At 71.5% G+C, this 53,598-nt stretch carries 51 protein-coding genes and 1 riboswitch (1 of these 52 running past the window's edge); of the genes, 23 read left to right on the plus strand and 28 right to left on the minus strand.

Annotation, left to right across the window (positions count from 1 at the left end):
* The 8 genes from ABEA34_RS23840 to ABEA34_RS23875 form a co-directional block, all read left to right on the plus strand.
* A protein-coding gene (locus tag ABEA34_RS23840; RefSeq protein ID WP_345524263.1) for an AMP-dependent synthetase/ligase crosses the window boundary here: on the plus strand, positions 1-1,121 show its 3' portion. It extends 679 nt beyond the left edge of the window; the window shows 1,121 of its 1,800 coding nt (coding positions 680-1,800); its start codon lies off the left edge, out of view; it ends in the stop codon at positions 1,119-1,121.
* A gap of 229 nt (positions 1,122-1,350) precedes the next feature.
* A complete protein-coding gene (gene cpaB, locus ABEA34_RS23845) occupies positions 1,351-2,079 on the plus strand; it encodes a Flp pilus assembly protein CpaB (protein WP_345524264.1) in 729 nt (242 codons plus the stop codon).
* Positions 2,080-2,147: 68 nt separating this feature from the next.
* Positions 2,148-3,338, plus strand: coding sequence for a CpaE/TadZ family protein (locus tag ABEA34_RS23850; protein ID WP_345524265.1), 1,191 nt, complete (start codon positions 2,148-2,150; stop codon positions 3,336-3,338).
* A 4-nt stretch (positions 3,339-3,342) separates the two neighbouring features.
* A complete protein-coding gene (locus ABEA34_RS23855) occupies positions 3,343-4,803 on the plus strand; it encodes a TadA family conjugal transfer-associated ATPase (RefSeq protein ID WP_345524266.1) in 1,461 nt (486 codons plus the stop codon).
* A 5-nt stretch (positions 4,804-4,808) separates the two neighbouring features.
* Entirely contained in the window at positions 4,809-6,743 is a 1,935-nt protein-coding gene (locus tag ABEA34_RS23860; RefSeq protein WP_345524267.1) for a type II secretion system F family protein, read from the plus strand.
* 1 nt (position 6,744) lies between these two features.
* On the plus strand, positions 6,745-7,668 hold the full coding sequence (locus ABEA34_RS23865) for a type II secretion system F family protein (protein ID WP_345524268.1): 924 nt from the start codon (positions 6,745-6,747) through the stop codon (positions 7,666-7,668).
* Positions 7,668-9,287, plus strand: coding sequence for a sensor histidine kinase (locus ABEA34_RS23870; protein ID WP_345524269.1), 1,620 nt, complete (start codon positions 7,668-7,670; stop codon positions 9,285-9,287). The genes ABEA34_RS23865 and ABEA34_RS23870 overlap by 1 nt, the downstream gene beginning before the upstream one ends.
* The gene (locus ABEA34_RS23875) at positions 9,284-9,949 is read left to right on the plus strand and encodes a response regulator transcription factor (RefSeq protein ID WP_345524270.1); all 666 of its coding nucleotides are present in this window, start codon (positions 9,284-9,286) and stop codon (positions 9,947-9,949) included. Before ABEA34_RS23870 ends, ABEA34_RS23875 begins: the two co-directional genes overlap by 4 nt.
* Here the strand turns inward: ABEA34_RS23875 and ABEA34_RS23880 are convergent, their stop codons facing one another.
* From ABEA34_RS23880 to ABEA34_RS23915, 8 genes are all read right to left on the minus strand, one after another.
* Entirely contained in the window at positions 9,950-10,144 is a 195-nt protein-coding gene (locus ABEA34_RS23880) for a Flp family type IVb pilin (protein ID WP_345524271.1), read from the minus strand.
* 92 nt (positions 10,145-10,236) lie between these two features.
* On the minus strand, positions 10,237-10,464 hold the full coding sequence (locus tag ABEA34_RS23885; protein WP_345524272.1) for a Flp family type IVb pilin: 228 nt from the start codon (positions 10,462-10,464) through the stop codon (positions 10,237-10,239).
* Between the two features lie 184 nt (positions 10,465-10,648).
* The gene (locus ABEA34_RS23890) at positions 10,649-11,890 is read right to left on the minus strand and encodes a M48 family metallopeptidase (protein ID WP_345524273.1); all 1,242 of its coding nucleotides are present in this window, start codon (positions 11,888-11,890) and stop codon (positions 10,649-10,651) included.
* 7 nt (positions 11,891-11,897) lie between these two features.
* Positions 11,898-13,154, minus strand: a complete 1,257-nt coding sequence (locus tag ABEA34_RS23895) for a hypothetical protein (protein WP_345524274.1) — start codon at positions 13,152-13,154, stop codon at positions 11,898-11,900.
* A gap of 23 nt (positions 13,155-13,177) precedes the next feature.
* Complete coding sequence (locus ABEA34_RS23900) at positions 13,178-14,113, minus strand: C40 family peptidase (protein ID WP_345524275.1); 936 nt, start codon at positions 14,111-14,113, stop codon at positions 13,178-13,180.
* A gap of 61 nt (positions 14,114-14,174) precedes the next feature.
* A riboswitch (cyclic di-AMP (ydaO/yuaA leader) is annotated at positions 14,175-14,356 on the minus strand.
* Between the two features lie 199 nt (positions 14,357-14,555).
* Positions 14,556-14,762, minus strand: a complete 207-nt coding sequence (locus ABEA34_RS23905) for a hypothetical protein (RefSeq protein ID WP_345524276.1) — start codon at positions 14,760-14,762, stop codon at positions 14,556-14,558.
* Between the two features lie 52 nt (positions 14,763-14,814).
* On the minus strand, positions 14,815-16,113 hold the full coding sequence (locus tag ABEA34_RS23910; RefSeq protein ID WP_345524277.1) for an NYN domain-containing protein: 1,299 nt from the start codon (positions 16,111-16,113) through the stop codon (positions 14,815-14,817).
* A gap of 11 nt (positions 16,114-16,124) precedes the next feature.
* A complete protein-coding gene (locus ABEA34_RS23915) occupies positions 16,125-16,382 on the minus strand; it encodes a hypothetical protein (RefSeq protein WP_345524278.1) in 258 nt (85 codons plus the stop codon).
* Between the two features lie 96 nt (positions 16,383-16,478).
* Between ABEA34_RS23915 and ABEA34_RS23920 the strand changes: the two genes are divergently transcribed.
* The 4 genes from ABEA34_RS23920 to ABEA34_RS23935 all read left to right on the plus strand — a co-directional run bounded on the left by ABEA34_RS23920 (position 16,479) and on the right by ABEA34_RS23935 (position 23,235).
* Positions 16,479-18,257 (plus strand): DEDD exonuclease domain-containing protein, encoded by a 1,779-nt coding sequence (locus ABEA34_RS23920; protein WP_345524279.1) that lies wholly within the window; start codon positions 16,479-16,481, stop codon positions 18,255-18,257.
* A gap of 9 nt (positions 18,258-18,266) precedes the next feature.
* Positions 18,267-18,545, plus strand: a complete 279-nt coding sequence (locus ABEA34_RS23925) for an Lrp/AsnC family transcriptional regulator (RefSeq protein WP_056148919.1) — start codon at positions 18,267-18,269, stop codon at positions 18,543-18,545.
* Positions 18,546-18,548: 3 nt separating this feature from the next.
* A complete protein-coding gene (locus ABEA34_RS23930) occupies positions 18,549-19,163 on the plus strand; it encodes a hypothetical protein (RefSeq protein ID WP_345524281.1) in 615 nt (204 codons plus the stop codon).
* Between the two features lie 136 nt (positions 19,164-19,299).
* Positions 19,300-23,235: a phage tail protein gene (locus ABEA34_RS23935; protein WP_345524282.1), complete on the plus strand. Its 3,936-nt coding sequence runs from the start codon at positions 19,300-19,302 to the stop codon at positions 23,233-23,235.
* A 6-nt stretch (positions 23,236-23,241) separates the two neighbouring features.
* Here the strand turns inward: ABEA34_RS23935 and trpD are convergent, their stop codons facing one another.
* From trpD to ABEA34_RS23950, 3 genes are read right to left on the minus strand one after another with little or no spacing between them, the layout of a single operon-like run.
* Positions 23,242-24,279, minus strand: a complete 1,038-nt coding sequence (trpD, locus tag ABEA34_RS23940) for an anthranilate phosphoribosyltransferase (protein ID WP_345524283.1) — start codon at positions 24,277-24,279, stop codon at positions 23,242-23,244.
* A gap of 7 nt (positions 24,280-24,286) precedes the next feature.
* Positions 24,287-24,706: an Rv3143 family two-component system response regulator gene (locus ABEA34_RS23945; protein WP_345524284.1), complete on the minus strand. Its 420-nt coding sequence runs from the start codon at positions 24,704-24,706 to the stop codon at positions 24,287-24,289.
* A gap of 10 nt (positions 24,707-24,716) precedes the next feature.
* Positions 24,717-25,682 (minus strand): cytochrome c oxidase assembly protein, encoded by a 966-nt coding sequence (locus tag ABEA34_RS23950; protein WP_345524285.1) that lies wholly within the window; start codon positions 25,680-25,682, stop codon positions 24,717-24,719.
* A gap of 73 nt (positions 25,683-25,755) precedes the next feature.
* Between ABEA34_RS23950 and ctaE the strand changes: the two genes are divergently transcribed.
* Genes ctaE through qcrB form a run of 4 tightly spaced genes read left to right on the plus strand, consistent with a single transcriptional unit; the run spans position 25,756 to position 30,145 of the window.
* Positions 25,756-26,394 carry an aa3-type cytochrome oxidase subunit III gene (gene ctaE, locus ABEA34_RS23955; protein ID WP_486348349.1) on the plus strand — a complete coding sequence of 213 codons (639 nt, stop codon included), beginning with the start codon at positions 25,756-25,758 and terminating at the stop codon, positions 26,392-26,394.
* A 45-nt stretch (positions 26,395-26,439) separates the two neighbouring features.
* Positions 26,440-27,315: a cytochrome bc1 complex diheme cytochrome c subunit gene (qcrC, locus tag ABEA34_RS23960; protein WP_486348350.1), complete on the plus strand. Its 876-nt coding sequence runs from the start codon at positions 26,440-26,442 to the stop codon at positions 27,313-27,315.
* On the plus strand, positions 27,312-28,394 hold the full coding sequence (qcrA, locus tag ABEA34_RS23965) for a cytochrome bc1 complex Rieske iron-sulfur subunit (protein WP_345524286.1): 1,083 nt from the start codon (positions 27,312-27,314) through the stop codon (positions 28,392-28,394). The genes qcrC and qcrA overlap by 4 nt, the downstream gene beginning before the upstream one ends.
* Before the next feature lie 2 nt (positions 28,395-28,396).
* On the plus strand, positions 28,397-30,145 hold the full coding sequence (gene qcrB, locus ABEA34_RS23970) for a cytochrome bc1 complex cytochrome b subunit (RefSeq protein WP_345524287.1): 1,749 nt from the start codon (positions 28,397-28,399) through the stop codon (positions 30,143-30,145).
* 388 nt (positions 30,146-30,533) lie between these two features.
* Here the strand turns inward: qcrB and ABEA34_RS23975 are convergent, their stop codons facing one another.
* From ABEA34_RS23975 to ctaC, 4 genes are all read right to left on the minus strand, one after another.
* Positions 30,534-31,742 (minus strand): L,D-transpeptidase, encoded by a 1,209-nt coding sequence (locus ABEA34_RS23975; RefSeq protein WP_345524288.1) that lies wholly within the window; start codon positions 31,740-31,742, stop codon positions 30,534-30,536.
* Between the two features lie 87 nt (positions 31,743-31,829).
* Positions 31,830-32,228 (minus strand): cytochrome c oxidase subunit 4, encoded by a 399-nt coding sequence (locus ABEA34_RS23980; protein WP_345524289.1) that lies wholly within the window; start codon positions 32,226-32,228, stop codon positions 31,830-31,832.
* Positions 32,228-33,832 carry a cytochrome c oxidase subunit I gene (locus ABEA34_RS23985; protein ID WP_345524291.1) on the minus strand — a complete coding sequence of 535 codons (1,605 nt, stop codon included), beginning with the start codon at positions 33,830-33,832 and terminating at the stop codon, positions 32,228-32,230. Before ABEA34_RS23985 ends, ABEA34_RS23980 begins: the two co-directional genes overlap by 1 nt.
* Complete coding sequence (gene ctaC / locus ABEA34_RS23990) at positions 33,829-34,755, minus strand: aa3-type cytochrome oxidase subunit II (RefSeq protein WP_486348351.1); 927 nt, start codon at positions 34,753-34,755, stop codon at positions 33,829-33,831. The genes ABEA34_RS23985 and ctaC overlap by 4 nt, the downstream gene beginning before the upstream one ends.
* Before the next feature lie 92 nt (positions 34,756-34,847).
* Here ctaC and ABEA34_RS23995 point away from each other — a divergent pair, with 92 nt between their 5' ends.
* Positions 34,848-35,945, plus strand: a complete 1,098-nt coding sequence (locus ABEA34_RS23995; RefSeq protein ID WP_345524293.1) for a cysteine desulfurase family protein — start codon at positions 34,848-34,850, stop codon at positions 35,943-35,945.
* A complete protein-coding gene (locus ABEA34_RS24000; protein WP_345524294.1) occupies positions 35,942-36,175 on the plus strand; it encodes a sulfurtransferase TusA family protein in 234 nt (77 codons plus the stop codon). Before ABEA34_RS23995 ends, ABEA34_RS24000 begins: the two co-directional genes overlap by 4 nt.
* Before the next feature lie 3 nt (positions 36,176-36,178).
* On the opposite strand, the gene ABEA34_RS24005 is transcribed toward ABEA34_RS24000, so the two are convergent.
* Entirely contained in the window at positions 36,179-37,162 is a 984-nt protein-coding gene (locus ABEA34_RS24005) for a carbohydrate kinase family protein (RefSeq protein ID WP_345524295.1), read from the minus strand.
* 63 nt (positions 37,163-37,225) lie between these two features.
* On the opposite strand from ABEA34_RS24005, the gene ABEA34_RS24010 reads away from it, so the two are divergent.
* Positions 37,226-37,420 carry a hypothetical protein gene (locus ABEA34_RS24010; RefSeq protein ID WP_345524296.1) on the plus strand — a complete coding sequence of 65 codons (195 nt, stop codon included), beginning with the start codon at positions 37,226-37,228 and terminating at the stop codon, positions 37,418-37,420.
* A 58-nt stretch (positions 37,421-37,478) separates the two neighbouring features.
* Here the strand turns inward: ABEA34_RS24010 and erpA are convergent, their stop codons facing one another.
* Entirely contained in the window at positions 37,479-37,841 is a 363-nt protein-coding gene (gene erpA / locus ABEA34_RS24015; protein ID WP_345524297.1) for an iron-sulfur cluster insertion protein ErpA, read from the minus strand.
* 88 nt (positions 37,842-37,929) lie between these two features.
* On the opposite strand from erpA, the gene ABEA34_RS24020 reads away from it, so the two are divergent.
* Positions 37,930-38,874, plus strand: a complete 945-nt coding sequence (locus ABEA34_RS24020; RefSeq protein ID WP_345524298.1) for a methyltransferase domain-containing protein — start codon at positions 37,930-37,932, stop codon at positions 38,872-38,874.
* 7 nt (positions 38,875-38,881) lie between these two features.
* Here ABEA34_RS24020 and ABEA34_RS24025 read toward each other — a convergent pair whose 3' ends face one another.
* A complete protein-coding gene (locus ABEA34_RS24025; RefSeq protein ID WP_345524299.1) occupies positions 38,882-39,952 on the minus strand; it encodes a glycerate kinase family protein in 1,071 nt (356 codons plus the stop codon).
* 35 nt (positions 39,953-39,987) lie between these two features.
* Between ABEA34_RS24025 and ABEA34_RS24030 the strand changes: the two genes are divergently transcribed.
* Entirely contained in the window at positions 39,988-40,869 is an 882-nt protein-coding gene (locus ABEA34_RS24030; RefSeq protein ID WP_345524301.1) for a GNAT family N-acetyltransferase, read from the plus strand.
* Positions 40,870-40,898: 29 nt separating this feature from the next.
* Positions 40,899-42,083 carry a quinolinate synthase NadA gene (gene nadA, locus ABEA34_RS24035; protein ID WP_345524302.1) on the plus strand — a complete coding sequence of 395 codons (1,185 nt, stop codon included), beginning with the start codon at positions 40,899-40,901 and terminating at the stop codon, positions 42,081-42,083.
* Between the two features lie 142 nt (positions 42,084-42,225).
* Here nadA and ABEA34_RS24040 read toward each other — a convergent pair whose 3' ends face one another.
* The 9 genes from ABEA34_RS24040 to ABEA34_RS24080 all read right to left on the minus strand — a co-directional run bounded on the left by ABEA34_RS24040 (position 42,226) and on the right by ABEA34_RS24080 (position 51,590).
* Positions 42,226-43,392 (minus strand): sensor histidine kinase, encoded by a 1,167-nt coding sequence (locus ABEA34_RS24040; protein WP_345524303.1) that lies wholly within the window; start codon positions 43,390-43,392, stop codon positions 42,226-42,228.
* 46 nt (positions 43,393-43,438) lie between these two features.
* Positions 43,439-45,196 (minus strand): HlyD family efflux transporter periplasmic adaptor subunit, encoded by a 1,758-nt coding sequence (locus ABEA34_RS24045; protein WP_345524304.1) that lies wholly within the window; start codon positions 45,194-45,196, stop codon positions 43,439-43,441.
* A complete protein-coding gene (locus ABEA34_RS24050) occupies positions 45,193-46,053 on the minus strand; it encodes a hypothetical protein (RefSeq protein WP_345524305.1) in 861 nt (286 codons plus the stop codon). Before ABEA34_RS24050 ends, ABEA34_RS24045 begins: the two co-directional genes overlap by 4 nt.
* Before the next feature lie 19 nt (positions 46,054-46,072).
* Positions 46,073-47,299 (minus strand): ABC transporter permease, encoded by a 1,227-nt coding sequence (locus ABEA34_RS24055; protein WP_345524306.1) that lies wholly within the window; start codon positions 47,297-47,299, stop codon positions 46,073-46,075.
* Positions 47,296-48,000, minus strand: a complete 705-nt coding sequence (locus tag ABEA34_RS24060; protein ID WP_345524307.1) for an ABC transporter ATP-binding protein — start codon at positions 47,998-48,000, stop codon at positions 47,296-47,298. The genes ABEA34_RS24055 and ABEA34_RS24060 overlap by 4 nt, the downstream gene beginning before the upstream one ends.
* Positions 47,997-49,181 (minus strand): efflux RND transporter periplasmic adaptor subunit, encoded by a 1,185-nt coding sequence (locus ABEA34_RS24065; protein ID WP_345524308.1) that lies wholly within the window; start codon positions 49,179-49,181, stop codon positions 47,997-47,999. The genes ABEA34_RS24060 and ABEA34_RS24065 overlap by 4 nt, the downstream gene beginning before the upstream one ends.
* Positions 49,182-49,284: 103 nt before the next feature.
* Positions 49,285-49,860, minus strand: a complete 576-nt coding sequence (pspAB, locus tag ABEA34_RS24070; RefSeq protein ID WP_345524309.1) for a PspA-associated protein PspAB — start codon at positions 49,858-49,860, stop codon at positions 49,285-49,287.
* The gene (gene htpX / locus ABEA34_RS24075; RefSeq protein WP_345524311.1) at positions 49,860-50,774 is read right to left on the minus strand and encodes a zinc metalloprotease HtpX; all 915 of its coding nucleotides are present in this window, start codon (positions 50,772-50,774) and stop codon (positions 49,860-49,862) included. The genes pspAB and htpX overlap by 1 nt, the downstream gene beginning before the upstream one ends.
* Before the next feature lie 48 nt (positions 50,775-50,822).
* Entirely contained in the window at positions 50,823-51,590 is a 768-nt protein-coding gene (locus ABEA34_RS24080) for a PspA/IM30 family protein (protein ID WP_345524312.1), read from the minus strand.
* Positions 51,591-51,716: 126 nt separating this feature from the next.
* Here ABEA34_RS24080 and ABEA34_RS24085 point away from each other — a divergent pair, with 126 nt between their 5' ends.
* The gene (locus tag ABEA34_RS24085; RefSeq protein WP_345524314.1) at positions 51,717-52,262 is read left to right on the plus strand and encodes a DUF3043 domain-containing protein; all 546 of its coding nucleotides are present in this window, start codon (positions 51,717-51,719) and stop codon (positions 52,260-52,262) included.
* 9 nt (positions 52,263-52,271) lie between these two features.
* Here the strand turns inward: ABEA34_RS24085 and ABEA34_RS24090 are convergent, their stop codons facing one another.
* Positions 52,272-53,276 (minus strand): aldo/keto reductase family protein, encoded by a 1,005-nt coding sequence (locus ABEA34_RS24090; protein ID WP_345524316.1) that lies wholly within the window; start codon positions 53,274-53,276, stop codon positions 52,272-52,274.
* Between the last annotated feature and the right edge of the window lie 322 nt (positions 53,277-53,598).

Raw genomic sequence — 53,598 nt, forward strand, 5'->3', positions numbered from 1 at the left:
CGACCCTGCTCTTCCTGCCGCTCGCCCACGTGTTCGCGCGGATCATCCAGGTCGGCTGCATCAAGTCCCGCACGCGCCTCGGCCACTCGGCCGACATCAAGCAGCTGCTGCCCGACCTCGCCGAGTTCAAGCCGACCTTCATCCTCGCGGTCCCCCGCGTCTTCGAGAAGGTCTTCAACACCGCCTCGCAGCGCGCGACGGCCGACGGCCGCGGCAAGATCTTCGACGCCGCAGCCGAGACGGCGATCGCCTACTCCCGCGGCATCGAGCGCGGCAAGATCCCGGTGCGGGTCCGGGCCAAGCACGCCGTCTTCGACAAGCTCGTCTACGGCAAGCTCCGCACCGCGCTCGGCGGCGAGTGCGAGTACGCCGTCTCCGGTGGCGCGCCGCTCGGCGAGCGACTGGGCCACTTCTACCGCGGCATCGGCCTGGTCGTCCTCGAGGGCTACGGCCTCACCGAGACGACCGCGGCGCTCAGCGCCAACCTCCCGGACGCGACCAAGATCGGCACCGTCGGGCGACCGCTGCCCGGCACCGCCGTACGCGTCGCCGACGACGGCGAGCTGCTCTTCCGCGGCGGTCAGGTGATGGCCGGCTACTGGCACAACGACGAGTCGACCGCCGAGGTCCTGGAGAGCGACGGCTGGTTCCACACCGGCGACCTCGGCGAGGTCGACGACGAGGGCTTCGTCCGGATCACCGGGCGCAAGAAGGAGATCCTGGTGACCGCCGGCGGCAAGAACGTCGCCCCCGCGGTCCTCGAGGACCGCCTCCGCGGCCACCTGCTGGTGGACCAGTGCATCGTCGTCGGCGACGGCCAGCCCTTCATCGCGGCGCTCATCACGCTCGACCGCGACTCGGTCCCGTTGTGGGCCGAGCAGCACGGCAAGGGCACCGACATCGCCGCCCTGGTCGACGACCCGGACCTGCGTGCCGAGATCGAGACCGCGGTCGAGGAGGCCAACAAGGCCGTCTCCAAGGCCGAGTCGATCCGCAAGTTCACGATCCTCCCGGACGAGTGGACCGAGGAGGGCGGCCAGCTCACCCCGAGCCTCAAGCTCAAGCGCAACGTCGTGATGCGCGAGCTCAAGGACGAGGTCGCGGCCCTCTACGTCGGCTGACGCGCCTCATCCTTATCGCACAGGCTGCATCGATATCGGCTGAACGGCCCGTCGACGAGACCGGTCCAGACCACTAGAACCCGTTTCGGACAGATCGGGTCGCCCCGTCCTAATCTGCTCCTGCTTCAACCCCGGCGGGGGCGGGGGTTGACGGCTTCGGCCGTCGCCCATTGTTCTTCGACCGCGCCCGGGTTCCGAGCACGGTCACTCTCGGGAAGGTTTGGCGACCGTGGTCCATCGGAAGTTTCTGCTCGTCGGAGCGGTCCTCGCCGCCGTGGCCGGCGCGGCACTCGTGTTCCTGTACGTCCGCAGCGCGGACGCACGGGCGGAGAGCCGCTTCGACCCCGTCCAGGTGCTGCGGGCGACCGTCGCGATCGAGCCCGGTGAGAGCATCACCGCCGCGTCGCAGAGCGGCAAGCTCACGCTCGAGGAGGTCCCCCGCGACCAGGTGCTCCCCGACGCGCTGACGAGCATCGACGCGCTCGGCAAGCAGGTCGCGCTGACGCGGATCTACCCCGGCGAGCAGATCGTCGCCGCGAAGTTCGGCAGCGACGCGGCACCGCCGAGCGCGCTGCAGATCCCCAAGGGCCAGATGGCGATCTCGGTGAACCTCACCGACCCGGCGCGCGTCGCCGGCTTCGTCAACCCCGGGTCCGAGGTGGCGATCTTCGTCAACGGCACGGAGGAGGACGGCAAGGCCTACACCCGACTGCTCCTCGACCGGGTGACCGTGATCGGCGTCGGGTCGACCACCCCCGTCGCCACGACGACGACCGACGACGCCGGCCAGGCGACGACCGAGGCGCTCCCCCGCACCCTGCTGACGGTCGCCGTCGACCAGGCCGACGCGCAGCGGGTGCTCTTCGCCGTCACCAACGGTGAGCTGGCGTTCGCGCTGCTCACCGAGGGCAGCGCCGTGGCGCCCGCCCCGCCGGTCACCGCCGACTCCCTGTTCTGACAGGGGTCACCCAGCACCACCGCGATGCACCAGCAGTTCCAGAGCACCAACTCGGAGGGAAGCTCGAAATGCCGATCGTCGTCGACCCGGACAGCAGCGCAGTGGCTGCGCTCCTGGCCGCCTTGCCCAGCAGCGCCCAGCCGTCCTCGCACGGCGTACCGTCCGGAGACCGCCTGCTCAGGTGGCTCGACGAGCACCCGACGGAGTACGTCGTGGTGATCGGCCCCACCATGCCGTTGGAGGAGGCGCTGCTGCTCTGCGAGGGGCTGCGGGTCGCGCGGCCCACGCTGAGCCTCGTGCTGGTCCGGGCACAGCTGGAGTCCGCGATGCTCACCCGCGCGATGTCGTCCGGCGTCCGCGAGGTCGTCGCGCTCGGCGACACCGCCGGCCTGCTCGGCTCCGTGGGTCGTGCCGAGGAGCTGCACCTCGCGCTGCGGGGTCCCGGGAGCGCCGGACCGGCGGGCCGGATCGTCACCGTCTTCTCGCCCAAGGGCGGGGTCGGCAAGACCACGCTGGCGGTCAACCTCGCGGTCGCGCTCAGCAAGGGCGGCGTCAAGCGGGTCTGCCTGGTCGACCTCGACCTCGCCTTCGGCGACGTGGCGATCACCCTGCAGCTGCTCCCGACCCACTCGATCGAGCACGCGATCGGCTCGGAGGCCGCGGTCGACCTGCCCCTGGTCGAAGGCCTGCTGACCCGGCACGAGGCGTCGATCATGGTGCTCGCGCCGCCGAGCCACCCGGACGTCCGGGAGCGCATCACCGCGCTGCTCGTCTCGCGCATCCTGGCCGCGCTGCGCACCGGCTTCGACTACATCGTCGTCGACACCGCGCCCGACTTCGACGAGCACACCCTCACCGCGCTCGACGAGAGCGACGAGTGCGTCATGGTCGCCACGCTCGACCTGCCGACCCTCAAGAACGTCAAGATCGGCCTGGCCACCCTCGACTCGCTCGCGATCGCGTCCGGCCACCACCACGTGGTGCTCAACCACGCCGACGAGGACACCGGGCTGACGATCCAGCAGGCCGAGGAGATCCTCGCCCGCCGGATCCAGGTCCGGATGCAGACCTCGATCGACGTCGCCCGGTCGACCAACCAGGGCGTCCCGATCATGTCCAGCCAGCCCGAGCACGCGGTCAGCAACGCGATCCGCGGCCTGGCCGCCCAGCTCGCCGGTGGGGCCGCGGACCCGTTCGCGGTCGCCGAGGAAGATCCGCGGCGCCGACGGTCCGGCCGCCGCATGAAGCTGCGGAGGTGACCAGATGACCACACTGTCCGAGCGGCTCGCCGCCCTGCGTCAGGCCCAGCAGGCCGGCGCCGTCGTACCCACGCCCCGACACGACGTGGTCGAGGTCCCGACCGACTCCCCCGTCGCGGGCAAGCGCCGGGCGACCCCGGCGCCCACCGAGGTCGACCTCCGTCCGCGCGGCGTCCGGACGTCGTCCGCCGACGAGGACCGGCTCGACGAGGTCCGCTCGATCGTGCACGGCGAGCTCCTCAAGACCCTCGGCCCGCAGCTCTACGAGGCCGAGATGGACCAGGAGGAGCTCGACCAGGAGCTGCGCACGATCCTGGCGGACGTGCTCGGCGCCCAGGAGCGGCCGCTGAGCGCGAGCGACCGGCTCCGGGTGACCCAGGAGATCCGCGACGACATCATCGGCTACGGCCCGATCGAGCCCTTCCTGCACGACGCGGAGGTCTCCGAGGTCATGGTCAACGGGCCGGACAGCATCTTCGTCGAGCGCAACGGCCGCCTGACCGCGGTGCCGGCGCGCTTCGCCGACGAGGACCACCTGCGCCGCACCATCGACAAGATCGTGTCGCGCGTCGGCCGGCGCGTCGACGAGTCGAGCCCGATGGTCGACGCGCGGCTGCCCGACGGTTCGCGGGTCAACGCCGTCGTGCCGCCGCTGGCGGTGGACGGCTCGATCCTGACCATCCGGAAGTTCGCCGCCGACCCCTTCACCGCGGAGGACCTGGTCCGGTTCGGCACCCTCACCCGGACCGCCCGGGACTTCCTCGACGCCTGCGTGCGCGGCCGGCTCAACGTCGTGGTCTCCGGGAGCACCGGCGCCGGCAAGACCACCACGCTCAACGTGCTGTCGTCGTTCATCCCGACCGACGAGCGGATCGTCACGATCGAGGACGCCGCCGAGCTGCAGCTGCACCAGGACCACGTCGTACGCCTCGAGTCACGGCCGTCCAACATCGAGGGCCGGGGCGCCGTCACCATCCGCGACCTGGTCAAGAACAGCCTGCGCATGCGGCCCGACCGCATCATCGTCGGCGAGGTCCGCGACGCCTCCGCCCTCGACATGCTCCAGGCGATGAACACCGGTCACGACGGCTCCATCTGCACGGTCCACTCCAACGGTCCGCGGGACACGCTCTCCCGCGTCGAGACGATGGTGCTGATGGCGGGCATGGACCTGCCGATCCGCGCCATCCGCGAGCAGGTGGCGTCGGCGGTCGACCTCATCGTGCACCAGTCGCGCTTCCGCGACGGCAGCCGCCGAATCACCCACATCACCGAGGTGGAGCGGATGGAGGGCGAGGTCATCACCCTCCAGGACATCTTCGTGTTCGACCACTCGCAGGGCTACGACACCGACGGCCGGGTGCTCGGCCGGCTGGTCTCGACGGGCCTGCGGCCCAAGCTGCTGGACAAGCTGCGCGAGTCCAACGTGACCGTCGACCCGATCATCTTCGCGACGGCCGGGTGACGTCGATGACCCAGACCCCCCGGCTCCGGAGGACGCTGCGCACGGCGCGCGCCACGCTGGTGTGCGCCCTCGCTGGTGTGTTCGTCGCAGGGCCGCTCGTTGCGGGGCCGGCGGCAGCAGCAGCCGACGACTCCGGGGCCGGGGTCACCCACGTCGAGATGGCCGGCGGCCGGCTGCGCGTGCTGGTCTCGGTGCCGCCGGGCACCGACGTCGACCTCGACGGCGTGACCGTGACCGTGGACGACCAGAAGGCCTCTGCACGGGCCGAGTCGGCCGGTGCCGCGGGTCGGGTGCGCCGTACCGTGGTGCTCGCCATCGACACCAGCGACTCGATGCGCGGCGAGCGCGCCGACGCGGCCCACGCGGCGGCCCTGGGCTTCCTCGACACGGTGCCGCCGGACGTCTACGTCGGCATCGTCACGTTCGACGGCGAGGTGGCCACCCCGCTGCCCCCGAGCCTGGACCGGGACGCCGCCCGCGCGGTGGTCGACGGGCTCGGCTTCGGCCACGGGACCCGGCTCTTCGACGGCGTGAAGGCCGCGATCACGCTCGCCGGCGACCAGGGCCAGCGCTCGCTGCTCGTCCTGTCCGACGGCGCCGACACGACCACGACGCCGCTGGCCGACGTCACCCGCCGGCTCGAGGACGGCGAGGTGCTGCTCGACGCGGTGTCCCTGCGGGCGAAGGACACGTCCCTCGCCGCGCTCGCCGCCGCCGGCAACGGACAGGTCATCAGCGCCGAGCCCGACGCGCTCGCCGCCGCCTTCGCCGAGGAGGCCGACGCCCTCGGGCGTCAGGTCCTCGTCACGGTGACCGTGCCCGACGAGGTGACCGCCACCGAGGCCAACGTCTCCGTGCGACTCCCCACCGACCACGCGACGCTCAGCGCCACGGCGTACACCACCGTGCGCCGGCACGCGGCCACCCCTCCGGCTTCGGCGCCGGTCGCCGCAGCCGTCGACGACCCGCTCGAGCTGCCGGACTGGGCGGTGTACGCCGGGATCGCGGCCATCGGCGTCGCGCTCCTCCTGGTGCTCCTCGTGCTCGTACCCGCCAAGCCCAAGCCGATGGGCGCCGCCGCCCGCGTCGACGCCTACCTCGGCGGCCAGCACGCCGCCGAGCAGACCCGGCAGGCCGAGACCCTGGCGCCCGTGCGCGAGGCCGCCGACCGGATGCTGTCGCGCAACCGCGGCCTCGAGGAGCGGATCGGCCTGCGGCTCGAAGGTGCCGGCAGCGAGCTGCGGCCCGCCGAGTGGCTGCTGGTGCACGCCGGCATCGCGGTCGGTACGACGGTCCTGTGCCTGCTCCTCAGCGGCGGCGGCGTGCTCCTCGGCCTGATCGGCCTCGCCCTCGGCGGGTTCGGCCCCTGGATCTACCTCGGCTTCAAGCGATCGCGGCGGCGCAAGGCCTTCAACGCGGCCCTGCCCGACGCGCTGCAGCTGATGGCGGGCGCCCTCGAGGCCGGTCTGTCGCTGTCGCAGTCGGCGGACACGATCGTCAAGGAGGGCATCGAGCCGATCGCCTCGGAGTTCCGCCGTGCGCTGGTCGAGACCCGCCTCGGCGTCAACCTCGAGGACGCGCTCGACGGGGTCGCCGAGCGGCTGCAGAGCGAGGACCTCGGGTGGGTGGTGATGGCGATCCGGATCCAGCGCCCGATCGGCGGCAACCTGGCCGAGCTCCTGGGCACCGTGGCCGCCACGATGCGCGAGCGGGAGTACATGCGTCGGCAGGTGGCCGCGCTGGCCGCGGAGGGCAAGCTCTCGGCGTACGTCCTGGGCGGCCTGCCCCCGGCGTTCCTGCTCTACCTCCTCGTGTCCAACCGCGACTACGTGATGCCGCTCTTCACGACCCCGATGGGTCTGACGATGCTGGTCGGCGCCGGGTTCCTGCTCGCCGTCGGGGTCTTCTGGATGAGCAAGATGGTGAAGGTGGAGGTCTGACATGGTCCTGCTCTTCGTCCTCGGCTGCGGCCTCGTCGCCGTCGCCCTGGCCCTCACGGCGGCCGCCCTGCGGCCTCGCGTGCAGACCGGAGGTGTCGCCCGGTCCATCGCCGTCCTCGAGTCGATCACGTCGCCGGCGCCGGTCGCGCTGACCCGCGAGATCGACCCGCCGTTCGGCGAGCGGATCCTCGAGCCCCTGCGCCGCCGCGCCCTGCGCATCGGGCGCCGCCTCACGGGTGCCGACTCCTCCGAGCGGATCCGCCACAAGCTCGACCTCGCCGGCAACCCGGCCGGCTGGACGGTCGACCGGGTGGTGTCGGCCAAGGTGCTGTGCACGTTCGTCGGCTTCGCCGTCGCGCTGGCGGTCTCCCTCGTGCTCGGGGTCTCGCCGACCATGCGGATCGCGCTGCTCGCGATCGGCGCCGGGATCGGCTGGTTCGGCCCCAACCTCTACCTCTACCAGCGCACCTACGAGCGCACCGAGCTGATGCAGCGCGAGCTGCCCGACTCCATCGACCTGCTGACGATCTGCGTGGAGTCCGGGCTCGGGTTCGACGCGGCGATCCAGCAGGTCGCCCGGAGCACCGACGGTCCCCTGGCCGACGAGCTCAACCGGATGCTCCACGAGATGCAGATCGGGATGGGCCGCGGCGACGCGCTCCGGGCACTCAGCGAGCGCAGCAACGTCGCCGACGTCCGCTCGTTCGTCGGCGCGATGGCCCAGGCCGACGCCTTCGGCATCCCCGTGGCCCAGGTGCTGCGCACCCAGTCGCACGAGATGCGCGTACGCCGCCGGCAGCGGGCCGAGCAGCGGGCCCAGCAGGTGCCGGTGAAGATCACCGTGCCGCTGATCTTCTGCATCCTGCCCTGCCTCTTCATCGCGGTGATGGGTCCGGCCGCGATCTCGATCATGGACTCCTTCTGATGGCCACCCTGGGCGGCTCGGCGATCACGGCGTCGCAGCGCCGGAGGCGGGGCATGGCCGGCATCGCCCGCGTCTTCGGCCTGGTGGCCGTGCTGGCGCCGGCCCTGTCCTCGCAGGACGGCATGGTGCTCCTCGGCGTGGCCACCGTCGGGATGGTCTGGGCCACCACCCAGGTCGCCGAGCACCGCCTGGTGCGCGGGGTCTTCACGGTCGAGCTGGCCAGCGCGGCGCTCGTCGGGCTCGTCTGCGCAGTGACCTGCACCCTCGCCACCGAGTCGGGTCCCGGCATCCTCGGGGTCCTCGCGATCCCGCCGGTCACCGCCGCCATCCTGCGCGGTGCCCAGGCCGGCATGTTCGCGCTGGCCGCGGGCATCGGGGTCTTCGTGACCGGGACGTGCCTGGCCGACGCGATGACGCTGACGCTGGCGAGCACCACCTTCACCTGGCTGCTGACCGGCCTGGGCTTCGGGCTCATCGGCGCCGCGCTGCACAGCACGCTGCTCGGCTCCGACCAGCTCGCCGCCCACCGCAGCGCCCAGTCGCTCATCCACCAGCTGGCGTCGGTCTCGGACCGCCTCGGCTCACCGCTGGAGCCCGAGGTGCTCGGCACCGACCTGCTCAACCGGCTCAGCGCGTCGCTCGGCGCCGCGGACCTGCCGGCCCGGGGCCTGATGCTCCAGGCCCCGACCGACGGCACCCTGGTCTGGGTCGCCGGCGCCTCGGCCGGGACCGGGTCGCACCTGGCCGCGGAGGCCGTCGTCAGCGGCCGGCCGGCCATCGGCGGCCACACCTTCGCGCTCCCCCTCACCAGCGACGGCCGGGTGGTCGCGGTCGTCTCCGGGCACCTGTCCCCCACCGTCGACCGGATCGCGCTGGGCGAACGCCTCCAGCGGCTCGGCTCCGGCCTGGAGGACCAGTCGGTCGTGCTCGAGACCGCGCTGCTCTTCACCCGCTTCCGCAACACCGCGACCGTCGCCGAGCGGCGCCGGCTCGCCCGCGAGATCCACGACGGGGTCGCCCAGGACCTCGCGTCGGTCGGCTACCTGCTCGACGCCATCAACGGGCACCCCGACCCGCTGGAGCAGGCCCAGCTCCTCGAGCAGCTCCGCGGCTTCCTCGGCGAGGTGCTCGCCGACCTCCGCCGCGCCCTCGTGGAGCTGCGCACCGACACCGGCCCGGGCCAGAGCGTCGGTGCCGCGCTGGAGGACCTCGCCCGCAACGTGGAGAAGCTGACCGGCATCACGTTCCACGTGCGCCTCCACGAGGAGGGCACCCGGCTGCGCCCCGAGGTCGAGGCCGAGCTGCTGCGCATCGGCCAGGAGGCGATCACCAACGCCGTGCGCCACTCCGAGGCCAGCACCATCTGGATCACCTGCCGGGTCGCGGCGCCGTACGCCGAGGTCACCGTCAGCGACAACGGCCGGGGGCTCGGCGAAGCCCGGGCCGACTCCCACGGCCTGCAGATCATGCGCGAGCGCGCCCGCCTCATCGGTGCCGAGCTCGCGCTCACCGCCCGCCCCGGTGGCGGCGTGGTGCTGAAGGCACGGGTGCCCGCGGCACTCGTCACCAACGATCTCGACCCGGACCTCGGGTCGCAGTCCGGAAAGGTCCCCGCATGAGCGACACGGCCCCCCACTCCCCGACCACCGTCCTGCTCGTCGACGACCACGACCTGGTCCGGGCCGGGCTGCGCGGGGTCTTCGACCGCGAGCCCGACCTGACGGTCGTCGGGGTGGCCGGCACCGTCGCCGAGGCGATGGCGGCGTACGCCGAGCTGCGCCCCGACGTCGTCGTGACCGACCTCCAGCTCCCCGACGGCACCGGCATCGACATCGTGCGCGCGATCCGTCGCGGCAACGACCGCACCGGGCTGGTGATGCTGACCATGCACACCGGTGACCGGCCGCTGCTGGCCGCGATGGACGCCGGCGCGTCGGCCCTCGTCGGCAAGGACGCCCCCTCCTCCGACGTGGTCAACGCGGCACGGCGTTCCGTGGTGTCACCGCGGTCGTTCGCAGCGGCCGGCCTGCTCCAGGCCCTCGGCCGTCGCGCGGCCCGCGAGTCGGGCCGCCTGTCCGACCGCGAGACCGAGATCCTGCGGCTGCTCGCCGACGGCCTGGGCATCGGCGAGATCGCAGCAGAGCTGTACATCAGCCGGTCGACGGCCAAGACGCACGTCGCCCGGATCTACCAGAAGCTCGGAGCCGCCAACCGGGCCCAGGCCATCGTGATCGCAATGCGGACCGGGCTGCTCTCCAGCGTGGACTCGATCGGGGTCTAGCTACTCCTGGCAGCTGCTGGGACCGCCGCCCGAGGTCGCCATGTGCCCGGCCAGGTCGTCGCAGCCCGGGTCGAAGAGGGTGTCGCGCACGGTGCTGCCGAGCAGGAAGACGACCGTCGCGATGACGGCCGCGATGCCGGCGATCAGGAGGCCGTACTCGACGGCCGAGGAACCGTGCTCGTCTCGAGATCGCATCGGCCACTCTCCTGTAGATGGTGCAGAAATGTGTTTCGGCCGTGGTCCGCGTTGCGGGGGTCGCGGACCACGGCCGAAGACAGGGGGTTACGTCACTTGCTGCCGTTGTCCGCGCAGTCCGCGGTGCTGGTGGTGCCCTTGCCCTGGATCGTGGCGCAGGTGTCGTCGAAGGTCTTGCTGATCATGCCGCCGAAGAGGAAGACGACGGCCACGATGAGGGCCGCGATGCCGGCCACCAGCAGGCCGTACTCGACGGCGGAAGCGCCGGCCTCGTCACGGTCGACGCGGCGGGCCTGGAGGAGGTTGCGCAGGTGCTCCATGGTGTTTCCCTTCAAGTTCGCACCGGGCCGGTGGGGGTACCGGTTCTGCCGGTCCGGGGCTCGCCCCGATGAAGGGAATGCTCGTCCTCCCAGAGGTCGTGCGGGATCGGGTGATGGTCTCGACCGGAGTAGCCCGTTCGGGCCATGCGGCCCCGCCGAAGGTCCAACCGCTGGGCAGCCGCGCTCAGTAGTCCCGTTGGGCGAGCTGCCGGGCGATGGCGATCCGGGTCAGGTTGGTCGGGTGGGACCCGAACCACAGCTGCGAGAGCCACGGCGGCGTCGGGTCGCCGAGCGACCGGAGGGCGAGCTGCCGCTGCACGGCCTCGAAGGCGTCGGCGTCCCGGGTCGTCTCGAGCGCGTCGACGTCGGCCCGGGTCTCGATCTGGCGGCTGATCGCGTTCTGGATCGGCGAGGAGAGCAGGGAGCCGACCGCGAACAGCGCGAGCACGAGCGGCACGACGGCCGGCTCCCGCATCCGCGGTCGGCCGCCACCGGCGAGCGCGCCGACGACCAACGCCAGCAGGCCGACCCCGAAGACCGCACCGGCGGCGCCGATCAGCGAGCCGGTGAGCACGTCGTCGTGCTTGGCGTGCCCCAGCTCGTGGGCCACCACCGACAGCGCCTGGTCCTGGGGCACGTCGTTGACCAGGTTGTCGTAGAGCACGACCCGGCGGGTGCCGCCGAAGCCCGACACGTAGGCGTTGAGGGTCGTCGTACGCCGTGATGCGTCCGCGACCAGCACGTCGTCGACCGGGACGCCCTCGCGGTCGGCGAGGGCGAGGACCTGCGTGCGCAGGGGGCCGTCCGGCAGCGAGGTGAAGTTGTTGAAGATCGGCTCTACCAGCAGCGGGTAGACGAACGACCCGAGCAGCACCAGTGCGCCCATCAGCGCCGCCGCGACCGCGGGCCACGACCGCTCCCACCGCCGGGCACAGCCGATCAGCACGATCAGCAGGACCGACATCGCGACGATCTGCACCACCTCGGTGCGGACCAGGTCGGCCGCGAAGCCGCCCCAGCCCTGGTTGCTGAGCCCGTTGGCGAGCACGTGGCGTCGCATCAGCACGGCGAACGGCAGCGTGATGACGCGCCCGACGACCACGACCGCGGCGACCGCCAGCACGACGCGGACCCACCACCAGCCCGGCAGCCGGCCGACCAGCCGCCGGCCCCACCGGCTGAAGCCGAGGACGCAGGACACGACGAGCGAGACCGCCAGCGAGCTCCAGCTCCACACCCGCGCCCAGCGCGAGTAGTCCTCGGCGCGCGCGATCTGCTCGGCACTGAAGACCGACGACGCCGCCACCGGGTCGGGCGTCCCGCCGGGGACCGGGTGCCACGGCACCAGGAGGACGGCGAGGAGGACGAAGCAGAGGCCCCCGACGGCGGTGACGACCAGGGCGACGCGGCGGTCCGGGCTGCTCACTGCGTCATCACCGGGCCAAGCCTGCCAGGAGGGTCCGCCACTGCGCGGTCAGCTGCGCCACGGACACGCCCGCCTCGGCCTGCAGGGCGGCGCCGACGGGCTGGCCGCCGTCGACAGCCCGGTAGAACGCGACCAGCGCCGGCTCGCCGTACCGCTGGGCGATCAGCCGGCACGCGAGCCAGGCGCTCTCGTACGTCGCGCCCAGCTTCGGCGTTCGCGTCCCGAAGGCCGCGGCGTCCGGCAGGGTGCGGGGCGGACCGCTCTTGCGGACGGCGGCGATGATCTGGGCGGCCGAGCGGTCGACCGGCAGGTCGACGTCGCGCAGCGCGACGTAGTCGGCGAATCCCTCCAGCAGCCACAGCGGGGTGCGGCTGTCCCAGGCCCCGGCGGCCACGTGGGTGGCCTCGTGGCTCATCACCACCTGGGCACCGGTGTGTCGCAGGCTGCCGAAGACCTCGGGGTTGGCGAAGACGTGGACGGGTGCGTCCGGCGCCGTCGAGCCGTCCGCGGACGTCGTCACCGCGGCGATCTGGTCGTAGTCGCCCGGGTCCGCTCCCAGGGCCTGCTCGAGCGCCCTGGCCGAGGCCGGCACCTCGACGACCAGGCCGCGACGCCAGCCGGGCAGCACCTTGCGGACGACCGGCACGGCGGCCCGCGCCCGGGCGGCGTAGCGGTCGGCGTCCGCCGCGCTGCCCGCGACGAGCACCAGCGTGGACGACGTACGGCGGACCTCGACCGGGCCGGACAGCCAGACCGGCGACACCCGGTCGTCGCCGCCGAAGCCGGTCAGCGCGACCCGGTCGCCGTCGTCGACCAGCTGCGCCGAGATCTCGGCACGGGCCGAGACGGTGTCGAACCCGCGGAACCGCCAGGTCGCGTCGACCGCCGCGCTCCACGCGCCGTCCGAGGACGGGGCGCCGTCGTCGTCGACGTAGCGCAGCGAGAAGTCGACGACGTGGAGCGCCTGCGCGTTGGCCACCAGGGCGGCGAGCCGGTCGCCCGCGTCCGCGTCGTCGCCGGGCGCGAGCTCGCGGGCCGCGTCCCGGTCACCGTCGCGGACGGCGGTCTCGAGCTCGGCCAGGGTGGTGACGGCGAGCGTCGGCTCGACGCTCGCCCGCGCGGCGTGCGGCGCCGGCGCGACGTAGGTGTCGTCCCGGGTCAGCGACCAGGCCAGCAGGCCCGACGCGACCAGCAGGCACAGCGAAAGGCCGGCCACCCACCATCGGGGGCGACCGGCCTTCGCGCGCTGGTCGAGGCTGCTCACCTCGGCATTCTGACGGGTGACTCCTAGCCGGGTCGCACGGCGCCGACGTACGGCATCGCGTGCAGGCTGGTGACCTTGACGCCGGCGCTCGGGTTCTCGGCGTTCACGATCATGCCGTTGCCGATGTACATCCCGACGTGGCTGATCGGGCTGTAGTAGAAGACCAGGTCGCCCGGCTGCAGGTCGGCCTCGGCGATGTGCGGGCCGGTGCCGTACTGGGCGCTCGACGAGTGCGGGAGGCCGACGCCGGCCTGGGCCCACGCCATCATGGTCAGGCCCGAGCAGTCGAAGGCGTTGGGGCCGGCGGCGCCGTAGACGTAGGCCTTGCCGACCTGGGCCATCGCGTACTGGACGGCGGCGGCGGCGCGACCGGACGCGGGGACGTCGGACGGGACCCGGACGACGCCGCGCGAGAGCATCTCCTCGCGCTCCTTGTCCTTCAGGTCGCCGAGGACGGCCTTGGCCTCCGCCAGCTTCTTGTCGACGATCGCCTTCTCGTCGGCGAGCTTCTTCTCGGTCGCGGCGACCTCGGCGGCACGCTTCTGCGTGGCCGTCTGCCGGATCCCGAGCTCGTCGGCGGCGGTGGCGTACTTGTCGAACAGCTGCGACTGGAGGTCGTTGAAGGCCGACATCGTCGAGAGCTGTGCGAGGAAGGACTGCGGGTCGTCGGAGACGACGACCTGGCCGACGGTCGAGAGGGCCTCGCCCTCGTACTGGCGGATGATCGAGTCCTGGACCTGGCCGCGGACCTCGTCGAACGCGGCGTCCTGCCGGTCCTGGTCGGCCTGCAGCGAGTCCAGGTCGCCCTGGAGCTGACGCAGCTCGAGCTTGGCGTCGTTGTAGCGCTCCTGCGCCTGCTCGGCCTGGTGGTAGAGGTGGTCGACCCGCTTCTGGACGGTGTCGATGTCCGGGTCGGCCTGAGCGGGGCTGGACGGCATGAAGCCGACAGCGGCGATCATGGCGCAACCCGAGAGCATGGTGATGAGGCGCTTCCGGCTCTTCTGCACGAGCAGGAGTTCTCCCTTGTACGTCGTACGCCTACCGGGTGAGCTGACGGATTCGGGCACGACATTTGCCCTACCCCGCTCGGGTGCCGGCACGTGTGCCGCCGCCTTCGCGGGGATTCACCCCTGGCAGCGGGCTGGCCCGCCACCGATGGTTCCCCGGCTCCAGGCTCCCCGACAGGTCGGCGAGCCCGAACTCAGCGCGGTGGCCGCGCCGATCCGTGTGATCAGCGTCGTCGGCCACCTGAAGGGCCGAGGCTAGTCGGAGTCGGTCGAACCGACCAAACTTTCAACAGCCGGCGCGCCGTCTTTTTACGGTGAGTTTGTGCACGCCCCGTCCGAATCCAGACGCGCGACGTCACACACGTCACACCCGTCACAGCAGCACCAGAACCGGTCAGGCCGACTCCATGTGCGGCGGGTCGACCGAGCGGACCAGCCGCAGGGGCGGCACCAGGCCGCTCTCGGCCAGGACGTCGAGCGCGCGCTGCTCGTCGTCGTCGAAGGTGAGCTCGGGCGGTGGGCCGAGCAGCACGGTGACCACACAGTCGTGGCAGTGCAGCCCGCGCACCTCGCAGGTGTCGCAGTCGATTCTCGTGGTCATGCCTGGAACGGTGACAGGGACCACCGACAACGGCTCCGGCCGCGTGTCGCGCTCAGCGGGAGAGCAGGGCGAGGAGGGCGTCGGGGTCGACGACCCGGGCGCCGTCGCGGGCCACGTCGTCGGCGACCGCCCGGTCGGCGGTGACGACGAGGACGACCCGGCCGGTGGGTTCCACGGCGACCAGGTCGCGGATCACGTCGTCGGCGATCACGCCGCGCGGGCTGTAGAGCACGCGGACACCTCGCGGTGCCACCACCGGCGGCCGGTGGTCGGTCTCGGCGGCGTCGAAGACGACCGTCGTCTCCGCGCCGGTCCGGGCGACCAGCGCGGCCAGCCCGGCCGCGAGCCGGTTGCGCTGGGCCTCCAGCGACGAGCTCGGCCAGGCACGCTTGCTGACGTTGTAGCCGTCGACGACCAGGCGGGCGCGAGGCATCGCAAGGTACTGCTCCAGCAGCGCCGTGCTCGCGCCGCCCAGGGCACCGGCCGAGCTCGGGGTCCGCATGCCCGCCTCCGCGACGTCCGCCGCGACCCGGTCGGCGGGCACGCCGTCGACGGTCGGCAGCGCCAGCTCGCGGCGCAGACCGGTGGCCGCGTCGATCACGGTCTCGAGGAGCAGGCGGGCGCGCACCGACGCCTCGTCACGCTCCGTCCGCGCGTCGCGACGGGCCTGGACGCCGACGGCGTCGTACTCCTCCACCCGGCCGCGCAGCTGCCGGTTCTCCTTCTCGAGAGCGGCGACCCGGGTCTCGGCGTCGGCCCTCGCCTGGGCGAGCTCCGCCTCGACCCGCTCGGCGAGCGCCCGCGCCTCCCGCTCGGCGGACCGGGCTTCGCCCAGGCGGCGCCGCAGGCCCGCGTGCTCGGCCTGGTGCTCGGTGCGGAGCGTCTCCTCCCGGGTCTGCTGGGCCGCGCGCAGCTCGCGCACCGTCTGCTCGGCGTCGGAGAGGCGCTTGCGCAGCCGCTCCAGCTCACGGTCCCGCCCGTCGCCGGCTGCGGCCGCCTCCTCGATCCGGGCGAGCCGCGCGGCGACGACCTCCGTCCACCCCTCGGGCCGGGTCAGCCACAGGCGCGCGGTCACCGCGACGTCGTCGGCGTCGTCGGGCTCGGCGCGGCCCGCGACCTGGACGGCGATCCGCTCCCGCACCTCGTCGTCGGCCAGCGCCTCGGTGATGGCGCTCGCGCCGAGGCGCGCCCGGCGGGCGGGGGCGAACGACGCCACCCGGCGTACGGCGGGAGGCAGCGTGGGCACGTCGGGCAGCACGTCGGAGACCTGGGCGACGATGCGGGTGCGGACCGGCTCGGGGAGCCCTGCCAGGGACAGGGGGCCAAGCACGGGAGGCTCGGGGGCGGACATGGCGTGCTCCGTCAGCTCGCCTCGGGGTCGACGCCCGCGGGCTCGTACCGGGCCACGAGCTCGATCGCGTCCGAGCGGCCGCACCAGCGGCAGGTCACCTGCTCGACCGACTCGGCGCGCAGCTCGGTCTCCTCCACACGGTGCTCGCCGGCGAGGTCGAAGTGCCAGAACTCGGTCGTACGCCGGCTGCGGGTGACGTCGAAGCGGGTGAGGTTGCCGCAGCCGGCGCAACGCCAGCGCTGCCCGTCGTCGGGGATGGTCGTCGCCATCGCTCCTCCTCGACCCGTCGTTCGTCGGCCCCACCCTACGGCTGGGGTCCGCGCGGCGCCGCCGGATTGTCGGTGGCCGCCTCTAGCGTCGACGACATGAGTGGTGGGGAGGTCCGGGGCTGGGAGGCACAGCGCAGCTTCGACGAGCTCGGGCGCCCGCTGCGCGACATCACCTTCTGCGTCGTCGACCTCGAGACCACCGGCGGCTCGGCCGAGGGCGGGTCGATGATCACCGAGATCGGCGCGGTCAAGGTGCGCGGCGGAGAGGTGCTCGGCGAGTTCCAGACCCTGGTCAACCCGCGCACGGACATCCCGGCGTTCATCGCCGTGCTCACCGGCATCACCAACGGCATGGTCGCCGACGCGCCGCCCATCGAGTCGGCGCTGCCCGCGTTCCTCGAGTTCGCCACCGGCTGCGTGCTGGTCGCGCACAACGCGCCGTTCGACATCGGTTTCCTGCGCCACTTCACCGAGCTCCAGGGCCGACCCTGGCCGACCTTCGAGGTGCTCGACACCGCCAAGCTGGCGCGGCGCGTGATCACCCGCGACGACGCGCCCAACTGCAAGCTCTCGTCGCTCGCCAAGGCGTTCAACTCGCCGACGACGCCCAACCACCGGGCGCTCGACGACGCCCGGGCCACCGTGCACGTGCTCCACGGCCTGATGGAGCGGCTCGGCGGCGTCGGGGTGCACACCCTGGAGGAGCTGCAGACGTTCTCGTCGCGGGTCACCAGCGCCCAGCGGCGCAAGCGGCACCTCGCCGAGGGGCTCCCCCACGCCCCCGGCGTCTACCTCTTCCGCGACGAGAAGGCCCGGGTCCTCTACATCGGGACGTCGCGCGACCTGCGCAGCCGGGTCCGCTCCTACTTCACCTCGTCCGAGACCCGCTCCCGGATGGGCGAGATGGTCGGCATCGCCAGCGTCGTCGACGGCATCGAGTGCGCGACCGCGCTCGAGGCCGAGGTCCGCGAGCTCCGCCTGATCGCCGAGCACAAGCCGCGCTACAACCGGCGGTCCCGGTTCCCGGAGCGGGTGCACTTCATCAAGCTGACCCGCGAGGCGTGGCCGCGCCTGTCGCTGGTGCGCAAGGTGCTCGACGACGACGCCGACTACCTGGGCCCGTTCTCGTCCAAGAAGGTCGCGGAGAAGTGCCTGGCCGCCCTGCACGACACGTTCCCGATCCGCCAGTGCTCCGACCGGATCGCACGCGATCCGGGCACCGGCCACTCGGCCTGCGTGCTGGCCGAGATGGGCCGGTGCCTGTCGCCCTGCGACGGCAGCGTCGACGCGACGACGTACGCCGCCGTGGTCGGCCAGCTCCGCGACACGCTGCTGCGCCGACCCGACGAGGTGGTCGACGCGATCAACGCCCGGATGGCCACGCTCGCCGACGACGAGCGCTTCGAGGAGGCGGGCCACCACCGCGACCGGCTGTCCGCGTTCGTGCGCGCCGCGGCGCGGACCCAGCGGCTCTCCGCGCTGACCCGGTGTCCCGAGGTGATCGCCACCCACCGCAACGACGCGGGACGGTGGGAGGTCCACGTCGTGCGCCACGGCCGGCTCGCGGCCGCCGGGGTGATCCCGTCCGGGGCCGACGCCGTCGCCTACGTCGCCACCCTGCGTGCGTCGGCCGAGACGGTCCGCTCCGGCCCCGGACCGGTGCCCGCCGCGACCGCTGAGGAGACCGAGAAGATCCTGCGCTGGCTCGAGTCACCGGGCATCCGGCTGGTCGACGTCGACGGCGAGTGGACCTGTCCGGTCGCCGGGGCGACCCGGCACCTGGCCGTGCACGACGCGGTCAACCAGTCCCGGCTGTCGCTGGTCCCCTTCAACGACCGTCGCGGCCTCACGACCGTGCACCAGCCCGCGCGATAGGTTCGGGTCATGATCACCGCCATCGTCTTCGTCAAGGCCGACGTCGCCCGCATCCCGGAGGTCGCCGAGGCGATCGCGGCGCTCGACGGGATCAGCGAGGTCTACTCGGTGACCGGGCAGATCGACCTGATCGCCCTGGTCCGCGTCCGCGACCACGACGACGTCGCGTCGGTGGTGGCCGACAAGCTCAACAAGGTGCCCGGCGTTCAGGCGACCGAGACGCACATCGCGTTCCGGGCCTACTCCAAGCACGACCTCGAGTCGGCGTTCTCGCTCGGCCTGGACTAGCCGGTGCCCTGGCTCGAGGCCATCGGCTGGGCCGGCAGCGCGCTGCTGGTCTTCTCGCTGCTGCAGGCGCGGGTCCTGCGGTTCCGGACCCTGAACACCGTCGGGTGCGCGGTGCTGATCTTCTTCAACGCGATGCTCGGCGTCTGGCCCATGGTCGCGATGAACATCGTGCTCGCGGCGATCAACGTCGTGTTCATCGTGCGGTTGCTGCGCGATCGCCACGACGAGGCCGCCTTCGAGGTGCTCCAGGTCGGCGTCGACGACGACTACCTGCAGCACGTGCTGCGGGTCCACGCCGACGACATCGCGCGCTTCCAGCCCGACTTCACCTGGACCGATGCCACCCCCGGGCGCGACCTGGCCTTCATCGTCGTCAGGGGCGACGAGACCGTGGGGGTGGTGGCAGTACGGCGTGACGGCGACATCGCCCGGGTCCGCCTCGACTACGTCACCCCGCGCTACCGCGACTTCACGCCCGGGGAGTTCGTGTGGCGGCGCAGCGGCCTGCTCAACGGCCTCGGCTTCCGCCACGTGATGACGCCTTCGGGCATGGTCGGCGCCTACTACGACCGGGTGGGCTTCACCCGCAACGGCCGCGAGTTCGTGCTCGACCTCTGACCTCGCCTCTTCCGGGTCGGCCAAACGGCCAGATCCCGTGGTCGGCGCGGGTCATCTTCGGCCTCCGACGGGCTCCGTCGGCCGCCGCGCTTCTACGCTCGGTCGACCTTCGACCGGTGGAAGCTGGAGGAACGTCGTGCTCGCTCGAGGAGTGCACGCCCGGGTCGCGCCCGTCATGGCCGGCCTGCTGGTCCTGGCCGCCCTGACCGTGGCGGGCCCTCCTGCGGCGGCCGCGCCCGCGGCACCCAGCGGGCTGACGCCGAGCGACACCACCGTCAGCGGAGTGCCGGTGCTGACCTGGGACCGGACGCCGGGCGCCACGTCGTACGACGTGCAGGTCGCGGGCTCGTCGTCCTTCTCGACCCTGCTCTGGTCGCAGTCGGGCACGGCCAACCACCAGGCCGTGCCCACGACCCAGCTGCCGGCGGGCGAGCTCTGGTGGCGGGTCAGGTCCCGCGACTCCACCGGTGCCGGTGACTGGTCCGGCGCCGCCTTCACCCGCAGCGGCGTCGCCGCGCCTGCCGTGACCGGCCCGGCCGACGGGGTCGAGCTCGCACAGCCCACCCAGCCGCCGGTGCTCTCGTGGGCGCCGGTCGCTGGGGTCGGCAGCTACACCGTCGAGATCAGTCCCGACGACGGCTTCATCGACCCGACCCGCATCATCACCTCGACGACCAAGGGCACCTCGCTCGTCCTGACCCAGCTGCAGATCCCCGGGACGTACTACTGGCGGGTGCGCGGCCAGCTCGCGGCCGGCTTCGCCACGGAGTGGTCCGACCCGCGGTCCTACCGGGTCTTGGGCCTCGACAAGCCTGGTCTGGTGGCGCCGGTCGACGACGTCGAGCAGAACATCGAAGAGGTGGTGCTCGACTGGACCCCCGTCGCGGGTGCCCGGTCGTACGACGTACAGGTCAGCACCGACGTCAACTTCCAGAGCATCACCACCGTCAAGGTCGGGGTGCTCGGCACGCGCTGGTCACCGCCGATCACGCTCAACAACGACCAGTACTACTGGCGGGTGCGCCCCGTGGACGCAGCCGGCAACAAGCTCGACTGGTCCGCGGTGTCGGTCTGGAAGTTCCGGCGCGCCTGGCCGGACCAGCCGGCGCTGGAGTATCCCGCAGACGGTGACACCGTCGGCGACCCGTTCTACTACCAGTGGACCCCGATCGCGCTCGCCAGCGAGTACGAGGTCCAGGTCAGCGAGAGCCCGACGTTCCCCGATGGCGAGACGTCGAGCTGCTCGACGATCCACACCACTCTCGCGCCCGCCGGGAGCGCCTGCATGCCGGGGGCCATCGGCACCTACTACTGGCGGGTGAAGGCGATCGACGCGCCGGCGATGGTCGTGACCGACACGATCCTGTCCGACACGCAGGTGTTCACGTATCTCCCCGGCATGCCGGTCCTGACCGGACCTGCTCCCGACGCGACAGTGCAGATCCCGACCCTGACCTGGGACCCGGTCGCGCTCGCGTCGACCTACAAGGTCACGGTCACCAACGTCGCGACGGGGTCGGCCGTTGTCACGGACACGACCTCCGCCACCTCCTACACCCCGAGGCAGGTGCTGACGCCTGCGACGTACCGGTGGCAGGTGCAGGCAGTCAGCGGCGACGGTCGGCCCGGCACCTCCGTCCTGCCCAACAGCCAGCGCCGCTTTGTCGTCGAGGCAGCTCCGAGCGCACGTGCCCCCACTCCAGAGCCCTTGGACAGCGGCGGGACCTTCGACCGGTTCCCCACCCTGCGCTGGACACCGGTCGCGGGTGCCGACTCCTACGTCGTCCGCATCAGGCGGGCGGACGGAGTGGCCTGGGCAAGGATCGCCGACACGTTCCACTACTCCGAGGGCGACGACCGGGGAACGACCTTCCTGACACCCGGCTCCTACACGTGGTACGTGGAGGCCGCGAACGGCTCGGCGCCGGTGTCGGAGAGCGTCGGCCGCGGGACGTTCACCATCCGTCAACTGCCGGCCACCATCCGCTATCGCGCGGCGATCACCGGCAACGCGATCACCGGTGCCGGCGGCTCCGCGCTCGACTCGTGCGATGCGACTCTCCCGGCCGAGTGCCAGAACCTGCGCCAGACGCCGACGCTTTCCTGGGCACCCGACGTGCGGGTCGGCGCCTACCGGCTCTACATCTCACGAGACAGCGAGATGACCAACCTGGTGCCCGGGTACAACGGCATCCCGGTCTACGACACGATGTGGACGAGCCCCAAGGCGCTCCCCGACAGCCAGGCCGGGTCGGCATACTTCTGGGAGGTCGTGCCGTGCGTCACCGCCAACTTCTGCGGGTCGCTGAGCCATGCGGACCATGCGTTCAACAAGATGAGCAACCAGGTCGAGCCGCTCTCACCCGCACCAACCGCCCTCGTCACGGACGACGTGACCCTCACCTGGCGGGACTTTCTCTCGACCGAGCAGAGCGCGTCGGCCAGTGACACGTCGCTCACCACCCGAGCCCGCACGGAGGCGCGGACGTACGTCGTCCAGGTCGCGACCGACGCCAACTTCCAGGCGCTGGTCGACACAGCGGAGGTCGACCAGACGACCTACACCTCCGCCGCGACGACCTACCCCGAGGGTCCGCTGTACTGGCGGGTGCAGGCCATGGACGGCTCGAGAACCGCGCTCCCGTGGAGCCAGGCGAGATCGTTCACCAAGCTGTCCCCCACGCCGACGCCCATCGCTCCTGCCGACGGCGCATCGGTGCCAGGTGACACTCCGTTGAGCTGGCACCCGCTGGACTTCGCGGCGTCGTACGACGTCGAGGTCTACAAGGGCGACGATCGCATCGGCAACGCGGGCAACCGGGTCCTCACGGCCAGCTCGCAGCAGGTCGTCTATGCACCGACGACTCCGCTCGCGGCCACGGCGACGCCGTACACCTGGCGCGTACGACGCGTGGACGCATCCGGTCGCAAGGGCGGCTGGAGCGCGCTGCGGCCGTTCGTGGTGACCGGCCCGGCGCCGACGCTCACCAGTCCCTCGGCCGACGCCGACGTGCCGCCCTCCGACGCGCTCTTCACCTGGGACGCCGAGGCGGCCGCGACGACGTACCGCTTCGAGCGCCGCCGACCGGCGACGTCCGACGTCGCCGAGACGGTGACCACCGCGGCCACCGCCTGGGCGCCGACCAAGGCACTGCCGAGCGGCTCCTGGGAGTGGCGGATCACCTCCCTGGACGTCAACGGCGCGGCGCTGGGGTGGTCGGCCTGGCGCCCGTTCGCGGTGCACGACACCCCGCTCGCGACCACCCCGGTCGGGGTCCAGGGATCCGGCGGCGTGGGCACCGCGATGACGGTCGTCCCGCCCGTCTGGGACATGCCCGGCGTCGTGACCACCTACCAGTGGCTGCGCGACGGCAGCGCGATCGCGGGCGCCACCGGTGCCGTCTACGAGCTCACGACCGCCGACTACGCGCGCAAGGTCAGCGTGCGCGCGGCCGGCGTACGACCCGGCTACCTGACCGGTACGTCGACCAGCGTCCCGGTCGTCGTCACTCCCGGGGTCCCCCTGGTGGCGACGGCACCGCCGGTGATCTCGGGGACCGTCAAGGTCGGGCAGTCGCTGCAGACCACCACCGGGACCTGGCCGGGGACGCCTCGGCTCTCCTACGCATGGCTGCGTGACGGCCAGGCGGTCGCCGGCGCCACCGGCCCGACCTACCGGGTGGCCCCCACCGACGCCGGCCACCGCCTCGCGGTGCGGGTCACGGCAACGAGCGCCGGGTACGCGCCCGGGTCCGAGTCGAGCGGCGCCCGCGCCGTACCCAGGCTGACCTCGAAGGTGATCGCCACGACCGCACCCCGGGTGGGCGCCCGTCAACGGGCGACGGTGGCCGTCACGATCACGGTCCCGCTCACGACCGCGGTCGGGAGGGTCAGCGTCCTCGAGGGGCGGCGGACGTTGGTGACCAGGACGGTCGGCGCCACGGCGCACGGCCAACTCACGGTCCGGCTGCCCCGGCTGAGCAAGGGCCGGCACGTGCTGACGGTCCGCTACCTCGGCACCCCCGAGATCGCCCCGTCGGCGCCGCGCACGGTGCGGTTGCGGGTCGGCTGAGCCCGGTCAGGCCGCGGAGGCGGCGACCCAGCGCTCGAGCGTCGCCCTCGCCGCACCGGAGTCGATGGCGTCGGTCGCCTTGGCGAGTCCGGTGGTCAGCGCCTCCATCGGCTCACCGGCCGGGTCGTCGTGCACGGCGAGCGCCGCGGCGGCGTTGAGGAGCACGGCGTCGCGCACGGCGCCGGTCTCGCCGTCGAGGAGCCGTCGTACGACGTCAGCGTTGAAGGCGGCGTCGCCACCGCGCAGAGCCTCGGTGGTGCCGGGCGCCAGGCCCAGGGCGATGGGGTCGACCGTGGACTCGGTGACCTCGCCCCCGTGCACGCGCCAGACCCGCGAGGTGGTGGTCGTGGTCAGCTCGTCCAGCCCGTCGTCGCCGCGGAAGACCCAGGCGTCGACGCCGCGGCCGGCGAACACGCCGGCCATCACCGGCGCCTGCCGCGCGTCGGCGCAGCCGATCGCCTGGGCGCCCGCGCGGGCCGGGTTGGTGAGCGGGCCGAGCAGGTTGAAGGTGGTGCCGATGCCAAGCTCGCGCCGGGCGACCGCCGCGTGCCGCATCGCCGGGTGGAAGGTGGCCGCGAAGCAGAACGTGATGCCGGCCTCCTCGGCCACCGCCGCGACCCGGTCGGGCGCCAGGTCGAGCCGGATGCCGAGCTGCTCGAGCACGTCGGCCGAGCCGGACTTCGACGAGGCGGAGCGGTTGCCGTGCTTGACGACCCGCGCGCCCGCGCCGGCCGCCACGATCGCGGCCATCGTCGAGATGTTGACCGACATCGAGCGGTCGCCACCGGTGCCCACCACATCGAGCAGACGCCCCGGGATCGAGAGCGGCGTCGCGACGGCGTACATCGCCTCGACCAGGCCGAGGACCTCGTCGATGGTCTCGCCCTTGGCCCGCAGGGCCACGGCGAAGCCGGCGATCTGTGCGGGCGAGGCCTCGCCGGAGAGCAGCTCACCCATGGCCCAGGCGGTCTGCGGCGCGTCGAGGTCGGTGCCGGCGACCAGGGCGCCGAGGACCTCGGGCCAGCTCGACCCCTGTCCGCTCACGTCCCGCTCACGTGGCGGCGGGCACGCGCGAGCGCAGCAGCGAGACGACCGTCTCCGCCAGCTGGATCGGGTCCAGCGGGTGGGGTACGGCGGCCTCGGCCCGCGACCAGGTCGCCAGCCACGCGTCCTGCGGCCGGCCGGTCAGCACGACCACCGGCGGGCACTGGTAGATCTCGTCCTTGAGCTGCTTGGCGATGCCCATGCCACCCGCCGGGACGGCCTCGCCGTCGAGGATCGCGAGGTCGATCGTGCCGGCGTCCATGTTCTGGATGACGACGGGCTCGGTCGCGACCTCGACGTACTCGAGCTCGGGCAGGTCCGGGTGCGGCCGGCGGCCGAGCGCCAGGATCACCTGCTGGCGGGTGTTCACGTCGTCGCTGTAGACGAGCACCTTCAGCGGTGCCGTCGGGGAGGTCGAGTCGCTCACGTGGGCGAGCCTACCGGTCACCGTCGGCGGCGCGGGCGGTTGCCGCCCGTTCCTCGGCACGTTCTCGCGCCTCGATCAGGTCCAGGCGCCGGTCCTCCCGCTTGGCCTCCTGCAACGACTGCCGCACCCACTGCACGAAGAGCACCCCGAAGAGCACGAGCGCGACCAGGTCGCCGGAGCCCCAGAGGATGCCGCCGGCGAGGTGCTGGTCGTCGATCGGCGCCGGCAGCCAGCTGCCCATCGGACCGTTGTGCAGGTCCTGGTAGTGGTCGCCGCCGATGATGTCCTCCTCGGCCATGATCGTGACGCCCAGGAAGGCGTGGAACGGCAGCGTGAGGACGACCAGCAGCATCCGGAACGGGTAGCCCACCTTGCCCGGGATCGGGTCGACGCCGACGATCGGCCAGAAGAAGAGGGAGCCCACCAGCACCAGGTGGATGTGCATCATCTCGTGGAGGTACGTCGAGTCCAGCGTGGCCGGGTACCAGCCGGAGAAGTAGAGGGCCCACGGGGAGATGACGTAGAGCAGGAACGTCAGCGGCGGGAAGGTCAGCACCTTCGCCACCCGGGAGTGCAGGACCGCCAGCAGCCAGCGTCGGGGCCCGGCCGGCAGCGTGCGCAGCGCGAGCGTCACCGGGGCTCCCAGCGCGAGCGCCATCGGGACCAGCATCGCCAGGATCATGTGCTGCACCATGTGCACGCTGATCAGCGTGTCGTCGTACGTGCCGAGGCCGGAGGCGGTCGCGAAGTAGAACAGGCCCATGCCGACGGGCACGAAGGCGATCGTGCGGCCGACCGGCCACCGGTCGCCGCGGCGGTGCAGCAGCACGACGCCCCAGAGGTAGAGACCGACGACCCAGACGGTCAGCACGAACGCCACGGGCTGGAGCGACCACCCCGTCAGGACCGTCCCGAGAGTGAATCGGGGGAGGTCGGCATCGGCCTCGAAGGCCGTCACGACCGCTGGAATGAGCACGATGTGAACTTTATGACGACGAAACGCAGGGGGTCGGGGTGCCCTCCCCCTCAGGTCACGACATAATGACCACGTGGCGACAGCAACAACGATCCCGGCCTCCCGTCTGCACGGGCATCACGACCGTCCGAGCATGGTCTCGGTCGGGACGATCATCTGGCTCTCCAGTGAGCTGATGTTCTTCGCCGCGCTCTTCGCGTCGTACTTCACGATCCGAGCGGTGAGCCCCGAGCTGTGGGCCGACAACACGGCGATCCTGAACGTGCCGTTCGCCGCGGTGAACACCACGATCCTGGTGCTGTCGTCGCTGACCTGCCAGCTCGGCGTCTTCGCCGCCGAGCGGGGCCAGGTCGGCCGCGCCGGCTCGGTCTTTAAGGTGAAGGGCTGGGGCCTGCGCGAGTGGTTCGTCCTCACCTACGTGATGGGCGCGATCTTCATCGCCGGCCAGGCGACGGAGTACGCCTCGCTCGTCAAGGAGGGCGTGACGATCCAGGACTCGGCCTACGGCACGATGTTCTACCTGACCACCGGCTTCCACGGTCTCCACGTGACCGGCGGCCTGATCGCGTTCCTCTTCGTGCTCGGCCGCACCCTCGTCGCCCGCAAGTTCACCCACGAGCAGGCCGTGAGCGCCATCGTCGTGTCGTACTACTGGCACTTCGTCGACGTCGTGTGGATCGGGCTCTTCGCCACCATCTATCTCGTCCAGTAGCTCGCGCAGACCGGCCCCGCCCTCCACAAAACGCAAGGACTCAAAGTGCGTCTCCTGAATCGATCCGCAGGTCGACTCTCGCGGCACCGCCGTGGCCCGCTGGCGGGTGTGCTCGTCATCATCGCGGGGCTGTTGCTGACCGGTGGTCTGTTCACCGCGATCGTCAACACCACGGCCCAGGCCGACGAGACGGCGTCGAGCGCCGACCAGGTGGCCCAGGGACGCGACCTGTTCCTGGTCAGCTGCTCGTTCTGCCACGGCCAGAACGGCGAGGGCGTCCGCTCCGAGGACGGCAACCAGATCGGCCCGTCGCTGGTCGGCGTGGGAGCGGCGGCCGTCGACTTCCAGGTCGGCACCGGCCGGATGCCGATGGTGCAGCCCGGCGCCCAGGTGCCGTCCAAGCCCGAGACGTTCGACGACGAGGAGACCGCCGCGCTGGCGGCGTACGTCGCCTCGCTGGGCCCCGGCCCGGCGATCCCGGACGAGAGCGACTACAGCATCGAGGGTCTCTCCGACGACGAGCGTGAGGCCGCGATCGTGCGCGGTGGCCAGATCTTCCTGACCAACTGCACGGCCTGCCACAACTTCGAGGGCTCCGGCGGCGCGATGCCGCACGGTGGCTACGCACCGAGCCTCCACGAGACCAGCGCCCGCCACATCTACGAGGCGATGCTGACCGGTCCGCAGAACATGCCGAACTTCGCGAACGGCAACCTCTCCCCCGACGAGAAGCGCGACGTGATCGCGTACCTCTACTCCCTGCGTGACATGCCCAGCTACGGCGGCTTCGGCCTCGGCGGGCTCGGCCCCGTCACCGAGGGCCTCGCGGCCTGGCTGCTGGGCATCGGCGGCCTGGTCGGCGCCGCGGTCTGGATCGCAGCCCACACGACCCGGACGACTCGGAAGAAGGACGCGGCATGAGCACCCCGCCAATCCTCGACAGCCACGACGAGCCGGTGGACGAGAACCTGCCGGCGCGTGACGACCTGTACGCGAACCCGGGGATCCCCGAGCACCACTGGCGGCCGACCGACGTCGACCCGAAGGCCGAGAAGCGCGCCGAGCGCCAGGTCGCGGCGCTCTTCACGCTCTCCGCGATCTGCACGGTGCTGCTGATCGTCTCGTACTTCACCATCGACTCCGACGACACCGTCGGCAACCTCGGCGCCCAGAACCTGGCCTTCGGCCTGTGCCTCGCGGGTGCCCTGCTCTTCATCGGCATCGGCATCATCCAGTGGGCCCGCAAGCTGATGGCGGACGTCGAGATCATGGAGTACCGCCACCCCGCGGCGTCCTCCGAGGAGGACCGGGCGGCGACCATCCAGGCGCTCAGCGACGGCCTCGAGGAGTCCGGCATCGGCCGGCGCCCCCTCGTGCGCAACTCGCTGCTGGGCGCGGTGAGCCTGCTCGGCCTGCCCGCGGTCGTCTTCCTGCGCGACCTCGGCCCGACCAACGCCCAGGTGGTGGCCAACCCGCCGTTCATCGGCTCCGGCCTCGAGCACACCGTCTGGAAGTCCGGCATGCGCGTCGTCCGCGACGTCGTCGGCAGCCCGATCCGCCCCTCCGACCTCGAGATCGGTGACCTGGTCAACGCCGAGCCGGAGGCGCTGTTCAACGGCGGCGAGGACGGCGAGCCCCTGGAGGGCGTCGCCCTCCAGGTCGCCAAGTCCAAGGGCGCGGTCGTCGTCGTCCGCGTCGAGCCCGACGAGATCACCCCCGGCAAGGGCCGGGAGAACTGGTCGGTCGACGGCATCCTCTGCTACTCCAAGATCTGCACCCACGTGGGCTGCCCGATCTCGCTCTACGAGCGCACCACCCATCACCTGCTCTGCCCCTGCCACCAGTCGACGTTCGACCTGGCGGACTCCGCCCGCGTGGTCTTCGGCCCCGCGGCGCGGCCGCTGCCGCAGCTCGCGCTGATGGTCGACGAGGACGGGTACCTCGTGGCGCAGGACGACTTCGACGAACCTGTCGGACCTAGCTACTGGGAGCGTGGCTGATCATGGACACCAGCAAGGTAGCCACCAGCAACGCGACGACCGCGGCGACGGCGAAGAAGCCGAGTCGGGCCGCTGCCGCCGCCACCTGGGCCGATGAGCGCCTGGGCCTCGCCACGATGGCGAAGAAGAACCTCCGCAAGGTCTTCCCGGACCACTGGTCCTTCATGCTCGGCGAGATCGCGCTGTGGAGCTTCGTCGTGCTCCTCCTCACCGGCGTCTTCCTGACGCTGTGGTTCACGCCGAGCATGGGCGAGGTGCAGTACAACGGCACCTACGAGCAGCTGCGCGGCGTCCACATGTCCGAGGCCTTCGCCTCGACGCTGCGGATCTCGTTCGACGTACGCGGCGGCCTGCTGATGCGCCAGATGCACCACTGGGCGGCCATGCTCTTCGTCGCCTCGATGATGGTGCACCTGCTCCGCGTCTTCTTCACGGGCGCCTACCGCAAGCCGCGTGAGCTCAACTGGGTCATCGGCTCGCTGCTGCTGCTCCTCGGCACCCTCGAGGGCTTCACGGGCTACTCGCTGCCCGACGACCTCCTCTCCGGCACCGGCATCCGGGCCGCGGACGGCTTCATCAAGGCCAGCCCGGTCGTCGGCTCGTACATGTCGTTCTTCCTCTTCGGAGGCGAGTTCCCGGGTGAGTCGATCATCCCGCGGCTCTACACGATCCACGTGCTGCTGATCCCGGGCCTGCTGCTCGCGCTGATCGCCGCCCACATGCTGCTGCTCGTCTACCACAAGCACACGCAGTGGCCCGGCCCCGGCCGCACCGAGAAGAACGTCGTGGGCTTCCCGATGCTCCCGGTGTACGCCGCCAAGGCCGGTGGCTTCTTCTTCATCGTGTTCGGCGTGACCGCCCTGCTGGGCGGCCTGCTGTCGATCAACCCGGTGTGGAAGTACGGCCCCTACGACCCGTCCAAGGTGACCGCGGGCTCCCAGCCCGACTGGTACATGGGCTGGCCCGACGGCGCGCTGCGGATCATGCCCGGCCTCGAGACGCACCTGTGGGGCTACACGATCAGCTGGAACGTCATGCTGCCGATCCTGGTCCTGCCGATCGTCGCGTTCGCGTTCGTGATGATGCTGCCGTTCATCGATGCCTGGGTCACCGGCGACAAGCGCGAGCACCACCTGCTGGAGCGCCCGCGCAACGCGCCGACCCGGACGGCCCTGATGGTCGCCCTGATGACGATGTACGGCCTCTTCTGGATCGCCGGCGGCAACGACATCATCGCCATCAAGCTGCACTCGTCGATCAACCAGATCACGTACTTCCTGCGGATGGCCGTGTTCGTCGGACCGGTGCTCGCGTTCATCATCACGCGGCGCTGGTGCATCTCGCTGCAGCGCAAGGACAACGAGACGCTGCTGCACGGCTACGAGACGGGCATCATCATGCGGTCCGCCGAGGGTGGCTACACCGAGCGGCACCTGCCCCTCCCGGACTCGCGGGCCTACACGCTCACCGCACGCGAGCGCGACCCGAGCGTCAACGGTGGTCCCGAGGGCACCGATGCCAACGGCATCCCCGCCCCCGGCAAGGGCCGCCTGGCCGGCTTCCAGCACCGGGTCCGCACCCTCTGGTACACCGACAACCTGCAGAAGCCCACGCCGGCGGAGCTCGAGGAGGGCCACCACCACGCGGAGCACGAGCACGAGCTGCAGGAGTCGACCGAGGGCCACGCGGCCGACGGCCACCAGTTCGACGGCCACCACCTGGTCGAGGACGAGTCGCTCGACCGGCACTGATCAAGGACGCGCCAGCGGACTTGATGATGGTGGTCGAGCAAGCGACGCGAGTGAGCCTGCGAACTCGCGAGGAGCGTGTCGAGACCCAGTAAGCCAAGAATCAGCCTGAAGGCCGCCCACTCCCCCGGGAGTCGGGCGGCCTTCGTGTTCGGGGACGCGCCAGCGGACCTGAACGTCGGTGGTCGAGCAGCGATCGGGGACGCGCCAGCGGACCCGACGGAGCGTGTCGAGACCCAGCAAGACGAGAAGCAGCGTTGACCCTGTCGTGTTGTCCGTGGTCAGGGCTGGTTCGTCGCCCACCGGGTCTCGACACGCGCCTTCTGACTTCGCGGGCTCAGTCAGAGCGCTTGCTCGACCACCATCATCGAGTCCGCTGACGCGTCCTCGATCAGGAGAGCGCGGAGCCCTGCTGGAACTTCGCGAACGACTCGTTCCAGTCGCCGTAGCCGTTGTCGAAGGTCATCGGGCGGTCGGTGCCGGTGTACTCGACCACGTCGCCGCGACGGCTCATGTCGTAGAGCCACTGGGCGTTGGCGTCGCTCATGCCGGTGCAGCCGTGGGAGACGTTGGCGTAGCCCTGGGAGCCGACCGACCACGGTGCGCCGTGGATGAACTCGCCGGAGTAGGTGAGCCGCATCGCCCACTTCACGTCGTCGATGTCGTAGGCGTCGGCGGAGCCGGCCGGGATGCCGACGGTCTCGGAGTTCATCCGCTTGGTCGCGAACTTCTCGATGATCACCTTGATGCCGGAGCGGGTCGTGAAGCCGGGCTTGCCGGTGGTGATCGGGATGGTCCGGATCAGCTTGCCGTTGCTGAAGACCTTCATCTGGTGGGTCTGGGCGCTGACCTTGTAGACGTGCGCGTCGCCGACGTGGAAGTCGAGCTTGCGGCTCTCCTGCCCGTAGACGCCGCCACCCGCGGGGACACTGTCGACGTCGACGTCGACGTGGACGTCGGTGCCGGCCTTCCAGTAGGTCTTCGGCCGCCAGTGCGCCTCGGTGCTGCTGAGCCAGTGCCAGGCACCTGCCTGGGCCGGCTTCGACGTGACCGTCATGTGCTTCTCGAACGCCGCCCGGTCGGTGACCGGCAGGTCGAAGGTGACGATCACCGGCATGCCCACGCCGACGGTCTCGTCGGCCAGGGGCGCGACGGAGGGGTAGGTCTGCTGGTCGAGCGTGAGGTCCTGGGTCGCGAACCGCAGGTTGCGGGTCACCTCGCTGCCGTCCTCGCGCTTCGCCGTCGTCCTGACGACGTACGACGTGCCCGGCTCGAGGCGGCCGGTGGCCTGCCACCCGGCGCCGTCGGCCGTGATGTCGCCCGGGACCGAGCCCTGCGACGAGGAGACCCGGACGGCGCTGATGGTGCCGCCGTCGGCGGTGATCGCCAGCGTGGTGTCCACCGGGACGCCGGTGGCGCCCCGCTTGACGTTGGCGGAGACGTGCAGCGGAGCGGCCGGCGTCGCGCTCGGGGACTCGGAGGAGTCACCCGCCAGGGCGGAGGCGCCCGGCACATCCTTGCTGTCGCACGCGGTCAGTGCGAGCCCGGCGAGGATCAGGGCCGCGGTCGCCGCCAGTGGGCGGAGGCCTCGGTCGGACATGCTGCAACTCCCCATGAAGACGTGCGTGCGGTCTGGTCCAGCGTAACCGCCGACCCCAGGCCCGCCGCATTCCCCCGCGGCGGAGCGTCAGTGAGCGTGCACACCCCGGTAGTACTCGAAGACCCAGCCGCACAGCGCGATCGCACCGAGCAGCACGCCGATGATGAAGAGCCACCAGGCGCCGGCGGCGATGCCGAAGACGCACACCGCCAGGGTGAGCGAGCACCACAGCGGCCACCAGGAGTACGGCGGGAAGAAGCCCAGCTCACCCGCGCCGTCGGCGATCTCGCCGTCCTTACGGTCCTCGGGACGAGGGTCCATGTTCTTGGCGTGGAACCCGAGGTAGATCGTCACCATCAGGGTCAGCAGCGTCGTCATCGTGAGCGCCGACGTGCCGGTCCAGTCGCTGGTGATGAACCAGTACGCCGGGCTGACCAGCACGAGGAAGATCGTGCAGATCCCGAAGACCCATGCCTCGGACTTCATCAGGCGTTGCCTTCCGGGTCGTTGTTGCGGTCGCGCAGCATCTCGTCGCGACCCTCCATGTCAGGGGCGTCCGCCGGTCCACCGACCCGCGCCATCTCGTTGTCCTCCAGCTCGATCGCCGCCACCTCGGGGTGGTGCAGGTCGAACGCCGGCGACTCCGAGCGGATCCGCGGGATCGTGACGAAGTTGTGGCGCGGCGGCGGGCAGCTGGTGGCCCACTCGAGCGAGCGGCCCCAGCCCCACGGGTCGTCGGTGTTGACCAACGGCGCGCGGCGCGAGACGTAGACGTTGTAGAGGAACGGCAGTGTGGAGGCGCCGAGCAGGAAGGCACCGATCGTCGACACCTGGTTGAGGGTCTGGAACCCGTCGCTGGGCAGGTAGTCGGCGTACCGCCGCGGCATGCCCTCGACGCCGACCCAGTGCTGCACCAGGAAGGTGAGGTGGAAGCCGATGAAGAGCAGCCAGAAGTGCAGCTTGCCGAGGCGCTCGTCGAGCATCCGCCCGGTCATCTTGGGCCACCAGAAGTAGAAGCCCGCGAACATCGCGAACACCACCGTGCCGAAGACCACGTAGTGGAAGTGCGCGACCACGAAGTAGGAGTCGGAGACGTGGAAGTCCAGCGGCGGGCTGGCCAGGATGATGCCGGTCAGGCCACCGAAGAGAAACGTCGTCAGGAAGCCGATCGACCAGAGCATGGGCGTGTCGAAGGAGATGGACCCGCCCCACATCGTGCCGATCCAGTTGAAGAACTTCACGCCTGTCGGGATGGCGATGAGGAACGTCATGCCGGAGAAGAACGGCAGCGCGATGATGTAGACCTCGGGGTGCCCGAAGAACCAGAACAGGTGCTGCCACAGGATCGCGCCGCCGTGAGCGGTGTCGAAGACGTGGGCCCCGAGCTGTCGGTCGGCCTCCAGCGAGAGCAGCGCGCCGGCGAGCACCGGGAAGGCGATCAGCACGAGCAGGCTGGTGACCAGCGTGTTCCAGACGAAGATCGGCATCCGGAACATCGTCATGCCGGGCGCGCGCATGCAGATGATCGTGGTGATGAAGTTGACGGCACCGAGGATGGTGCCGAGACCGGCCATCCACAGACCCATGATCCACAGGTCGCCACCGACGCCGGGCGAGCGGATCGCGTCGGAGAGCGGCGTGTAGGCGAACCAGCCGAAGTCGGCCGCGCCCTGCGGGGTGAGGAAGCCGGAGGCGGCGATCAGGCCGCCGAAGAGGAAGAGCCAGTAGCTGAACATGTTCAGCCGCGGGAACGCCACGTCGGGCGAGCCGATCTGCAGCGGCATGATCACGTTGCCGAACCCGAAGAACAGGGGCGTCGCGAACAGCAGCAGCATGATCGTGCCGTGCATCGTGAAGAGCTGGTTGTAGAGCTCGTCGTTGACGATCTGCATGCCCGGGTAGGCGAGCTCGGACCGGATCAGCATCGCCATCAGGCCGCCGACCAGGAACCACGCGAACGACGTACCGAGGTAGAGCTTGCCGATCAGCTTGTGGTCGGTCGTGGTGAGGATCGTCGCGAGCATCTGCCCGAGCGGCTTGCGCGGCTCGGGGGTGACGCTGCTGGTGGGTTGTGCGGACGTTGCGGTCACTCCGCCCCCTCCTCGGACTCGTCACCGGCAAGGCCGGACTGGGTGCTGGCAAAGTCGCCGCCGAGCAGCGGCAGGTCGGACGTCGCGCCCGCGTCCTGCAGCTCCTGGAGGTGGGCGTCGTACTCCTCGCGCGTCACCACGTGGACGTTGAAGAGCATCCGCGAGTGGTAGACGCCGCAGAGCTCGTAGCACTTGCCCTTGAAGTCTCCGGTGCGCGTCGGGGTGATCGCGTAGTGGTTCACGCGGCCCGGGACGACGTCCATCTTCATCAGGAAGCCGGGGATGCCGAAGTCGTGGATGACGTCGGGCGAGTGCAGGTTGAAGCGGGTGGTCTCGTTGACCGGCAGGTAGAGGTCGGGGATCTGGGAGCCCGTGCCGGAGTCGTGGACGTACGACGTGTACGGGAACTCGGTCGAGGTCGGGGTGACGTCGCAGTCGCCCTTGTCGCCGATGCCGTAGTTGAACGTCCAGGACCACTGCTGGCCGACGATCTCCATGCAGTTGTCGTTGGGCCGGTCCTTGTCGAGCACGTAGTTCTGCGTCTCCACGGTGTGAGCGAAGAACACAACGACCATGATCACCGGGGCGATCGTGTAGAAGATCTCGAGCGGCAGGTTGTAGCGCGTCTGCACGGGGATCTCGTCGTCGCTGCGGCGACGGAAGCGGATGATCGCGTAGAAGATCAGACCCCAGACGATGACGCCGGTGATGAGCGCCGCGATCCACGCACCCTGCCAGAGGCTGAGGATGCGCTCGCCCTGCTGCGAAGCAGGGTCGGGCATCGCGAAACGCTCCCATTCACCCTTCGTCTGCGACGAGCAGCCACCGAGCACCAGGACACTGATACCCACGGCGGCTAGGGCGGCCGCGCGACGGATGGTCACGGGCTTCCCGGCCGTACGCCTGGGGAGTTGCAGACCCACGAACGAGCCTCTCTCTCAACGATCACGGATAGGTCGAACACTATCGGAATCGCACCCCAGATGAGCCGCTGGGGTGCCGGTAGGTTGCAGGTGTGAGAAAAGCCGCGGCCTACCTGGACTCGGCGTCCTCGGAGCCATTACACCCCGCCGCGCGCGAGACCCTGATGGCGGCCTACGAACGCGGGTACGCCGACCCGCGTCGCCTCCACGGCCTGGGGCGTGACGCCCGGCTGCTCCTCGACAACGCGAGAGCCGTGGTGGCGGAGTGTCTGGAGGTACGACCGGACGAGGTCAGCTTCACCCCTTCGGGTACTGCCGCCGTGCACCTCGGGCTGCTCGGCGCTCGGCGGGCCGGTACGACGGTCGCGCACTCCGCTGTCGAGCACTCGGCCGTGGTGCACGCCGCCACCTGGGCGGGCGAGGCCGTCGAGATCCCCGTCGACCGGGCCGGGCGGGTCGCACCCGGTCTCTCGGGCCCCGCCGGCTCCGGTGTCGTCGCCGTCCAGAGCGCCAACCACGAGGTCGGCACCGTCCAGCCGATCGCCGAGATCGCCGCCGGGCTCGACGTACCGGTGTTCGTCGACGCGTGCGCCTCGATGGGCCGACTGCCGCTCCCCCGCGGCTGGGACACCCTGGCGGGCTCGGCGCACAAGTGGGGTGGGCCGGCCGGCGTCGGCGTGCTGCTGGTCCGCAAGGGAGCCCGCTGGGTGAACCCCTTCCCCGCCGACGACCGGATCGACGAGCGCGCGACCGGCTTCGAGAACGTGCCCGCGGCCCTCGCCGCGGCGGCCGCCCTCCGGGCGGTCGTGGAGGAGCGCGAGGAGGTCAACGCGCGTCAGTTCGCGCTGGTCGACCGGATCCGGGCGTCCGTCGCCACGATCCCGGACGTCGAGGTGGTCGGCGACCCGGTCGAACGCCTCCCCCACCTGGTCACCTTCTCCTGCCTGTACGTCGACGGCGAGGCGCTGGTGACCGAGCTCGACCGGCGCGGGTACGGCGTCGCGAGCGGCTCGGCCTGCACCGCCTCGACGCTGACCCCCAGCCGGGTGCTCGAGGCGATGGGCGTGCTCACGCACGGCAACGTCCGGGTGTCCCTCACCCGCGACACCACGGCCGAGGACGTCGACGGCTTCCTCGCCGAGCTGCCCGACGTCGTACAGAGCATCCGCGCCGAGGCCGGCTTCCGGTGAAGGCGGACCTGGAGCTCGACTGCCGGGACATGCTCTGCCCGCTGCCGATCATCGAGCTCGGCAAGAGGTACGCCGAGGTGCCGGTCGGCGGGCTGGTCGCGGTCGTCGCGACCGACGTCGCCGCCCGGACCGACGTGCCGGCGTGGTGCCGGATGCGCGGGCAGGAGTACGTCGGCCAGGACGTGGCCGACGACGGGTCGCCGCGCTACGTCGTACGCCGGGTCAGCTGATCGTCAGCTGATGGCCTTGAGGTGCGGCTGCACCTCGGCCGCGGCGTCGGCGCCGTAGGACTCGTCGACCCGGGCCAGGAACTCGGCCGCGGTGAAGGAGTACTCCTGGGTGCCGACCGTCTCGACGACGTACGCCGCGAGCACGCACCCGACCTGGGCGGCGCGCTCGTGGCCGAGGCCCCACGCGAGCGCAGCGAGGAAGCCCGAGCGGAAGGCGTCGCCGACGCCGGTCGGCTCGACCGCGGTCACGTTGGCGGCCGCCGGGAGCTCGAAGGTCGCCAGGCCGCGGCCCTGGACCCGCACGCCGTCCTTGCCGAGCGTCGTGACCTGGACGTCCACCTTGTCCAGGACCTCGGCCGCGGTCCAGCCGGTCTTCTGCTCGATCATGTGCGACTCGTACTCGTTGGAGAAGAGGATCGCGGCCCCGTCGATCAGCTTGCGGATCAGCTCCCCGTCGCTGAACGCGAGCTGCTGGCTCGGGTCGGCGATGAAGGGGTAGCCGCGCTGGCGGCACTCCTCGGTGTGGCGCAGCATCCCGTCCGGGTCGTCGGCGCCGATGAGCACGTAGTCGGGCGTGCCGACGCGGTCGACCACGGGCCCGAGCTCGATCAGCCGGGCCTCGCTCATCGCGCCGGGGTAGAACGACGCGATCTGGGCGCCGGTCGGGTCGGTGGTGCAGACGAAGCGGGCGGTGTGCCGGGTCTCCGAGATGCGCACGTGGGAGCAGTTGACGTTGTGCCGCTCGAGCCAGGAGCGGTAGTCGGCGAAGTCCTCGCCGGCCGAGCCCACCAGGACCGGGCGCAGGCCCAGCTGCCCCAGGCCGAAGCACATGTTGGCCGCCACCCCACCGCGGCGGATCTCCAGGTCGTCGACCAGGAAGGACAGCGAGATCTTGTCGAGCTGCTCGACCACGAGGGAGTCGGCGAACTTGCCCTGGAAGCTCATCAGGTGGTCAGTGGCGATGGATCCGGCGATCAGCAGCGACATGACACGGGAGACTACCGATCAGTACCCGTAGGAGTACCAATCGGTAGCCCTTAGCGTCGGAGCATGAGCGCCCCGAGACTCGCGTACGACGACGCCGCCACCCCCGCCGAGATGCGGGCCGACTGCCTGGCCGTGCAGGCCTCGCTGACCCGGCCGCTGGCCGCTGCCGCGCGTGACCTCGCGCAGGAGCAGCCCAAGAGCGGCATCGAGGTCCCCGAGGCCGCCGCCCGCCTGGCCCGCGCCATCTATGGCGAGTAGCCGGCCCACGACGTACGAAAGCCCCCTCCCGATCGGGAGGGGGCTTTCGTCTGTCAGATCAGTGGAACGAATCACCGCAGGCGCAGGAGCCCGTGGCGTTCGGGTTGTCGATCGTGAAGCCCTGCTTCTCGATGCTGTCGACGAAGTCGATCTGCGCACCGTTGAGGTAGGGGACGCTCATCCGGTCGACCACGACGGACACGCCGTCGAAGTCGGTGACGACGTCGCCGTCGAGGCTGCGCTCGTCGAAGAAGAGCTGGTAGCGGAGGCCGGAGCAGCCGCCCGGCTGCACCGAGATGCGCAGCGACAGGTCGTCGCGCCCCTCCTGCTCGAGGAGGCTCTTCACCTTGCCGGCCGCGACAGCACTCAGGTTGATCTGGTCGGTGCGGCGCTCAGTGGTGGTCTCGAGCTGCTCGGTCATGTGGTGTCTCCCCAGGGTCGACGGAAGTCTTGGTACTAGCCCCAATGGTCGCACACACCTGGATATTCCCACCGTTAGGTTGAGCCGCATGCCTGTGAGCTCCCCCCGCCGTGCCGTCGCCCGAGCGCTCGTCCGTGCCGCCCGCACGGTCGACGCGACCGCCCTGCCCCAGCCGACGCCTCCGCCGCGCCGACCTCCGGGTCCGCGGGGCCCGGCTCCGGCCGGCCGCTGCCTGGTCTGCCACTCGCCCCGGGTACGCCGTCAGGAGGTGGCGTTCGTCGACGATCCCGAGCTGCGCAAGACCGTGAACGCCTGCCGGCGGTGCGGGTACGTCGCGATCGACGAGCTCCCGAACGACCTCTACCGGGGCAAGTCCTCGGTCGACGAGCTGCCGCCGCCCACCTCGCGGATGGGCACGGAGGACCGGACGGGTCGCGAGTTCGAGATGGCCCGGATGGCGCTCGACATCCTCGGGCGCCGCAAGCCCCAGGACGTGCTGGTGTACGGCGCCGGCCGCAGCCTCGACAACCTGCACATCCAGCGCCTGCCCGGCGTCGGCGAGGTCGCGATCGCCGACATCATGAAGGTCCGAGACGACGCCCCCTTCGTGGACCCGAACGAGCCCGGCGCCCGACGGTTCCCGATCGTGATCGCCAGCGAGGTGGTCGAGCACTTCCGCGACCCCTGGCCGGACTTCGCGACCATGGCGCGGGTGGTCGGACCGCGCGGGCTGCTCGTGTGCGGGACCAACGTCCACAGCGGCCGGCCGCGGCTTCAACGGCACCGCTACCTCTTCTACCCCGACCACACGTCGTACTACTCGGCGGAGTCGCTCCGGCAGATCGCCACCAGGCTCGGCTTCCACATCGACTTCCGCCTGCCCGAGGGACTGGGGACGCGGAAGCGCTACGTGCTGCTGAGCCGCTCGCCCGAGGTCCTCGCCCGGGCCGCCACCTACTTCGGACGGGTCGGGCTCGCCCCGTCCGAGGTCACGGAGCGACGCCGCGAGGCGGCCGCGGCGGCGGCCGGCTGAGGCGCGCTCAGCGCGACCAGGTGCGCGCGACCCGCTCGGCCAGGTCGGCCAACGCACCGGCGGGGTCCGCGAAGGCGCGCTCCTCGCCGGCCGCCTCCACGAGCGAGTACGCCGACTCGACGCCCAGCGCGCGCATCTCCCGGGAGCCCACGTGCACCTGGCCCGCCAGCACCACGCACGGACGCAGCGCCTCGCCGGCGATCTCGGCGACGCCGTACGGCACCTTGCCGCCGCGGCTGGAGTAGTCGAAGGCGCCCTCGCCGGTGATCACCAGGTCGGCCGCTCGGGCGCGCTCGGCGAGCCCGAGCGCCCCGGCGACCAGGCCGATCCCGGGCTCCCGGGTGCCGCCGAGGAGCAGCAGGGCGAAGCCGAGACCGCCGGCCGCCCCGGCTCCGTCGGCGAGCGCGACCTTGCGGTCGGTGGCGACCGCGAGCTCCTGCAGCCAGCCGTCGACGACCGGCAGCCGGTCCTCGGGGATGCCCTTCTGCGGGCCGAAGACCTTGGTCGCGCCGAAGAGCCCGGTCAGCGGGTTGTCGACGTCGGTGGCCGCGACCAGCTCGACGTCGAAGGCCGGCAGCTCGACGCCGGTGATGCCGGCCAGCCCCGCCGCCCCCTGGTCGAGCGGCCGGTCGGCGGTGGCCCCGAGCGCCGCGAGCAGGCCCGCTCCCCCGTCGTTGGTGCCGCTGCCGCCGAGCCCGAGCACGACCCGGGTCGCCCCGGCGTCGACCGCCGCGGCGACCAGCTCGCCGACGCCGTACGTCGTGGCCGTCTCGGCACCCTCGCCGCCCGTCAGGTGGAGCCCGCAGGCCTGGGCGGTCTCGACGTACGCCGTCTGCTCGCGCACCAGCAGGGTCGCCGGGGTCGGCTCGCCGTGCGGGCCGCGGACCGTCACCGCGAGCAGCTCGCCGCCGAGAGCGGCGTGCAGCACGTCGATGAAGCCCGGCCCGCCGTCGGCCATCGGCGCGAGGTCGAGCTCGTCGCCCGGGGCACGGCGCCGCCAGCCCGCGGCGATCGCCTCGGCGGCCTCGACCGCGGAGAGCGTGCCGGCGAACTTGTCGGGTGCCACCAGAACTCGCATGCGCCCATCCTGGCCCACTCCCTAGGGTCGACCTCATGGCAGACCTGACCATCCGCCCGATGACGCCCGACGACGTCGCGGAGGCCGAGCGCGTCAGCGACGAGGGGTTCTTCGAGCTCGACACCCGCATGCAGCGGATCTCCGGCCCGGCCCCCGAGCGCCGCTCCGACCCGCACCGCGCGGTGTGGATCGAGCGCACGCAGCACCTCCTGGTCACCGACCCCGGTGGTTGCTGGGTCGCCGAGGACGACACCGGGATGGTGGGCATGGCGACGTCGTACCGGCGCGAGACGCTCTGGTGCCTCGCGACGTACGCCGTGCTGCCCGGCCGGCAGGGTCAGGGCATCGGCAAGCCGCTGCTCGCCGCCGCCATGAACCACGGCCGCGCCTGCACCCGCGGGATGCTCTCGTCGTCCTCGGACGCCAAGGCGGTCCGGGTCTACCACCAGGCGGGGTTCGCGCTGCACCCGCAGATGTACCTGACCGGCACCCTCGACCGGTCCACGCTCCCCGTCATCGAGAAGGTCCGCGAGGGCACCGCGTCCGACATCGACCTGATGGACTCGCTCGATCGAGGGGCCCGGGGCGCCGGGCACGGTCCCGACCACGAGCTGATGCTGCGGAGCTGGCGGCTGCTCGTGTCCGACACGACCACCGGGTCGGGCTACGCGTACCTCAACGAGCGCGGTCAGCTCGCGCTGCTGGCGGCGTCCAACCGGCGCACGGCGACGCGCGTGCTCTGGGCCGCGCTGGCCGACGGACCGGAGCAGGTGACGATCTCCCACGTCACGGGGGCGAACCAGTGGGTGCTCGACGTCGGGTTCGCCGCCCGGCTCGAGCTGCACCAGGAGGGCTACCTCGGCCTGCGCGGGATGAAACCGCCCGCGCCGTACGTTCACAACGGTGCCCTGCTGTGACGTGCGAGTCGCGAGAATAGGATCGGGTCATGACAACCGTCGACCTCCCGCTGCTGCCCCTCGGGCGCGGCACCGACCTCAACAGCGAGCGCGGCGTCGAGTGCCCCGGCGACCTGCCCGCAGCCTCCGACCCCGACCTGGTCGCGCGCGCTCTCGCCGCCAAGGAGGCGCTGGGCAGCAAGGTCTTCGTGCTGGGCCACCACTACCAGCGCGACGAGGTCATCCAGTTCGCCGACGTCACCGGTGACTCGTTCAAGCTCGCGCGGGACGCGGCCGCCCGCCCGGACGCCGAGTTCATCGTCTTCTGCGGCGTGCACTTCATGGCCGAGTCGGCCGACATCCTCACCGGGCCGGGCCAGCAGGTGATCCTCCCCGACCTCGCGGCCGGCTGCTCGATGGCCGACATGGCCCGCCTCACCCAGGTGGAGATGGCGTGGGAGGCGATGACCGCGGCCGGGGTCGCGGACTCCGTCGTACCCGTGACCTACATGAACTCCAGCGCCGACATCAAGGCGTTCTGCGGCCGCAACGGCGGCGTCGTCTGCACGTCGAGCAACGCCGAGGTCGCCCTCGAGTGGGCCTACGCGCAGAAGCCCGACGCCCCGGACGGGGCGAAGGTGCTGTTCCTGCCCGACCAGCACCTCGGCCGCAACACCGCGATCCTCAAGATGGGCCTCACCCTCGACGACTGCGTCGTGTGGGACCCGCACCGCCCCAACGGCGGTCTGACCGTCGAGCAGCTGCGCGACGCGAAGATGATCCTGTGGAAGGGCCACTGCTCCGTGCACGGCCGCTTCACCGAGGAGGTTGTCGACGAGCTGCGCGCGACCATCCCGGGCGTCCAGATCCTGGTGCACCCGGAGTGCAAGCACGAGGTCGTGCTCAAGGCCGACCTCGTCGGCTCGACGGAGTTCATCATCAACACCATCGAGGCTGCCCCCGCCGGCTCGAGCTGGGCGATCGGCACCGAGCTCAACCTGGTCAAGCGGCTCGCCGCCGCCCACCCGGACAAGCGGATCACGTTCCTCGACAAGACGGTCTGCTACTGCTCGACGATGAACCGGATCGACCTGCCCCACTTCGTGTGGGCGATGGAGTCGCTGGTCGCGGGCCAGGTCGTCAACCGGATCGAGGTCGACCCCGAAACCGAGAAGCACGCCCTCGTGGCGCTGGAGCGGATGCTCGCCCTGCCGGGCAAGACCCACAAGGACTGACCCACTCGTCGAGTCGGGAGTTCTGACCGTCGAGTCGGGAGTTCTGACCGTTGGTTCGGGAGTTTCGTCCATCCGAGCTCGCAAGAAGTCCCGATTCGATCGTCAGAAGTCCCGACTCAAGCGCCAGAACTCCCGACTCGACCTAGTCCGGCAGCTCGAACCAGGCGCAGGTCCCGCCGTACGGCGCGTCGGTCAGGCCGATCCTGCCGCCGTGCGCCTCGACGATCCGCCGGCACGTCGTCAGGCCGATGCCCGACCCCTCGACGTCCTCGTTGACGCGGGCGAGCGGCTGGAAGACCCGTTCCTGCTGGTCGGCGGGGACGCCGGGTCCGCAGTCGCGGACCTCGACCCGCCAGCGGTCGCCGATCCGGGTCGAGTCCACCTCGATGTGGGCGGGCTGGCCGGGGCGCACGAACTTGGCGGCGTTCGCGACCAGGTTCTGCAGCACCGCGCGCAGCTGGACGGGGTCACCGACGACGGTGGGCAGCTCCCCCACGACGACGGTCGTCCCCGCGAGCGCGGCGGCCAGGTCCTCCTGCACGTCGGCGACGACCGCGGCCAGGTCGACCGGACCGCGCTGCAGCTCGCCGCCGACGCGGGCGAAGGCGAGCAGGTCGTTGATGAGCGACTGCATCCGGTCGGCGCCGCCGATCGCGCGCTGGACGAGGAAGGTCATCTCCAGCTGGTCGTCCTCGGACGCGCTGACCTCCTCCTCGATCATCTTGAGCGACAGGGTCACCGCCGTCAGCGGGTTGCGCAGGTCGTGGCTCACCTGACCGGCGAACGCCGCGAGCTGCTCGTTGGAGCGCTCCAGCTCGCGGGTCCGGAACTCCAGCTCGAGCAGGTCGACGACCCGGTCCGCGAGCCCGAGCAGGGCGCGCTCCTGCTCGTCGGTCAGCGATCTGGGGACCTCGTCGAAGACGCACAGGGTCCCGATGACGACGCCCTCGGGGGTCAGGAGCTGGTGGGTCGCGTAGAACCGGACGTTGCCGATCGCGCCGGTGACGAACGGGTTGTCGCGGAACCGCGGATCAAGGCTGGCGTCCGGCACCACGACCGGCCGGCCCTCGTGGAGGACCACGTTGCACATCGAGTCCTCGCGGGCGCACACCGAGGGGTCGAAGCCGTGCGTGGCGATCTGGTGCTGCTCGGTGTCGGTGATCAGGTTGATCGTCGCCATCGGGGTCTGGGCGACCTGGGCCGCGATCTCGACGATCGCGAGCAGGTCGGCTCGCGGCGGGTGCACCAGGACCTGGTACTTCCCGATCTCGGCGACGCGCGCCGCGTCCGGCCCCCCAGTGGTCGTCACGACGCGAAGGTTAATACGGACGCGGTCCCGCGTCACCGCCCGCCCGTCACCGGGAGAAGCTCGGCGGCCCTCCACCCCCGGCCGGCGGACCACCGTTGCCACCGAAGCCTCCGCCGCCGAACGCTCGACGCTGGGTGCTGCTGTCGTCGGTGGTCGGCAGGGCCCGGTCGAGGTCGGCGAGCACCACGACGTCGCCGGCGGCGAGCCCGTCGGTCACCTCGACCGTGGTCGCCCCGACCACCCCGGTGGTCACCCGGGTCCGGGTGACGCTGTCGCCGTCCTTGACGCTCACCGCGCCGTTGGTGACCGCCGACGCCGGGACGGTGACGACGTCCTGGGCGTCGCCGGTCACGACCGAGACCGAGGCGTTGAGGCCGGTCGCGACGTCGAGGTTCTTGCGCGTCAGGGTGATCGTCACCGGGTACGTCGAGGAGTCGTCGGGCACGGTGCTGATCTGCGTCACCGTGCCCGCGAGCCCGTCGGACGAGCCGGCCGGGGTCGCGGTCGCCAGCTGGCCGACGGCGAGCTGCTGCACCTGGGCGCTGGTCGCGTCGACCTGGACCGTCGTCGTGCCGCGCGAGACCAGCACGAACACCTCCGTGCCCGACGAGATCGAGTCACCCTCGGCGGCGTCCACCGCGACGACCTCGCCCGCGAACGGTGCCGTGACCGTGGCCATCCGGAGCTCCTGCTGCGCCTCGATCAGGTCGGCCTTCGCCTGGTCGATCGCGGCCTGGTCCTTGGCCAGGGTCGCCGCCGTGACGGTCATCCCGCCCGAGGCGCCCGAGCCGCCCGAGGACGGGGTGGACGAGGTCGACGGCGTGCTGCTCGGCTGGCTCGTGCTGGGCTGGTCCGTGGGTTGGGCCGTGGGCTCGTCCGAGGGCTGGGCCGTGGGCTCGTCCGTGCTGGGCTGGTCGCCGCTGGACTGGAGCCCCGCCACGGCCGCGGTCAGGGTGCTCGCGAGGTCGGTCAGGGCGCCCTGCAGCGCGTCCTGGTCGGTGGAGACCTGGGTCTGCGCGGCCTGGACGGCGGCGAGCGCGTCCGTGCACGCCTGGTCGGTCGCGTCGTCGGTGGTCCCGGGATCGGCGCTCGGGTCCGCGGTCGGGTCGGTGCTGGGATCCTCGCTCGGGTCGGATGTGAACGCCGTCGCGCAGGCGGCCTGCTGCGCCGTCAACGCGTCGCGTGCGGCGGTCAGGGACGCGCTGACCACCGACTGGGCCGACGTGACCGCGCGCTGCTGGGCGGCCAGCTCGGCGAGCGCCGCCGAGGTGCCGTCGTCCGTGCCGCCGCCGGTGGACGGTTCGTCGGAGCCGCCGCCAGCGGAGCCGCCGCCCGACCCGTTGCCCGAGGAGCCCGTGGCCGGCGTGGCCGACGAGGTCGAGGTCGAGGTCGAGGTCGAGGTCGAGGACACGGTGTCCGCCTGGGACTCCTCGTCGTTCTCCAGCTGGGCACGGGCCTGGGCGAGCGTGGCCCGGGCCTGCTGGACCGACTTGCGCAGGCTGGTGTCGTCGAGGGCGCCGAGCACCGCGCCGGCCTTGACCTTGTCACCGGCCGCGACGGAGACGTCCTCGATCGTCCCGGAGGTCGCGAAGGAGAGGTCCGCCCGGCCCGCAGGCTCGACGGCGCCCGAGAGCTCGAGGGTCTGCTCGACGTCGCCGACCGTGGCGGCGACCGTCCGGTAGGACGTGCCGTCGGCGCTGGCGGCGTACGCCGCGTAGCCGACCCCGACCACCGCGACCGTCAGGGCACCGGCAATCACCCGCCGCGCACGGCGGCCGGGTCGACGCATGCGGGCGACGTTCACGACGCGCCGCCTGCGCGGCCCATGCCGAACCCGCCGGTGCACGCACCGTCGACCGGCTGGGACACGCTGATCGAGGTCGCGGCCACCGCGCCGGTGTCGTCGGACTCGCCCAGGGCGTTGACGCACGCCCCGACCTTGACGGCGGCAGCGGTCGCCTTCGCGTTGGTCGTGTACGTCGTGTCGTCGCCCACGGTCACCGAGACCTCGGTCGACGTGGCGTCGGCGCTCTCGCCACCGCCGGGCTGGGTCGCCGTGACCGTGAAACCGGTCGCGGAGACCGCCGTGACCTCGCCGACGGTGCCGAACCCACCGAACCCGCGACCACCCCCACCGGGGCCGCCGGACGGGGCGCCGGACGGGGCGCCACTGGGTCGGTCGGTCGGCATGCCGCTCGGAGCACCGGCGGGCCGCTGGCCCCCGCCACCGAAGCCGCACGTGCCGTCGTCGGAGGCCGCGGTGATCCGCACCGTGGCGGCCGTGACCTCGGTCGCCGGGGCGGTCGAGGCATCACCGGACGAGCCGTCGTCGGCCGTGGTCACGACGACGCACGAGCCGACGGTCACGTCCGCGAGGGTCGCGTCCACCTGCTGGGTGAAGGTCGTCTTCCCGGTCCACGACACGGCGACCTGACCGGAGGCCTGGCTCTGCACCTGCGCGGTCGTGCCGCTGACGGCCGCGACCTCGCCGGATGCACCGGGCGCCCGACCTCCCTGGCCGCCGGCGGTCTGCCCGGCGGGTCCACCGGCCGCCGCGGCCGAGTCGGAGGCTTCGCCGCTGGCGTCGCTGCCGCAGGCCGCCAGGGTGGCCAGCACGAGCACCGAGGAGGCGGTCGCGAGCGTGACACGGGTGAGGTTCATCGAGGTCCTTCCAAGGGATCTATTCACTGCGGAGCGCATCGATCGGGGTGAGTCGGGCGGCGCGGCTGGCCGGGTAGACCCCGAAGCCGACGCCGAGCGCGAGGGAGGTGGCCAGGGCGGCCAGGGTGGCGACCAGCGAGAGCGTCACGGGTTGGTCGATCAGCGGCGGCAGCATCCACGAGCCGACGACCCCGATCAGGATCCCGGCGATGCCGCCGGCCAGGCCGAGCATCGAGGCCTCGACCAGGAACTGTCGCCCGATCACGCTCGGCGTCGCACCGAGGGCCTTGCGGAGCCCGATCTCGCGGATCCGCTCCGTGACCGAGACCAGCATGATGTTCATGACCCCGACCCCGCCGACGAGCAGGGAGATCGCGGCCACGCCGGTGAGCAGCACCGTGAGCGTCTTGTTGGTGGAGTTCGCGGTCTCGACCAGAGAGTCCTGGGTCGAGATGCTGAAGTCGGCATCCGTGGCGGCGACGTCGTGACGGGTCAGGAGCAGGCTGTTGATCTCCTGGTACGCCGCGCTCAGCGTGCCTGCGGACGTGGCCTCCACGTAGATCGTCGACACGGCGCTGGTCGTCGAGCCGGTGATCGACTTCGCGGTGCTGATCGGGACCAGGGCCTGGTCGTCCTCCGAGGTGCCGCTCGAGGAGGCGCCCGACGAGTCGAGGACGCCGATGACCGTCAGCTGGCGCCCGCCGATGGTCACGCTCTGCCCGACGGGGCTGCCGAACGTGAAGAGCTCGCCCGCGGTGTCGGACCCGAGCACGACGACGTCGGCGCCGCTGGTGACCTCGGCGTCGGTGAAGAAGCGTCCCGAGGCGAGCGTCCGGGCGCGGACCTCCAGCCACGACGGAGTCGTGCCGACGACCGACGTGGTCCAGTTGGTCTCTCCGGCGGTGACCGCGAGGGACGACGAGGTGACGGCGGCGACCTTCTCCGCATCGGGTACGGCGTCCGGGTCGGCCACGGCGCTGGTGTCCTCGAGGGTCAGCGTGGTCGCCGACCCGAACCCGCCGCGTACGCCGGACGTGTCGGTGCTGCTGCCGGGCGAGATGATCAGCAGGTTGCTGCCGAGCGCGTCGATCTCCGACTTGACCTTGCCCTGGGCCCCCTGGCCGAAGCCCACGGTGAGGATCACCGACGCGATGCCGATGACGATGCCCAGCATGGTCAGGATCGAGCGCATCCGGTGGGCGCGCACGGCCTCGGCGCCCGCCCGGACGGTCTCCAGCCAGTTCACGCGATCGCCCCGGCGCGCGCGGTCGGCTGGTCGGAGACGATCTGGCCGTCGTGGATCACGAGGTTGCGCCCGGCTCGGGCGGCCACCTCGAGCTCATGGGTGATCAGCACGATCGTGCGTCCGGCGCCGTGGAGCTCGTCGAGGAGCCCGAGCACGTCGGCCGTCGACTTGGAGTCGAGGTTGCCGGTCGGCTCGTCGGCCAGGATCATCGCCGGCTCGGTGACGAGGGCACGCGCGACGGCGACCCGCTGCTGCTGCCCACCGGACAGCTCACCCGGCCGGTTGTCGACACGGTCCCCCAGCCCGACGCGCTCGAGGGCGGCCACCGCCCGCTCGCGGCGCTCCGTGCGGTGCACGCCCGCGTAGATCAGCGGGAGCTCCACGTTGCGCCACGCCGAGTGGCTGGCCAGCAGGTTGAACTGCTGGAAGACGAACCCGATGCGCCGGTTGCGGACCTCGGCGAGCTCCACCTCGGTCATCATCGAGACGTCCTCGCCGGCGAGCCGGTAGTGCCCCTCGGTCGGGTTGTCGAGGCAGCCGACGATGTTCATCAGCGTCGACTTGCCGGACCCGGACGGACCGACGACGGCGACGTACTCGCCCGACTGGATCGTGGTGTCGATGCCGCACAGGGCCTCGAACTCGATGCTGCCGGAGCGGTAGGTCTTGCGGATCTGCTCCAGCTCGATGATCGCGGTCACTGGCCGGGACCCCCGGCCGGCATCCCGCCAGGCAGCTGGCTGAAGTCGGGCAGCTGCCCGCCGCCGGGGAGCTCGCCCTGCTGTTGCCCGCCGCCGTTGCCGCCACCCGTCGGGGCCCGGAAGCCCTGGACGACGATCGTGTCGCCCTCCTTCAGCCCCTGGGTGATCTCGGTGGCCATGCCGTACGTCTCGCCGGTCTCGACCTCGGTCTTGACCTCCTTGCCGTCCACCAGCTTGGTCACATAGGTCTTGCCGTCGGTGGTCGAGAGGGCGTTGGTGGCGACGGTGAGCACGTCGGGGACCTGCTTCACGACGATCGAGACGGTCGCCGAGACGCCGGCGTACAGGTCCTGCTGCTTGCCGGTGACCTCGACGGTGACCGGGAAGACCGCGGCCCCGCTGTCGTTGGTCTGGGCGACGAGGCCGACCTCGGAGACGGTGCCGTAGATCGTGTCGTCGACGCCGGTGGCGGTGATCTTGGCCTGCAGGCCCTCCTTCAGCTGCTGGGCGTCCGCGGCCGCGACCGTGCCGTCGACGACGAAGGAGTGGGTGGAGACGATCGAGATGGTCCCGGTGGCCGTGTCGGTGCCGGTGTCCGTCGAGCCGTTCGACGCGTCGGCACCGCTCGGGCTCGAGCTCGAGCTGGAGCCGGTGACGTCGCCCTTGGCCAGGTCGACGCTGGTCACGGTGCCCGCGATCGAGGCCCGCAGGGTGGCGTCCTGCACGGCCTCCCGAGCGTCGGCGAGCGTGGCCTGCGCCGACACGACCGCGGCGTTGTCGGCGGCGAGCTGGACGTCGCTCTCGCCGTTGTCCTCGTCCTCGTCGAGCTGGGTGGTCGCCGCCTCGAGCGAGGTCAGCGCCGCCGCCCGCGAGGCCACCAGCGCGCTGTCGTCGACGCGGGCGAGCGGGTCGCCCTTTTTGACCTTGTCGCCCTCGTCGACCAGGACCTTCGTGACGGTGCCGGAGACGGCGAAGCTCTCGTCGCTGGACTTCCGGGCGGCGATCGTGCCGTCGGCCGAGACCGTCTGCTCGATGGTCTGGGTGCTCACGGTCGCCGTGGTGCTGGACTCCGCCGCCGTCGAGTCCCGGGTCATCAACCAGACGCCGCTGCCGGCGGCCACCACCAGGGCGACGGGTACGGCGAGCCAGGCCCGCCTCCGTCCCCGCAACGAGATCCGCACCAGCACTCCTCCTGACGATCGCACGCCCCGAGGGGCCGGTCAGGAGGAATGTGTCGGTGCGGGCTGTGGCGGGAGTGGGGTGTCCCTGTGCGTCACCTGTGGGTCAGAGCCCGGGGGCTCCCCAGACGGCCAGCCAGCGACCGAGGTCCTGCTCCATCGGCAGCTCGCCGGTCAGGGTGTCGCGGAGGTGGATCTCGGTCAGGTTGTCGCGCTGCTTCTCCCCCGGCTTGGGGGCGAACGCGTAGAAGGTGCCGCGCTTGTAGAGGTAGACCAGGCCGACGCGACGGCCGTCGGTGCCCTCGAACGGGATCAACGAGCAGAGCAGCCCCGACCCGAAGCCGTGGTCCTCGAGCGAGGTGTTGACGGCGTGCAGGTCGGTGCACAGCCCCGCCGGGTCGTCGGGGTCACCGTGGACGACCAGCCAGGTGAAGCCGTACTCGTCCTGCGAGACCTCGACGTCCGGCTCGTCGGGGTCGGCGTTGAGGAGCTCGACCACGTCGGCCTGGACCGCGCGGAACGCCTGGCCGGTCGCCGCGCGGTAGCAGACCGAGGCGGTCCCGGTCGGCCGCAGCGCGAGCGTCGTCTCGAGGGTGACCGCGGCGCTCGGGACCAGGAAGAGCGCGTCGAGCTGCGGCGCCTTCGGTCGGGACCGGCCGGCGATGACGTCCCAGAGGCCCATCAGGCGGTGCGATCGAGCTCGGCGCGGATCCCCGCGAGCTGCTCGAGGCGCTGCTCCAGGGTCGGGTGCGTCGAGGTGAGGGTGCGCATCGAGACGCCCTTGACGGCCGGTGCGATGAAGAACGCGTTCATCGGCTGCGAGGCGCGCAGGTCGCGGTCGGGGATCGTGTTGATCTCGCCGGTGATCTTCTGCAGCGCCGACGCCAGGGCCTCGGGCTTCATGGTCAGGTAGGCGCCGGCGCGGTCGGCCGACAGCTCGCGGTAGCGCGAGAGCAGCTTGAGGAGCAGGAAGCTGACGGCGTACGTGATCATGCTGACGACCAGCACGACCAACCAGACCGGCAGGCCGCCGCTGTTGTTGTCGCGGCGGCCGCCGCCGAAGATCGCGCCGTACTGCGCGCCGCGGGTGAGCATGCCGGCGAGGATGCCGGCCGAGGAGGCGACGGTCATCACCAGGACGTCGCGGTGGGCGACGTGCGAGAGCTCGTGCGCGAGCACGCCCTCGAGCTCCTCGGCGTCGAGCCGCTGGAGGATGCCGGTGGTGACGACGACGACCGAACGCTGCGGGGACCGACCGGTCGCGAAGGCGTTGGGCAGGTCGGTGTCGGCGATGCCGACGCGCGGCTTCGGCATGTCGGCGAGGGCGCAGAGCCGGTCGATCATGCCGTGCAGCTCGGGTGCCTCCTGCGGGCTGACCTCACGGGCGCCCATCGCCTTCATCGCGACGCTGTCGGAGTTGTACCACTGGAACCAGACCACGCCGAGTCCGATGACCGCGATGAACGGCGCCCAGCCGATCGGCATGACGGCGATCAGGAGCGCGATGATGGCGACGAAGAGACCACCGAGCAGGAACATCACGGTGGTCATCCGGGCGGTGAGCCCGGCGTCGCCGACGAAACGAGTGCGTGCCATGCCTCGATTGTCCCCGGTGGCCCAAGGAGGACCGGGGCCCCGGCGGGATCAGGCCGGGTTGGTGCCCTCGGAGGCGTCCTTCTCCGGCTCGGGTGCCAGGATCTCCGCCGGAGCGGGCGTGCTGCCGCCCTTGAGGGCCGCCAGCTCGGCCTCGACGTCGGCCTTGGAGCTCATCGCGTCGAGCTCCCGGGAGATGTCGTCTCCCGAGCCGACCGCGGTGGCGTCGTCCAGGGCACCGGAGGCGATCAGCTCGTCGATCGCGCCGGCGCGGGCCTGCATCTGGGCGGTCTTGTCCTCCGCGCGCTGGATCGCGGCGCCGACGTCGCCGAGCTCGTCGCCGATGCCGGACATCGCCTCGTTGATCCGCGTCTGCGCCTCGGCGGCGGTGTACGTCGCCTTGATGGTCTCCTTGCGGGTGCGGAACGCCTCCACCTTCGCCTGGAGCCGCTGCTGCGCGAGGACGAGCTTCTCCTCCTCGCCCTGGAGCTGCGCGAGCTGGGTCTTCAGGTCGGCGATCTGTGCGGAGAGCCCCGACTTGCGGGTCAGGGCCTCGCGCGCGAGGTCCTCGCGGTCCATGGTGAGGGCCTTCTGCGCCTGGTCCTGCAGCTTGGTGGACTGCTGGTCGAGCTGGTTGATCTGCAGCTCGACGCGCTTGCGGCTGGTCGCGACGTCAGCCACGCCCCGGCGTACCTTGGCGAGCAGGTCGACCTGTCGCTGATAGCTGTAGTCCAGCGTCTCCCGCGGGTCCTCGGCGCGATCGAGCGCCTTGTTGGCCTTAGAGCGGAAGATCAGGCTGAAGCGCTGCCAAAGTCCCATGTCGCCAACCCTAGGTGCAAAAGCAAGCGTCCGCGACGACGCCGGTAGTCTGGCGGCAGATTCGTCCCGGCTACTGAAGGTCCAGCGTTGTTCCGTCGCAGCAAGTCAGATTCCGCCCCCGAGGCCGTGACCGCCAAGGTCGGCGGCAAGGGTCGCCCCACGCCGACCCGCAAGGAGGCCGAGGCCGCCGCGAAGGCGCGTGCCAAGACCCCGCGCACCCGCAAGGAGCTGGCCGCCGCACAGCGCTCCACCCGCACCGAGTCGAGCAAGACCGTGCGGCAGGGGATGAAGGACGGCGACGAGCGCTACTTCCCCGCGCGCGACAAGGGCCCGGAGAAGCGCTTCGTCCGTGACTTCGTGGACGCACGCTTCTCGCTGGTCGAGCTGGTCATCCCGCTGCTGATCGTCACGATGGTCCTCGGCTACTCCGGCAACAGCAGCCTTGCGCGGATCGGCAACACCATCCTCCTGGGCACGATCGTGTTCGTGGTCATGGACCTCTTCGTGCTCCGCTTCCGGCTGCGCAAGGCCTTCGACCAGCGGTTCCCGGGCAAGTCGTCGAAGGGCCTCACCTACTACGCCGTCACCCGGTCGCTGCAGATGAAGTTCATGCGGCTGCCGAAGTCGCGCGTGCGCATCGGGCAGCACCTGCCCGACGACTACCAGCGCTAGCCCGGCGTACTAGAAGCTCCGGGTCTTCGGCGACTGGGTCTTCGCGGGGTCGCGCTCGACGATCGGGTCGACGATGTCGTCGATCGCCTTCAGCGTCGCGGCGTCGAGGACCACGCCCGACGCCTTGGCGTTGTCGGTGACCTGCTCCGGTCGGCTGGCGCCGATGATCGCGGCCGAGACGTTGTCGTTCTGGAGCACCCAGGCGACGGCGAGCTGGGCCAGCGACAGTCCCGCCTCGTCGGCGATCGGCTTGAGCTGCTGGACGCGCTCGAGCACGTCGTCCTGCAGCCAGCGGCTGATCATGTCCTTGCCGCCCTTCTCGTCGGTGGCGCGGCTCCCCTCCGGCGCGGGCTGTCCCGGCAGGTACTTGCCCGTCAGCACGCCCTGCGCGATCGGCGACCACACGATCTGACCGATGCCGAGCTCCTCGCTCGTCGGGACGACCTCGGCCTCGATGACCCGCCAGAGCAGGGAGTACTGCGGCTGGTTGGAGACCAGCGGGATCTTGAGCTCCCGGGCGAGCGCGTGCGCCGCACGGATCTCCTCCGCACGCCACTCGCTCACGCCGATGTAGAGCGCCTTGCCCTGGCGTACGACGTCCGCGAACGCCTCCATCGTCTCCTCGAGCGGCGTCTCGTGGTCGTAGCGGTGTGCCTGGTAGAGGTCGACGTAGTCGGTCTGGAGCCGCTGGAGGCTGCCGTTGATCGACTCCATGATGTGCTTGCGCGACAGGCCGTGGTCGTTGTGCTTGCCCGGCCCGGTCGGCCAGTAGACCTTGGTGAAGATCTCCAGCCCCTCGCGCCGCTCGTCCTTCAGCGCCTCGCCGAGCACGGTCTCGGCCGCGGTGTTGGCGTAGGTGTCCGCGGTGTCGAAGGTGGTGATCCCCTCGTCCAGCGCGCGCCGAACGCACGCCGTCGCCGCGTCCTCCTCGACCTGGGACCCGTGGGTCAACCAGTTGCCGTACGCGATCTCCGAGATCTTCAGTCCGCTGCTGCCGAGGTTGCGAGTCTTCATGGATTCGACCCTAGCCACCGGTGGTTGGGCGTATGCGACGGGCTCGGGTCAACGCGGGCTCCCGGGCTTCGGGCCGCCGGCGCCCGGTGGTCGAGCAGCGAGCGCCAGCGAGCGTCGTCGAGACCCCCGCAGCGAAGGCAGGGTGATGAGTGCGGCCTGCGGGTCCGCACGGGTTGGCCGCCGACAGGCAGCTACACCGGGTACGGCGGGCTCGGGTCGACGTCGCCGCCCGGCCTGCGGTGGTCGAGGAGGGCCGCCAAGGGCGTCTCGAAACCACCCCACCGACACCCACCGGCACCGCAGAAAAAGGTCGCGAAGAATC

Origin of the sequence: Nocardioides conyzicola, from assembly GCF_039543825.1 — a bacterium.
Lineage (GTDB): Bacteria > Actinomycetota > Actinomycetes > Propionibacteriales > Nocardioidaceae > Nocardioides > Nocardioides conyzicola.

Excerpts from the sequence above, each read along its gene's own strand:
- ABEA34_RS23850 (WP_345524265.1), top strand. The coding sequence starts at position 2,148 with ATGCCGATCGTCGTCGACCCGGACAGCAGCGCAGTGGCTGCGCTCCTG.
- ABEA34_RS23855 (WP_345524266.1), top strand. The coding sequence starts at position 3,343 with ATGACCACACTGTCCGAGCGGCTCGCCGCCCTGCGTCAGGCCCAGCAG.
- ABEA34_RS23860 (WP_345524267.1), top strand. The coding sequence starts at position 4,809 with ATGACCCAGACCCCCCGGCTCCGGAGGACGCTGCGCACGGCGCGCGCC.
- ABEA34_RS23865 (WP_345524268.1), top strand. The coding sequence starts at position 6,745 with ATGGTCCTGCTCTTCGTCCTCGGCTGCGGCCTCGTCGCCGTCGCCCTG.
- ABEA34_RS23870 (WP_345524269.1), top strand. The coding sequence starts at position 7,668 with ATGGCCACCCTGGGCGGCTCGGCGATCACGGCGTCGCAGCGCCGGAGG.
- ABEA34_RS23875 (WP_345524270.1), top strand. The coding sequence starts at position 9,284 with ATGAGCGACACGGCCCCCCACTCCCCGACCACCGTCCTGCTCGTCGAC.
- ABEA34_RS23880 (WP_345524271.1), bottom strand. The coding sequence starts at position 10,144 with ATGCGATCTCGAGACGAGCACGGTTCCTCGGCCGTCGAGTACGGCCTC.
- ABEA34_RS23885 (WP_345524272.1), bottom strand. The coding sequence starts at position 10,464 with ATGGAGCACCTGCGCAACCTCCTCCAGGCCCGCCGCGTCGACCGTGAC.
- ABEA34_RS23900 (WP_345524275.1), bottom strand. The coding sequence starts at position 14,113 with ATGATCGCCGCTGTCGGCTTCATGCCGTCCAGCCCCGCTCAGGCCGAC.
- ABEA34_RS23905 (WP_345524276.1), bottom strand. The coding sequence starts at position 14,762 with ATGACCACGAGAATCGACTGCGACACCTGCGAGGTGCGCGGGCTGCAC.
- ABEA34_RS23910 (WP_345524277.1), bottom strand. The coding sequence starts at position 16,113 with ATGTCCGCCCCCGAGCCTCCCGTGCTTGGCCCCCTGTCCCTGGCAGGG.
- ABEA34_RS23915 (WP_345524278.1), bottom strand. The coding sequence starts at position 16,382 with ATGGCGACGACCATCCCCGACGACGGGCAGCGCTGGCGTTGCGCCGGC.
- ABEA34_RS23920 (WP_345524279.1), top strand. The coding sequence starts at position 16,479 with ATGAGTGGTGGGGAGGTCCGGGGCTGGGAGGCACAGCGCAGCTTCGAC.
- ABEA34_RS23925 (WP_056148919.1), top strand. The coding sequence starts at position 18,267 with ATGATCACCGCCATCGTCTTCGTCAAGGCCGACGTCGCCCGCATCCCG.
- qcrA (WP_345524286.1), top strand. The coding sequence starts at position 27,312 with ATGAGCACCCCGCCAATCCTCGACAGCCACGACGAGCCGGTGGACGAG.
- qcrB (WP_345524287.1), top strand. The coding sequence starts at position 28,397 with ATGGACACCAGCAAGGTAGCCACCAGCAACGCGACGACCGCGGCGACG.
- ABEA34_RS23975 (WP_345524288.1), bottom strand. The coding sequence starts at position 31,742 with ATGTCCGACCGAGGCCTCCGCCCACTGGCGGCGACCGCGGCCCTGATC.
- ABEA34_RS23980 (WP_345524289.1), bottom strand. The coding sequence starts at position 32,228 with ATGAAGTCCGAGGCATGGGTCTTCGGGATCTGCACGATCTTCCTCGTG.
- ABEA34_RS24005 (WP_345524295.1), bottom strand. The coding sequence starts at position 37,162 with ATGTCGCTGCTGATCGCCGGATCCATCGCCACTGACCACCTGATGAGC.
- ABEA34_RS24010 (WP_345524296.1), top strand. The coding sequence starts at position 37,226 with ATGAGCGCCCCGAGACTCGCGTACGACGACGCCGCCACCCCCGCCGAG.
- erpA (WP_345524297.1), bottom strand. The coding sequence starts at position 37,841 with ATGACCGAGCAGCTCGAGACCACCACTGAGCGCCGCACCGACCAGATC.
- ABEA34_RS24020 (WP_345524298.1), top strand. The coding sequence starts at position 37,930 with ATGCCTGTGAGCTCCCCCCGCCGTGCCGTCGCCCGAGCGCTCGTCCGT.
- ABEA34_RS24025 (WP_345524299.1), bottom strand. The coding sequence starts at position 39,952 with ATGCGAGTTCTGGTGGCACCCGACAAGTTCGCCGGCACGCTCTCCGCG.
- ABEA34_RS24030 (WP_345524301.1), top strand. The coding sequence starts at position 39,988 with ATGGCAGACCTGACCATCCGCCCGATGACGCCCGACGACGTCGCGGAG.
- nadA (WP_345524302.1), top strand. The coding sequence starts at position 40,899 with ATGACAACCGTCGACCTCCCGCTGCTGCCCCTCGGGCGCGGCACCGAC.
- ABEA34_RS24050 (WP_345524305.1), bottom strand. The coding sequence starts at position 46,053 with ATGAACCTCACCCGTGTCACGCTCGCGACCGCCTCCTCGGTGCTCGTG.
- pspAB (WP_345524309.1), bottom strand. The coding sequence starts at position 49,860 with ATGGGCCTCTGGGACGTCATCGCCGGCCGGTCCCGACCGAAGGCGCCG.
- htpX (WP_345524311.1), bottom strand. The coding sequence starts at position 50,774 with ATGGCACGCACTCGTTTCGTCGGCGACGCCGGGCTCACCGCCCGGATG.
- ABEA34_RS24080 (WP_345524312.1), bottom strand. The coding sequence starts at position 51,590 with ATGGGACTTTGGCAGCGCTTCAGCCTGATCTTCCGCTCTAAGGCCAAC.
- ABEA34_RS24090 (WP_345524316.1), bottom strand. The coding sequence starts at position 53,276 with ATGAAGACTCGCAACCTCGGCAGCAGCGGACTGAAGATCTCGGAGATC.